This window comes from Paraburkholderia sp. J41, assembly GCF_905220235.1.
In the GTDB taxonomy this organism is placed as follows: Bacteria; Pseudomonadota; Gammaproteobacteria; order Burkholderiales; family Burkholderiaceae; genus Paraburkholderia.
Window position 1 is genome coordinate 1 of sequence record NZ_CAJMZE010000003.1, and the last position, 57,671, is coordinate 57,671.

Below are 57,671 nucleotides of genomic sequence, written 5' to 3' on the forward strand. Positions count from 1 at the left end.
CCGGCATCGCCGCGTGATGCCGCGAAACCGCGGAACCCGGATTCCTGAACCATTTATGGCCTGGTATAACTCCTTCGACCGGCGCTGCGGGCTTGCATCGACCTTCGGGGTCGAATCGACGTCCTTGCCCCGCAATCCCCGTTCGAATGCGCTGCGAAACAACCGGCCGCCCGAGGAAATCGTGTTCACCGCACCTTTTATTATTTGAGCCGAGGTTCCCCATGCATCCGCTAACCGCCCTCACGCCGGCCCACTTTTGTTATCTGGTCGGGGTAGTGGCTATCGTCGTCACGATGATCTGGCGCGCGAACGTCGTCGTGCCGGCCATCCTCGCGACCTTCGCCGTCGCGTTCGCCTTTTCGGGCAAAGTGCTCACCGGTCTGCAAGCCATCTTCATGGGCAGCCTGACCGCCGCGCACGAGCTGTTCAACATCTTTCTCGTCATCGCGCTGATGACGGCGCTCCTCAACGGGCTGCGCGAGATCGGCGCCGACGTGCGCATGGTGCGGCCGTTCAGGAAGATCATGATCAACGGTCACGTCGCCTTTCTGATCCTCGCGCTGATCACGTATCTGATCTCGCTGTTCTTCTGGCCGACGCCGGCCGTGCCGCTGGTGGGCGCGATCCTCATTCCGGCCGCCATCTACGCGGGGCTTTCGCCGCTGGGCGCGGCCGTGGCGATCGCCGTGGCCGGCCAGGGCATGGCGCTTTCGTCCGACTACGTGATCAAGGTCGCGCCCGGCATCAGCGCCAAGGCCGCCGGCACCGACATGCAATCCGTCGCCAATACCGCGCTGCTCCTGTCCGTGATCGCGGGCGTGGTCGCGCTCGGGCTCTGCTGGTACTTCACGGTGCGCAGGAACGTGAGAAAGCCCGGCGCGAGCAATCTGGTCGAATGGGAATCGTCGGGCGAGATCGATCCGGTCAACCAGCCGGGAGCGCATCAAGGCAGTTTCGCGAAGGCCGAACTCGCGCGCAGCACGAGCGGCATGCACGACGACGCCGAAGACGGCGTGCCCGCGCTGTCCGCCGGCGGCGCCGCGACGCTCACCTTGCCGATGGGCGGCGCGAACCCGATGCAGCGGCGCGAGATGTGGTCGCGCGTGTTCTCGGTCGTCACGCCGCTCACGTTCCTCGCGGTCGTGGTCATCATGACGCGGCCGGGGCTGGTCGGCGCCTCGGTCATTCGCGGCGGCGACGCGGCTTCGCTGATCGGCGGCATGGCGGCCGTGCTGATGATGCTCACGACGCTCTCGTACGGCCGCAAAGGCTTTCTCGACCGCACGGCCGGCCACATCATCGACGGCTTCGTGTTCGCGTTCAAGGCGATGGGCGCGGTGCTGCCGATCGCAGGCTTCTTCTTCGTCGGCGACAGCAGCACCGCGGGCCCGATTCTCGGCATCGAATCCGGCGCGCACGTTCCTTCGCTGTTGTTCGAACTCGTGCAGTCGTGCAGCCAGTTCATTCCGCACAGCCCGGTGCTCGTCTCGCTCGGCGTGCTGTTGACGGGCATGATCACCGGCATCGACGGCTCGGGTTTCGCCGGCCTGCCGCTGACGGGCTCGCTCTCCGGCGCGCTCGCCCCGATGGTTCACATGCCCGCTTCCACGCTCGCCGCAATCGGCCAGATGGGCGCGGTCTGGACGGGCGGCGGCACGCTGGTCGCGTGGTCGTCGCTGATCGCGGTCACGGGCTTCGCGCGCGTGCCGGTGCTGGACGCCGTTCGCGCGCTGTTCGTGCCCGTGGTCTGCGGGCTCGTGGCGGCCACGCTCGTCGCGGTCGCGATCAGCTAGACGGTCGATCGCTCATGACTTCTACGCTGATTCCTGCGGCACTTGCGCAGGAAGGCTGGGCCGCCTTGCAGATCGTGTTCGTCAACGTTCTGCTGGGCGGCGACAACGCCATCGCCATCGCGATGGCCTGCCGCTCGCTGCCGCCCCAACAACAACGCGCGGGCATCCTGCTCGGCACCGCGCTCGGCATCGTCTTGCGCATCGTGCTGATCGGCGTCATCGGCAAGCTGCTGGCGATTCCGTTCATGCACGTGGCCGCCGCGGCGCTGCTGATCTGGATCGGCACGCAACTCGTGCGCCCCGGCGGCGACGATCCCTCGGTGAGCCAGGCGTCGGCGTTGTGGCGCGCGGTGATGGCCATCGTCTGGGCCGACCTCGCGATGAGCCTCGACAACGCGCTGGCGACGGCGGCCGTGGCGCAGGCGCTGCCCGAAGCGTCGCGGCTCGCGGTGGTGTTCGTCGGTCTCGCGATGGGCGCGCCCGTGATCGCGTTCGGCAGCCGGTTGATCATCGCTTTGCTCGATCGTCTGCCCTCGCTTGTATACATTGGCGCGGCGCTGCTCGGCTGGATCGCCGGAGAATTGCTGCTCGCCGACCCCGCCGCGAACGCCGCCTTGCAAACGCTGCTGGCGCAGATTCCGGGCGTGAGCGCGGCGGCCGCGAGCACGCTGGTTTGCGTGGCCGCCGCCGCGCTCGTGCCGCTGCTCGGGCGCGTGGCGGCGCGCCGAACCCGCGCGGCCTGACGCTGCCGGCGGACCGTCGCCACCCGGCCGGCACGCGCCGGCCGGGCGTCTTTCGATGTCGTCCGCGCCTGGTTGTCCGCGCGCCGCACCGGCGCGAGATCAAGGGCGCAAGGTGTATCGTCTACAAAAAACCGCGAATGCGCTAAAATTCGACATCTAGCTTGCACGGCCGGCCGGCCTGCATGGACGCGCATGGAACCCCAATGAGCACACAGTCGGATCTCCCAGCAGCGGCGACGGATCGCGAGCCGTCCAACTCCAATCCCATTCTTCACCGCCAGCTTTCCGAACTGGTCACCGCGCGCATCCGGGAGTCGATCACCTCGGGCGTGTACGCGCCGGGCGCGCGTCTGATCGAAGGCCGCATCGCCGAGGAATTCAACGTCTCGCGCGTGCCGGTTCGCGAGGCGTTGCGCGCGCTCGCGGCCGAGGGCCTCGTGGAAGTGCGGCCGCGGCACGGCGCCGTGGTTGCCTCGCTCGACCCGGCTTCCGCGCGCGAAATGGTGCAGATTCGCGCCACGCTCGAAGGTCTCAATGCGCGCCTCGCCGCCGAACATTGCACGCCGGAACTCGCCGCCAAGGTGGCCGAAGTGCTTGCCGAAGGCAACGCCAAGCTCGCTTCCGGCGACACGGCAAAACTGCTCGACCTCAACGCGCGGTTCCACGATCTGCTCTACGCGGCGGGCGCGAACACCATGCTCGCCGACTTGATGCGCACGCTGCGCGACCGCTCGCGCCGGCTTTTCATGAACGCAACGGAAGAAGAAATCCGGCTCACCTGGGAAGAACACGCGGCCATCCTGCGCGCGGTTCAGTCGGGCGACGCGGCGCTCGCCGCGCTGCTTGCGGAGCGCCACGTCATGCGTGCGGCCCAGCATTATCTGGGCACGGTCGCGCAGTAGGCATGCTTCGCTAGCCCTTTTCCGGCGATCGTTTTTCGGAACGGCCTCGCGCCGCCGTTTGCCTTACGGTCCTGCGCGAACGGCCGTTGCGCTTTCGCCTTCCAGCCCGGCGGCCTTTCATCGCCTCGCAATCCACGCCCACAGCGCCCGCAACCGCCGCGCACGCGCTTCCAGCAGATACCACGCAATCCACGCCAGCACGCCCGACGTCACGCCCGTCGCCACGTGCTCCAGCACGGGATGCGCATACCCGCTGCGATGCGACACGACATCGCCGATACACGCCAGCAAGCCGACCATCAGCGCATTGCCCGTGCGCTCGCGAAACAAGCGCGCGGCGGGCGTGAACGTGAGGACCAGCGCCAGCGCGCTCGTGAGAAAGCCGGTACGAATGGCGATGATCCAGTGCGCCGCGCTCATCACGTTGGCCCAGCTTCCGAGCATGCAGGTCATGCACGCGCACGTGGGTTGCCAGAAGCGTTGCAAGACAATGCGCAAGCGAAGCGGCCAGTTCATGATGCGTGCGCCGCAGGTGACTTGAATCGATCCTCCACGCGTTTCGGCAATTCCTTCTCCTCGCTCTGCGGTCGAAGCCTCTCGCATCGTAAGCCCATTTGCGCGTTGGCAGGGTCGATTACGTTTGCGGCATCGCACGCTCGAAACCCGTCACGGAAAAATTTCCAAACCGCTGTAACCGGCGCGCGCAACCCGGCGAACTAGAGGGTGTACCTGCTGCGGGTACCCACTACTCAACCACCGGAGAATTGCCATGTCGTCGAAAACCACCGTCACGTCCGCCCTCCTCGCCGGCGCCGTTGCCAGCCTGCTCGCCTCGGTCGCGCATGCCGCGCCGCTCACGAAGGCCGAAGCCAGCGCCGCCATCGCCGCGCACAAGGAAAAGTGCTACGGCGTCGCGCTCAAAGGCCAGAACGATTGCGCCGCCGGCCCCGGCACCACCTGCCAGGGCACGTCGGCGATGGACTTCCAGGGCAACTCGTGGAAGTTCGTTCAAGGCGGCACCTGCACCAGCATCCAGGTGCCGGGCGGCGGCCACGGCTCGCTCATGCCGATCAAGTCCTGATCCGCAACGCTCTTTCGGAGGAACGGGACGGCGCCGCGCGCGTCGTCCCATCTCAGCGATGACGAATTCATCCCTCACCGTCGGCGCCAGTTTCAAGCACGATCATCTCGCCGCGATCCAGGCGCATCGGCCGCGCGAGATGTTCTTCGAAGTCCACGCCGAAAACTACATGGGCGCGGGCGGTCCCGCGCATCGCGCGCTTGCTGCGATCCGGCGCGACCATCCGCTGTCGGTACACGGCGTATGCATGTCGATCGGCGGCCGCGAGCCGCTCGATCCGCATCATCTCGCACGGTTGCGCGACGTGGTCTCGCGTTACGAGCCGGCGCTCGTTTCTGAACATCTCGCGTGGTCCTCGCATGCGGGCACGTTCTTCAACGACCTGCTGCCGCTGCCGTATACGCACGATACGCTCGCGACGGTTTGCGCGCACGTCGATCAGGTTCAGGACACGCTGCAACGACGCATCCTGCTCGAAAACCCCTCGACCTATGTCGCGTTTGCCGCGTCGACGCTGAGCGAAACGGCCTTCCTGCGCGCGGTCGCGCAACGCACGGGCTGCGGCCTGCTGCTCGATCTCAACAACGTGTTCGTCTCCGCAACGAATCGGGGCGAGTCGGCCGAGCGCTGGCTTGCCGACTTTCCCCTCGAATACGTGGGCGAAATTCATCTGGCGGGTCACAGCGAACAGCGCGACGACGACGACGCGCCGCTCCTGATCGACAGTCACGACCGCGCGGTCGCCGATCCTGTTTGGCGCCTGTATGCGGACACGATCGCGCGTCTCGGCCCCGTGCCCACGCTGATCGAATGGGACAGCCAGTTGCCCACGTGGCCCGTGCTGCACGCCGAAGCGCGGCGCGCGCAACGCGTCGTCGATACCTGCGGGAGCGCGCGCGATGCAGCCTGACCTCACCGCGTTCGCCCGCGGCCTGCTCGACCCCGCGATGCCCGCGCCCCGCGACGTGACCGCGCCAGGCGGCAACGGCGTCGTCAAGCGCTACAACGTGTATCGCAACAACGTGACGGTCAGTTTGATCGACGCGCTCGCCGCCGTGTATCCGGCCGTGCAGCGCATCACCGGCGTCGAATTCTTCCGCGCGATGGCGCGCTTTCATGTGCGTGCGACGCCGCCGGTTTCGCCGCTGCTGTTCGAATACGGCCGCGATTTCCCCGCGTTCATCGAAGCATACGAATACGCGCGCGAGTTGCCGTGGCTCGCCGATGTCGCGCGCATCGAGCGCGCGTGGCTCGACGCCTATCACGCCGGCGACCAGGCGCCGCTAGCCGCCGCAGCGCTCGCGTCCATCGAGCCCGCGGCGCTGCCGACCTTGCGCTTCGCCGTGCATCCGTCGGCGCGCATCGTGCGCTCGCGCTTTGCCGCCGTGTCGATCTTCGCGACGCATCGCCGCGACGACAGCACGCCCGCGCCGCTCGCCTCGAACGAAGCCGAGGACGCGCTCGTCACGCGCATCGGCGACGACGTGACGGTCTCGCGCCTGCCGGCGGGCGGCGCGGCCTTGCTGGGCGCGCTATTCGACGGCGAACCGTTCGGCGCGGCCGTGGCCGCCGCCATCGGCGCCGAGCCTTCGTTCGACCTTTCCGCCAACCTCGCCGGCATGATCGCCGCCGGCGCGTTCACCGCAATCCGCACCGGAGCCTGACGATGACGACCGACCAACCCGCCCGGCCCGCGGCCGCCGCCAACCCGCTCGCCAGCGCCATCGGCAAGGCGCGCCGCGCGGTCGAATGGATCGCGCAACCTTGGCTCGTGCAACTCGTCGTGCGCGTGGCGCTGGCCGTGCCGTTCTGGCGTTCGGGCATCCTCAAGTGGCACGGCTTTTTGCAATTGAGCGATACGGCAATCACGCTGTTCACCGACGAATTCATGCTGCACTTGCCGGGCGGCCCGTATCCGTTTCCGGCGCCCGCCGTGTTCGCATTTCTCTCCGCCTGCGGCGAAGTGGGCTTTCCCGTGCTGCTCGTGCTCGGCCTCGGCACGCGCTTCGCGGCGCTCGGCTTGCTGCTGATGACCGGCATCATCGAACTCACGGTGCCCGAGGGCTGGCCCGTTCACATCACGTGGGCCGCGATGGCGCTCGCGATTGCCGCGTGGGGACCGGGGCGCATCTCGATCGACTATCTGCTCGGCGACCGCCGCGCGCGATCGTAGAAGCTTCGCTGCGCCTCTCGACCCGGCGACGCCCGCCATGGACACCGACGATCTCGTCGCCCGGCTCGCCGGCGCGCCGCTGCGTGCCGAACGCAACGCCGTCACGCGCCACTTGAGCCGCGCGCTGACGCTGGGCCTCGTGGGCAGCTCGATCCTGCTGGTATTGCTTTATGGCGTGCGCAGCGACATGCCCTGGCTGATCCTCACGACGATGTTCTGGATTCGCCTCGCGTTTCCGCTCGCGATCGTCGTTGCGGCGATGAGTCTGGCCGCGCGGCTCGGCCGCCCCGGCGCGCGCGTGGGCCATGCGTGGCTCGCGGTAGCGCTGCCGGCGGCGGCGATGCTGTGCGCGGCGGCGGGCGTGCTGCTCGCGGCGCCGCCCGGCTACCGCCTGCAATTGATGCTCGGCACGACGTGGCACGTGACCACGAGCAATATCGTCGTGCTTTCGCTGCCGCCGCTCGTCGCGATCATGCATGCGATGCGCCGCCTCGCGCCCACGCGCCTGCGTTTGACCGGCGCGGGCGTGGGCTTGCTGGCAGGCGCGCAGGGCACACTGGTCTACTCGCTCTATACGCCCGAAATGTCGATTCCGTTCTGGGCAGTCTGGCACATGCTCGCGATGGCGATTACGGCTGCGCTGGGCGCTGCGCTCGCGCCGAAACTGCTGCGCTGGTAGATCGCGCCCTAAAGCATCGGATACCTAACGATTTATTCATCGGCATCCGTCTGCGGAATCCGATCTTCGAGCCGGGTGCGAAAGCGCGCGGCTGCGCTCGGCACATCGTGCGTGATGTGGGTCGCTGTGTCAGTGCGAAAATATTCGTCGACGGTTTGCGCCAGTTTGCGCCGATCGTGCCGATTTGCGCCGATTAGTGCCGATTCGTGCCGATTCGTGCCGCTCTAGAAACGCCGCCGCGACGAACGCCCGCTACCAGCGCAGCAGCCGCGGCCCGATCACCGCGCCGAACGCGCTCGCGAGCAGCATACCGAGCACATACCAGATGCCCCAGAACGCGGGGCTCATCTCCGGGCAATGAAAGCTGTATGCGAAGGTCGCAATCGCGCCCGCGAGCAGCCCCGAAGCCGCGCCCGCCGCACGCAGACGCGTAGGCGCCAGCCCGCGCACCGCGCGAAATACCGCGACGAAACCCGGCACCGACAACAGCAGGATATTGAACGGACAGGTGCGCCAGGTATGGCCCAGCAGCAGCGTAACGCGATCCTCGGGCGCGGCCAGCGCGACGAGCGCCGCGCCGCCAATCCACACGAACGCCACCGGCAACGCGAGCAACCAGCCGCCCGCCGCCCCGACGCGCGCGCCCGGACGCGCGAGCCGGCTCACGGCAACCAGCGCGCCCAGCATGACGACCGAGGCGAACGCGAGCTTTTCCCAGAACGGCGCCGTGTGCGCGACGCTCGCCAGATCGGGGCGCACGCCGAACACCACGGCCATCAGCAACAACGAGCCGAGCGCGGCAAGCGGCAGCGCGACGCCGAACCGGCGCGCACCGGCATGCCGGCCGACGGGCGCGGCGCCGGTCGCGAGCATGTCGATGAGATCGTCGGTATTCATGCCAGTCCCTTGATTCTGAGCGCGAGCGCCTTGAGCCCGCGATGCACGCCAACCTTGACCGCCGACTCGGAAAGCCCGGTCAACTGCGCCGTTTCCGCCACCGACAATCCTTCGAGCTTGACATGCTGAATCGGCAAACGCTGCTTGTCGGGCAGATGTTCGAGCAGCTTGCCGATGTCGCGGCGCGCCGCGGCCGGTTCGTCGTCGGACGCAGCGAAGAGGTCGTCGTGATCGTCGAGCGGATCGTGCAGCGCCTCGCGGCGCGCGCGCCCGCGAAAGAAGTCGGTGAGCTTGTAGCGGGCGATCGCGTGAACCCAGGCAGTCAGCGGCTCGCCTTCGCGATACGTATGGCGTGCATTATGCACCGCGAGAAGGATCTCCTGGACGAGGTCCTCGACGTCGTCGCGCAAGGTGGGAATCCGCCGGCGCAAATAGCCGCGCAAATGGCGCGTGAGTTGTTCGAGAAAGGCGCGGTACGCGGGCGCGTCGCCCGCGAGCCCTTTCACGAACAGCGCCTTGAGGCGGTCTTCCGCTGTCTGCACGATATGTCTTGAGTGGTGTCACGTCGCGGCGGCGGCGCTCAATTCGCGCGGCGGCCAGTTTTAGAACAACTGCTTTAGAATATCGGAACGGACCGGGGCGCGCAATGGCGCCGCCGGCACTCATGCGGACGGAGACCCCAGCGCCATGGCGCGACCGAGAGAATTCGACGAAGCCGCCGCACTGGACGCGGCGGTGCATTGCTTCTGGCTGCGCGGCTACGAAGCGACCTCGGTGCGCGATCTGGCCGAAAGCATGGGCATCACGGGCGCGAGCCTCTACAACGCGTTCGGCGACAAGCGCTCGCTGTTTGGCCGCGCGCTCGCGCATTATGTCGAGCACAGTTTTGGCGCGCGCGAGGCGCGCTTCGAAACCGCGCTGTCGCCGCGCGAAGCGATACGCGCGTTCTTTCGCGAGATCATCGAGCGCTCGGTCCACGACGACGAACGCAAAGGCTGCCTGCTCGTGAATTCCGCGCTCGAAGTCGCGCCGCACGATCCCGAATTTCAGCAAGCGATCGCCGCCGTGCTGGTGCGCGTGGAGGCCTTCTTCCGGCGTTGTGTTGCGGCAGGCCAGCAAAGCGGCGAGATACCGCGCGCGCAATCCGCCGACGATCTCGCGCGCACGCTGCTCGGTACGCTGCTCGGGCTACGCGTGCTCGCACGCTCGCGCCCTGAACGCGAATTGCTCGAAGGACTTGTGAGACCGGTTCTGGGATTGGTTGGAGTTGGGGTTGGGGTTGGGCGTTGAGTCGGTTCTTGGGTGCGTTGGCGCGCCGCCAACTCGCCAACTCGCGAATTCGATATCCGCGAGCGCGCCGTTCGTGGTTTGCGCGACCAGTGCGGAATACGAACTCGCCGTGGGAAGCCGCTCCCAAGTGGCGGCGTCAGCCAAGCGCGAGCAAGGTGCCTGGCATCGAATCAGCCTATCCTTAAGGACTTCAAAGAAGGCGGCCGCTACGACTTCATCCGGTCACGCGGATTGTGCGGCGAGCGCGATCGGCATCTTCATTGACGCGAAAAATAGATCGCAACGTAGCCGGGGTTCCCGTTCGTCGCGCCGCTCGCCGGAATGGCCTGCTCGACCAGTAACGTCTGCGATGCGGCATTTGCGTAGATCGTGAGTCGTATGACCTGCGGATTTTGCGCGTTGCTCGTGTCGGTCAAGCCCGCGCCGGAAAGCATCTGCATGGCCTGCGTCGCGCTGAAGCTCTGATCGACGATGCGTACCGTCGTGGAGGGATTGCCGTCGAACACGTTGTCCGTGAAGCTGTCGTCCGCGTTCACCGTCAGCGTGGACGCCGGCGACGGGCCGCCTTCCGCTTTCGCGCCGCAGTTTTCCCATCCGTCGAAAACAGCGGCGCTCGCAGCGAGCTTGGCCCAGGCGCCCATGGGCTCCGTCACGGGCGTCCAGGTGTTGTTCAGCAACGCCGCCACGCTTTTCACGTTCACCCCGGCGTTGACGCCTGTCACGGTGCCGATACTGCCAGCCGCCGCCGAGACACACGCGATGCCCGCGCCCGCGAAGGCCGCCGGCTGATAGAGCGAGACGAGCGCATTGTTGCCCGCCATGACGAGCGGCGCCGCGACGGGGCTGACAAGCACCGGCGAGGTCGTCGTGGTGGCGGGGACTACGGAGAGCGCCACGGCCGGCGTGCTGCCGAGCAAGACGCTGTTCGCATACGCGACCGCCGGCGATACGGGAGGAGGCGAAGGCGGCGGCCCGGCGGTGTTGCCGCCATCGCCGCCGCCTCCGCAGCCGGCGAGCGCCGCCGCGATGCACACCGTCACGATCTGTCGCGGCGCGATGGTGCGCATCGTGTGACATTCACTCCAGAATCGAACCATGGCCTCGATCCGAAACGTCAGGGCTGCGGCAGCAGGGTCGACGAAACCTGTGCTGCGTTGGAGATGAACAGGTTGTTGGCATCGTCCTGGAGCAGGTAGCCCTGCTTGACGAGCGCGTTCGCGGCTGTCGCCACGGCCGTCTGGTATTTCGATCTGCTGCCGCCATAAAGCGCGTTCAGGGTTGTCCGCGTGTCGACTCCGCCCGCCTGCGCCGCCGTGCTGACGGCAAAAGGAATGGCCGCGCCGTTCGAGATGCATCCGTCGCCGATTGCGTGACCGGCACCCCGGTAATTCCACCCCGTGTAAGTCGCAAGAGGCACGCTCACGTCGGGCACCAGCACACCCGTTGTCTCGTTGCCGTTGGCATCGACCTTCGGCACGAGGATCGTGTACTGCTGCGCCGTGTTGACGACCGGCACCGCACTGCTGTAATCCGTCACGAACAGTTGGTTGTACTCACCATTGAACGTCAGTCTCAGCGACGTGGGCGTTGCGGCGGGTCCGCTCGGAATCATGACGTTGCTCAGATCGGGGAACCCGGTTGCCGTTTGCGTCGGCTGCACGAGCGTGCCCGAGGCAACAGTCGGATATTGGGAAGGCGGCGGGGCGGTGCCTTGCCCCACCCACGCGACCAGTGCCGGAATCAACGCACGTTCGACAGGCGTTTCCTCGACCGGCGATCCGGGCAACTGGCATTGGCTGCCCGTGACCGGGAGCGTGAGGTTGCCCGTGGTGACGCCATTGCCGCCGCCGTGCTGCGTGCCGGGCACGAGGTAGTAGCGCACGTTGGACGGCAACGGAATATCGTTGCCGCGGCCGTCCGTGACGACCAGCGACGCGGCGCCGCCCCACCATTCGAATGCGCCGTCGAGCTGCATGATCTTCGGGCACGTGCCGGTGGCCGAGCACCGCTTCAACAAGCCGTCGGACGCGCCGGTCACGGGATCGGTCGTCACCGCATACGTGAACGGAAACTGGAAACCCGGCATGAAGTGGTCTTCATGCTGCTTCGACCAGCGGCCGGGCTGTGCAAACGCCGCGTTGGTCCACGTGCGCCGTGCCGCCGAAATGATCGGGAACATGCCGTCGAATACGATCTTGCCGTTCTTGTCGACGTTGAATCCCTGGTACAGGAAATCCTTCATGAAACGGCCGGACTGCGAGATGCCCTCGCCCACGGCAATGTCGAAGTTGGTGCTGGTCGAGCAACTGGACGATACACAGCCCGCGCCTTTCAGGTCGTTGAGCGGATTGGGAACGCCTTGCGCGTCGGTGTTCTCGTAGCGCAGGAACGAAACGAGATCGCGCAGCGCCGCGAAGCCGATGCCGTCGACGGTCGGCGCGGCTGCCTTGTAGACGAAACTGTAAATCGTGCCGGCATCCGGCGGCACGCTCTGGCCGTTCGGTCCCGGCACGCTGGCGGGCGGCGTGAAGGTCACGGAATAGTTGCCTTCGTACACGTTGTTCGGCGTACTCGTGTAGCTCCACGACGTGACGGGTACCGACGGGGCATCGTAGGTCTCGACGCCGCCGGGAATGCTGCCGTACGCGTTCAGCCACGATTGACGGGCGGTGAAGGTGACGGACGTCTTGTCGTTGAGATCGGCGGGCGCGTAGGTGAGGGGAATCGTCGTGGGGTTGCCGCCCGCATAGTCGGGAATGAATTCCTCGCGGGAGAGCGCTGTGATGGGTGAACCGTCCTTGTTGACGGCCACGGGAAACGCCGTTCCGAGCAACCCGGCACCGGCGAGCGCGCTCGTGCCGTTCAGCGGCACATCGCCTTGCCAGCCGCTCCATAGAATCGTGTAGCCGTCGCGCAGGAGCGACGGAAAGCTCGAAGGCGGCGGCGCCCCGGTATCGAGCGCGCCTCCGCCGATAAACGATGCATCGCCGATCTTGCTGCCGCGATTGACCACGTCGTAGAACAGCACGCGTTTGGCCGCCGATGCATTTTGCGGACGCAGGATCACGACGTCCGTCGAATAGGCAACGTATCCGTCCGACCCGACGGGCGCATTCTTGATGTTGACGATGTTCGCGTTGAGCGGATCGTTCGGATCGAGTTCGCCATGCACGACCGCCGTAATCACCTGATACGGGCCAGCCGCGCCGGCGGGTGTCGCACCGCCAAATGCCGGGGCGCTCGAAATGACCTGGAAGCTTTTGATGAAGCCCGCGCCCTTCGCGCTGGCTGGCGGATTGTTGTTGTCGCTGTGACCGCAACTGGACAGGAAAGCTGTGCTCGCGCCCGACAACAACAGGATTCCTAAATAACGTGATTTCATCGGTGTGTCTCCCAACATTGCAGGGTGCGACGTCAAGAATTATTCTCGCGGGCAGTGTGCGAGCTTCGCCGCTCGCTCGCGACCCGCGATCGATATGGCGTGCAGAACGGGCAATGCTTTAAGTCGGCTGGAATGCCGACGATTGCGTGATGGAAATGAAAATCCGCTGTAAGCAGTTAGAATGCTTAAATATACGTAGAATGCCTTTACGTATTTATAATTTGCAGTAACGCATTTCCAACTATCGTTTACGCGTACGGTAAGCCATGCTTCACTTGACGAAACGAGAGACCATCTATGCCGAATAAGCTCACACGCGCGGATCAGCTAAGGGAGGCAATCGAAGAAGACATCGCAACGGGCGCTCTCCTGCCCGGCGCGCCGCTGGACGAGGCGGAACTGATTGCGCGTTTCCAGGTTTCACGAACGCCCGTGCGCGAAGCCCTCCTGCAACTCGCTTCCGCGGGGATGGTGGAAATGCGGCCCCGGCACGGCGCCGTAGTCGCGCGGATCAGCCTCGACAGGCTGGTGGAAATGTTCGAAGTGATGGCCGAACTCGAAGCGATGTGCGGCCGGCTAGCCGCCAGACGTATGACGGCCGGGCAGATAGAGGCGTTGCGTCGCGCGCATCTCGCCTGCCAGGAGGCGCACGATACCGGCGACACCGACGGCTACTATCACCTGAACGAGTGTTTTCATTGCCTTATCTACGCCGGCAGTCACAACAGCTTCCTGCACGATCAGGCAAAGGCATTGCATAAACTCCTGAGACCTTATCGCCGCTTGCAGTTGCGCGTGAAAGGGCGAATGAACGAATCGTTTGAAGAACACCAGGCTGTCGTGGAAGCACTGGCTCGCGGCGATGGCGAAGCCGCCGCCGCCTCGTTGCGCGGCCATATCGTCGTGCAGGGAGAACGATTCGGCGATCTTATTGCGGCACTCGCGCAAGCAAGTGGCGTCTGAGCGCCGGTTACCGATGACATCCGGCAGGTCGTGCAATCATTGGCACGGATCGACCTACCGTTGCCGGCGAGAGATATGACACTCATCGCGATCGTATTGCACGGACCGACCAGTGCGGGAAAGAGCAGCTTGGCGAAAGCTCTGCAAGATAGCTCCAGCGTGCCGGCGTTTCACATATCGCTCGATGCATTCGTGGGTTCAAAGGAACGATTAGGTCTGCTGCCTCTCGCACGTGCCGGACACCTTCGATTCACCGCGGCTTCGTGCCATGCGCGATCCCGCTGATCGTCCGAAGCCCTGTTTAAGGGAATCCAGCCAGGATTAGTCGGATTGCGAAGGCCACGTGCTCAGAGCGTGGCTTGCCAGCGCCTCCAGCGCTCGTCTGGATGCTCCTGCTTTCGCCTGTACCGCCATTCCTTGTGAAACGGCCATCACGAAAGCGGCAAGCACCGCACACTTCGCCGATTGCGGCAAATCGCCCTCGCGTTGGGCAAGTTCCAGCCGGCGACGCAGTGCAAGTTGCGATGCCGCGCGGCGTCGGACAAGTTCCACGCGGATAGACTCCGCATCTTCCGAACACGCAAGCGCACCGTTAAGGCCAAGGCAGCCAGGATGCCTTGAATCTCGCGTATGCAATGCGGCGGAGCCTTGCAGGATGCGTTCCACCACCTTGCGCGACGTGGGCTCGGCAAGCGCATCCGACATGAACCCAAGATAGCGGCTTTCGTACAGGTCGACAGCCTTGAGGAACAGCGCTTCCTTGTTGCCAAATGCCGCGTAGAGCCCAGGGCGCGCAACACCGGTGGCCTTGCTTAAATCGTCAAACGAAGCCCCCTCATAGCCCTTCTCCCAAAACACCGACAGTGCCGCTTCGAGTGCCTTGTTCTCATCGAATTCCCTGTGTCGTCCCATACGCCGCCTGTCACGTCCAGCCGATATTCAAGAACGATCATTATAGAACGCTTGACGCTGCCCGGCAAATAACGTACCGTTCGTTACTATAACGATTGGTAATATATTTTCCCTTCAATTTCTGAGTTCGCAATTAACCTGACGCGAGGAACGACATGCCTGGTGCCGAGCTTCTTCAAATGGCGGACTTCTACGCCGACCTTGCCGATCGGTGGCCTGCCGGCGACATAAGAATGCAGCGGGATGTGGCCGAACGGCTGCACATGCTTGCCACCGAGCCCGAAGGCGTGACCTACGCCGAAGTAGATGCCGGTGGTGTTCCGGCGATATGGGCCATTCCGGTCGACAGTTCGCCCGATCATGTGCTGCTGCACAGTCATTCGGGCGGCTCGGTCGTCAGTTCGATGTACATGGACCGCAAGGCAGTCGCCCACCTGGCCAAGGCGGCCGGCATGCGCGCGCTGATCATCAATTTTCGCCTTGCGCCCGAGAACAAGTTCCCCGCGCAGCTCGACGACGTGGAGGCAGCGTTCAACTGGCTGCTGTCACAAGGCTTCGACGCGTCGCGGATCGTCAGCATCGGCCATTCGATCGGCGGGAATTATGCGGTCAACCTCGCGCTCACCCTCGCCCGCAAAGGGATGGCCACGCCCGGCGCCGTGCTGTCGATGTCGCCTTGGTTCGACATGGAAGTGAAGCACAAAACGGTGCAGACGCACGCGCATCTCGACAAGCAGCTCACCCGCGAGATGCTTCTCGGCTTTAGCGATCTGATGCTTGATGGCACCGGCGTTTCCCGATCCGATCCGCGGATCAATCTGGCACATGCCGATCCCGCCGGGTTGCCGCCGACGATGATCTATTACGGCGATCAGGAAATACTCGCGGGCGATGCGATCGATTTTGCCGAACGCGCGCAGAAGGCAGGCGTCGACGTGACGCTACGCGCTCTCGCCGGCGGTCAACACAATTTCATTCTGGGCGCCGGCCGGGTACCGGAGATCGACGCCAGCATCGTCGAGATGGCCGGCTGGATGCGCGCGCGACTGGGCCTGCCGGCGGTCGCTTGAACGTCCGGTTCCCTCTCGCTTCCCACCTCACTGAAAAGGACAATCCGATGAGCCAATCACTCGCGGGCAAGGTTGCTCTCGTCACGGGCGGATCGCGCGGCCTCGGTGCCGCGACGGCGCTTGCCCTCGCGGATCAGGGTGCCGATGTCGCGATCAGCTATGTTGCTTCGGCAGAAAAGGCGGCCGCCGTCGTCGAAAGCCTGAAGGCGAAAGGCGTTCGCGCCGTCGCAATTCAGGCCGATCAGGGCAACCGTGCCTGCGCCGAGCCGCTAATTGCCAATGTGGTCGGGCAGCTCGGCAAGCTCGACATTCTCGTCAATAATGCCGCCATTGCGTTGCAGGGCAAGACCATCGACGATCCGCAGATCGACAACGATGCGATGGACCGGCAATGGGCGATCAACACCATGGGCGTGATCGCCACGATCCGAGCGGCGGTGAAGGTCCTGCCCGAGGGCGGCCGGATCATCTCGGTGGGCTCGGGCGTCGGAACGCGCATCGCCTTTCCGGGCCTCACCGATTACGCCGCGAGCAAGGCCGCGATCGTCGGCTATACGCGTGGCGCGGCCCGCGATCTCGGCCGGCGCAACATCACGGTCAACGTCGTTCAGGCCGGCGTCATGGACACCGATATGGCGGCGGGCGTGCTCGGTTCGGTCGAGCAGTTGCCGCCGGCATTCGAGCAGGCGCACGCAATCCCACGAGTAGCCGCGCTCAGCGAGGTGGCAGCCGCGATCGTCTTTCTTGCCGGACCCGATGCCGCATTCATCACCGGGTCCGTCATCGACGTGAACGGCGGCTTCACGGCCTGATTGCGCGGTGGCGAAGCGGCACGCCGGCATCGTACCCGTCAATCCGACTGCCCCGACTGCCCCGCCTGGCACTCCGTATTAAACCAATAATCGACCACACGCTGCGCCGCCTGCAAATCGTCGGGATAGTAGGGATCGTCGTACCACGGCGACGGGTTGTAGCCCGCTTTCCGCAGCGCCGCAAGCTCGCTTTGATGTTCCGCCATCGTTGGCGGTGCGTTGCTTTTGAGCGCTGCAAGATCGCGACATTCCGTCGGGCTCAAGTGCGGCCCGCTCTGTTGCTGCACGCCGCCGACCACGCATCCCGTCGACAGCAGCGCCAGCGCGACAAGCGCTGAGCAACTTCTCAAGGGCTTTTCCATCATGCGTCTCCCCATGTTCGATTGATGCAATCGCCGCGCGATGCCATGCCGCCGGTCACGCATGACGTCCGCGCCCGGCTCGCCTCATAGCAAAGCGCGGCAATGCATCGCTATCTGCGCTTCTTCTTCAGCGTGGAGCGTAATCACATTCGCCCGCGACCCATTCGCTTCGCTCGCACGCAGCCCGAGAAATTCGAGCCCATCGCACACGGCGTCGCGCACTTGCGCACTGTGCTCGCCAATGCCGCCGGTAAATACCAGCAGATCCACGCCGCCCATCAACGCGGCGTATGCGCCCACGGTCTTGCGCACGGCGCTCGTGAACGCCTCCACGGCAAGCGCCGCGTCCGCGTCGCCACGTTGCGCGCGGGCGGCGAGATTCTGCATCTGACTCTCGCCGCCGGACAGTCCCGCAAGCCCGCTCTCGTGATTGACGAGCGTTTCGAGCGCGTCCGCATCCAGCCGCTCGGTGCGCATCAAATGCAGCAGCACGCCCGGATCGAGGTCCCCCGTGCGCGTGCCCATCGGCACGCCGCCGGTGGGTGTCATGCCCATGGTCGTGTCGATGGAGATGCCGTCGCGAACGGCGCACAGGCTTGAGCCGTTGCCCAGATGCGCGAACACGGCGCGCGCCGGCAACGACGCGCCCAGCCGCCGCACCAGCGACTCATACGACAGCCCGTGAAAGCCGTAGCGAATCACGCCCTGCTGCGCGTAGCGGCGCGGCAGCGCGAAATGCGAGGCGCGATCGGGCAAGGTGCGATGAAACGCCGTATCGAAACAAACGATCTGCCGCGCGTCGCCAAAAATCTTCGTGGCTTCGTCGATCAATTCCAGCGCGGGCGGAATATGCAGCGGCGCGAAATGGACGGAGGCTTCCAGCGTTTCCCGCACGCGCGCCGTCAGCACGCAATGCTCGCGCAGATGCGGGCCGCCATGCACCACGCGATGCCCGACTGCCAACGGCTGCGCAAGCGTGTGCTCGTCGAACGCCGCGGCAATCTGCGCAAGCACGTCGGTTTGCGTCTTGAAGCCGCGCGCCGTATCCACGTGGATCGAGCCGTCCGCCGCACGCATGACGAAGCGGCCGTCGTCGTGACCGATGCTGCTCGCGCTGCCTTCCACGATCGGTTTCGATGCGTCCTCGCCGTCGCTCGCATCGCGCGCAAACAGCGCAAATTTCAGCGACGACGACCCGCTGTTGAGCGCCAACACCGTATCGCGCGCGCTCATGCCGACCACGTCCAGTTACGGATCGCCTCCGAGTCGATGCCCTCGCGATACGCATGGTCCTGATGCGCGATGATCTCGCCGCGCAGCCATTCCTTCGCGTGATCGCCCACGCCGCGCAGCTTGGGCACGCGGTCGATCGCGTCGATCGCCAGCGTGAAGCGGTCCACGCCGTTGATGATCGCGAGTTCGAGCGGCGTGTTGATGTTGCCGCGCTCGCGATAACCGTGGACGTGAAAATTCGCGTGATTCCTGCGGCGATACGTGAGCTTGTGGACGAGCGTCGCGTACGAGTGGAAATTGAAAATCACCGGCTTGTCGGTCGTGAACAGCGAATCGAAGTCACGATCGGAGAGGCCATGCGGGTGATCGTCGTTCGGCATCAACCGGTACAGATCGACCACGTTGACGAAGCGCACCTTCAGCTCGGGAAAATGCTGCCGCAAAAGCTGCGTCGCGGCGAGCGCTTCCATCGTCGCGATGTCGCCGGCGCAGGCGATCACCACGTCGGGCTCGCAGCCCTGGTCGGTGGAAGCCCAATCCCAGATGCCGATGCCCTTCGTGCAATGCACGATTGCCTGGTCCATGTCGAGGTATTGCAGATGCGGCTGCTTGTCCGCGACGATCACGTTCACGTAGTCGCGCGAACGCAGGCAATGATCGGCCACCGAGAGCAGACAGTTGGCGTCGGGCGGCATGTAGATGCGCACCACGTCCGGGCTCTTGTTGGTCACGACGTCGAGAAAACCGGGGTCCTGGTGCGTGAAGCCGTTGTGATCCTGGCGCCAGACGAGCGACGTAATGAGCAGGTTCAGCGAAGGCACCGGCAAGCGCCAGCCCAGTTCTTTTTTCGACTTCTCGAGCCACTTCGCGTGCTGGTTGAACATCGAGTCGATCACGTGAACGAACGCTTCGTAGCTCGCGAAAAAGCCGTGCCGCCCGGTCAGCAAATAGCCTTCGAGCCAGCCTTCGAGCGTGTGCTCGCTGAGCATCTCCATCACGCGGCCGTCGGGTGCGAGTTCGCCGCCGTCGGCGTCGTCCGGCTCCGATTCGGCGAGCCACGTTTTAGCCGAAGCTTCGTAGATCGCGGTGAGTTTGTTGCTCGCGGTTTCGTCGGGACCGAACACGCGGAAGTTGGTCATGTTCCGGCGCATGACATCGCACAGGTGGCGGCCGAGCACTTCGGTCGGCGACGTATAGCTCGCGGCCGGCGCCTTCACTTCCACGGCGAATTGGCGGAAGTCGGGCATGTCGAGCGCTTTGCACAGCGTGCCGCCGTTCGCATGCGGATTCGCGCTGATGCGGCGCGCACCTTCCGGCGCGAGCGCGCGCAGCGACTCCACCAGCTTGCCCGTTTCGTCGAACAGCGTGTGCGGCGCGTAGCTGCGCATCCATTCTTCGACGATATGCAGGCTCTTGCGATCGGTCGCGGCATCAGGCACCGGCACCTGATGCGCGCGCCACGTGCCTTCGACCTTGTGGCCATGCACTTCCTTGGGGCCGGTCCAGCCTTTGGGCGAGCGCAGCACGATCATCGGCCAGCGCGGGCGCGTCGGGTCATCGTTGTCGCGCGCATGTTTCTGGATCGCGGCGATTTCGTCGAGACACTGGTCGAGCGCGAGGGCCATCTTCTGATGCATCGGCTCCGGCTCGTGTCCCGAAACGAAATAAGGCTTCCAGCCATAGCCCTTCAGCAGCATCTCCAGTTCTTCTTCGGGAATGCGCGCGAGCACGGTCGGATTCGCGATCTTGTAGCCGTTGAGATGCAGCACCGGCAGCACGGCGCCGTCGCGAATCGGATTAAGAAACTTGTTCGAATGCCACGACGTGGCGAGCGGGCCGGTTTCCGCTTCGCCATCGCCGATCGTGAGCGCAACCACCAGATCGGGATTGTCGAACGCCGCGCCGAACGCGTGCGACAAGCTGTAGCCGAGTTCGCCGCCTTCATGAATCGAGCCCGGTGTTTCCGGCGTGCAATGCGAACCCACGCCGCCCGGAAACGAGAAGCGCCCGAAGAAGCGGCGCATGCCGGCTTCGTTTTCCGCGCAGTCGGGATAGATCTCGCTGTAATGGCCGTCGAGATATGCATGCGCGAGCGACGCGGGCGCACCATGACCCGGACCGGAGATGTAGATCATGTTCAGGTCGCGTGCCTTGATTACGCGGTTCAAATGCGTGAGCACGAAGCTCTGCCCCGCCGACGAACCCCAGTGGCCGAGCAGACGGTTCTTGATGTGCTCGGGCTTGAGCGGTTCGCGCAACAGTGGGTTGTCGCGCAGGTAAATCATGCCGGCCGCCAGGTAATTCGCGGCGTACCAGTAGCGGTTCATGTCGCGCAGCATGTCGTCGGACAGCGGCGTCTGATTCGGGACCTCAGCCATGCGGGGCTCCTCGTGGGCGGTGCGTGAGCAATGCGGGTGCTGGGCGCGCGTCGGGTGCATCACGCGTGGATGGACGCGACTGCGGGGTCGATGCGCCGCACGCGTGACAGCGGCGGATCGGCGATCGACAGGAAAACGATAGAGCAAAACGCGCGCCTTTGCCTCGAAGCATGCCGCGCCGCAATATTCGCTCCGTAAAACCAAGTCAAATAGCCGCACCCTTACAAAACGGTTGGCTATGGCGGTGGTAAAGCGAGCGGCCCGTGCCGCACCGCGCTCGACGATTCGTGCGGACATTGTCACTGCGCTTTGAATGCGCCGCCGATGTGGAGATGACCATTTGGGTCGGTGCGGCTTGCGTTAGCCGGTCAAAACCAGTGGCTCGCGCGTATCGTCGCGAATGAACGCCGTGCGATTTGAGGATTCTTTGTGGCTGCATTCCCCGGTGCCGCTATCGACGGAAGTGCGCGCGGAACCCGAAGCGCTCGGTCAGTTTTTTTTCGAAGGTATTGTCTTTGGCATTGAGAGCCTCCATTTTCATAAGGAATCCCAAATGCTCATCGCGACCGGTCTGTGTCGATGGCGGCAAGGCGATTTACCGCTTGCCGCGCGGATATACGCATCGTTTCCCGATGTCGGTTCGCAACGGGCTGTACTGCGAACGATTCGATGACTGGACGAGGATCGCAACGCCACGCGCTCGACGTCCGCTTCGCAACGCCCCGGCTTCTCTTGTCGTGCTCTGCCTGGATGGGAGCGCACGCCAAAATCGCGCTCCAAATCGGGTGATGCAAAAAGCGACTTACGCGCCGGAATGATTCAAACACCGGCCACACGAACGCGCTTGCCCCAAGCGCAGACGTCCGGCGCTCACCGTGACTTCGGTGCCGCATTCGCAGCGGCAAACCCACATGCCGTCGCCCGCGTAACGGTCGGTCGTCAGTTGACCAAACACTTCGCCGCCGCGCAACGCCGGCGAACCGGGGCGCGAACGCCATACGCGGCGCTGCTCGCGGCAGCCGCAATCGCGCTTGCGGCCCTCTTCCACCTCGTGCAGCGCGGCGGTCACGTAAGCACCGCATCGGCACCGCCAAAGCCATACGCCCGCACCGCGATACTGAAGCGCGACGAGATCGCCGAAAGCGCGACCGGTAATATCGCGACTCGGCGGAAAAGGCCACTCAGGCGGTAAAGGGGGACGAATACGCTGATTCACAATAGCTTATATGGGATGCCGCGTCCTGTTCTCAAGCGTCGCCGCGCGCAACCCGCCGGCTGGAACTTCACCGGCGAGTCGATTCGCGCATTGTTCGAATTTAGCGCGATCCATCCACGGGCGGCACCGCGCCTTCCGACAGCGTTTGAATGAGCCGCAAGCGTCGCCGTTCGAGATCCGCGATCTGCCGGTCAATGGCGTCGAGCCGCCGCCGTTGCACGTCGTTGATCTGGTCGCAGGAACGAGCGCCTTCGATCAACAACATGCAGTCGGGAAAGCCGCGAATGTCGTCGATGGTAAAACCGGTCGCGATCATACGCTGGATCTGCCGGACCTGCGTAATCGCCTTCTCGGGGAACATGCGATAGCCGTTGCTCGCACGCACCGAAGCGAGCAAACCGTGTTCGTCGTAATGACGGATCGAGCGCACGCTGGCGCCTGTGCGTTGCGACACTTCGCCGATCGTCAGGGCTTGGGGAGCGGGCATCTTGTTCATGAATGCACGTTAGCATAAAACGCTTGACTCTAACATTAATGTGAGGGTTGACGCTCGACGCATTGTTCACTCGTTAAGGACTCCGTCATGATCGCCCGAATGTTCGCTTACGTACTGAGTGCCGCGATCGCGTTGAGCGCGCTGCCCGCGGTTTCGCCCGACGCCCTCGCCGCCCCCGCAAGCTACGTGGTCACCTCGAAGGACGGCGTGAAGCTTGCGGTGCAGGAAAGCGGCAACCGCAACGGTCAGCCGATCATCTTTATCCACGGTTTGCTGGGTAGCCATCTGAACTGGGAAGCCCAGGTGCAAAGCGCGGAATTGCGCCAATACCGGCTGATTACCTACGATCTGCGCGGTCACGGACTTTCGGACAAACCCGCCGGCGCGGCGCCGTATCACGATGGACGCCGCTGGGCGGACGATCTCGATGCGGTCATCAAAGGCTCGCACGCGAGAAAGCCCGTGGTGGTCGGCTGGTCGCTTGGCGGGGTGGTGATCTCCAACTATCTCGCGGCCTACGGCGATCAGGAGATTGCGGGCGGCGTCTATGTCGATGGCGTGGTCGAACTCGCGCCGGGCCAGATCGTCGATCATCCGGACGTTTATCGCAACATGAATTCGTCCGATCTGAAAACGCATCTCGACGGCGAGCGCACTTTCGTCGGGCTGTGTTTCAACCATCGCCCGGATACCGATACGTTCAGCCGGTTGCTTGCCAACGCCGCGATGGCGTCGTGGGACATGCAGAAAGCCATTCCGACGATGACGGTATTCGCCGCAGAGGGAGTCGGCAAGGCGCGCGTGCCGCTGCTTTTTATCTACGGCGACCATGACGCGCTGGTCGACACGGCCAGGACGCTGGCCCGCGCCGCCGAGTTGAATGCGCACATCGAGCGCAAGGTGTACGCTGGCGCCGGTCACGCCGCGTTTATCGAGCAACCCGGTCGTTTCAATCGCGACCTAGCGGAATTCGTTAAATCGACATCGACGAAATAAAGTGCCGCATTCGAAGCGTTGACGGCTCTCACGACAAAGCGAAATCCATTTGTATTCCCTGCAAGCCAATTCGAATCTTTGACGAAAACCGTGCCTGTGCAAAGCGTCAGTTGAAGAGGTATATTGCTCGTCTTTTGCCGCTCGTTCGATCGCACGCCGATCAGAACCGGCTAACGCGCCGTTACGAATCTCGCACACCCGTTGCACCTCGACGCCAACGCGCAATCTACACTTCGACGCGTGCTGAATTAGCACGAACGCTCATGGCATCGCCATGAATACTCGCTATCGGACTCATTGATTTTCCATAAGACACCTCATGAAATTGAATAACCGAATTATTTTGATCGCTTTGGCTTCCGCGCTCGGACTGACAACCATGAGCAGCGCCAATGCCGCCGGCTGCCTGAAAGGCGCCGTGGTCGGCGGAGTCGCCGGACACTATGCGGGACATCACGCCGTGATTGGAGCCGTGGGCGGTTGCGTGGTCGGGCATCATCTCGCGAAGAAACAGGCGGAGCAACAAGCCGAGCAGCGGCGCGCGGCGCTCGAACACCCGCCGACAACTTGATCGCCGGGTCGAGGAACTTGCGGCCGACGTGTGCTATCGTGGCGGCATATCACTTGCACCAGCCTACTCCGTAACTGAGTGCCAAGCGGAGAGAAAAACAGGATGGATGAAAGAAAGCGGGACAGTATCGTGGCCTGGTTGCAACGCAGAATGGCCGAATTCGGCATTACGGTCGAGGCCATTGCCGCCTCGATCGCCGAAGACGAGCGGCGGCTTCGCTCAGTGAAATACCGGGATGCGAGCGGTAACAGTTGGGACGGTCATGGTCCCGCGCCGCAATGGGTCGTTCAGGCGACCAGCGCCGGACAATCCCTCGAGCACTTCGCGGTCAAGGCGGCAAAAGAATCCAGAGAGCCCGAGTCGACCAGTCACAATACGGTCGACTGGCGCAACGATCCGTTTGCCGGGTCACGGCTCGCCACCCTCAAACCTGAGCAGATCGAAGCGCGATAAGCTTTCGGTCGGCTGTCATGCCGAGCGCGCTTTAAACGGGCGAGTTTTTGGCGATTCCGCTCGCGCGGATATAAACCGTTCCCTCCGCGTATTCGGTAGCGATAAAACGCCTTCTGGGGCGCATCCGTTTATCCGCGCGGCCGGTATTTTCTGCATCGGCGGAATGCGAGATCGCGGTTCGTCGGCGGATCGGGCATCGTTGTACATGACGATGCTCGACCTCTATGCGGGCGTGCGCAAAATCGGCGAAACAACGTAGTTTATCGACACTATCGGCGGGCGCACGGTTAATACGGAGTGCGTATTAACCGTATTAATTGCCGATTTACTGTTGCGCAGGTTCATCACGCGTCGCATGTCCGAGCGGCCGCAGCGTTGCCAACGCAACGCCCGCACCGGCAAATGCACACGCGGCGCATACGAGCGCAACCGCACGCAGCGCGGCGACAATGGCGTCGGTTTGCGTGCGCGCTACCGCGGGCGAGCGCGGCGCGCGGCGGTCCCCCGGCGCATCCACCTCCAACGGCGGTTCCGCCTGACGCGCGTCACGAGACACATGCAGCGCGTCGAGCCGCGCCGATAACGCCGCGTCGTGCGACCACACGAATACGATGCCGAGCACCGCGATCGCGAGCAGGCTCGCCACGCGCGCAATCGCGTTGTTGATGCCGGACGCCACGCCGGTACGCTCGCTCGTCACCGCGTTCATCACCGTTGTGGTGAGCGGCGCGACCGTGATCGTCATGCCGAGGCCGAGCACGACGAGCGCCGGAAAAAAGCCCGTCCAGTAGCTGCCGCGTGCCCCGAGCGCCATCAACGCGAAACCGATTCCCGCGCCCGCCGGCCCGACGGTCAGCAGCGCCCGCGGGCCGAAGCGACTCGTCGGGCCGCCGGTAAAACGCGAGAGCACGCCGATAATGACCGGAACCGGCAGCAACGCCGCGCCCGCTGCGGTCGCGCTGTAGCCGTAAGCGCGAATCAGCGTGAACGGCAAAAAGAAAAATATGCCGCCGAGCCCGAAATAAAGCAGCAGCGTGACAAGATTGGCGCCCGTGAAATCGCGCGAACGGAACACGTCGAGCGGCATCATCGGAGAGGCGCTGCGCGCTTCGATCGCCACGAAGGCGGCAAGCACGAGCACGCCGCCGCCGATCGCCGACTGCACGACCGGATGCGCGAAGCCGTGTGCTGAAGCCTCGGTCAGACCGAACGTGAGCGCCGCGAGCCCCGCCGCCGCGCTCAGCGCGCCGGGCCAGTCGAGCGGTTGCGCCGCATCGACTCTATGGCTGTCGGGCACGGACGGCATCGCGAGCGCGATCGTGAGCACCGCAATCGGCACGTTCAGAAAGAAGATCGCGCGCCAGGAGAACGCGTCGACGAGCCAGCCGCCCGCGACCGGCCCCACCGCCGACGTGATCGCGCCGACGCCGGCCCATGTGCCGATCGCGCGTCCGCGCGCGGCGTCGTCGAACACCGCGCCGATGATCGCGAGACTGCTGGGCACGAGCAACGCCGCACCCACGCCTTGCACCGCGCGCGCGCCGATCAGCGCCGCTGCGTTCGGCGCGAGCCCGCAGGCGGCGGACGCCAGCGTGAAAAGTGCGATGCCCGCGACGAATACGGTGCGGCGGCCGAGCTTGTCGCCCATCGACCCGCCGACCAGCACCAGCGAGCCGAGGAACAGCAGATACGCGTTGACAACCCACTGCATGGCCGCGACGCTGGCGCCGAGTTCGCTCTGAATGGACGGCAGCGCGACGTTGACGACGGAGCCGTCGATGAATGCCATGCTTGAACCGAGGATCGTGGCGGCAAGCGCGAGGCGCTTGCGCCGGCATGGGCGATCGACGGCATTCGGCTGCGCACGGATCACGAGTTCGTCGCAGGGGGCCGCCTGCGCGGCAATCGCGTGCGTTTTCGCGGGCTTGCGATCGGAAAGGTCCGGTTTGGCCACGCTGGCTCCCACGCTGATCGAGGTTGCTAGAGTCTGTTCGCGCGGACGTAGTCAGTCAACTCGCGGGACGGCGAATTCGCTGTTGCGGCGCCGATCGAATCGTTGCCTTGCATCGTTTGCCGGAAGTTGCCGGCTGCGGCGGACCGACTTGGCAGTTAGTTGCATAGAGGGGCGGCACGCGATCGCGAAGTTCGTCGCGCCGAAGCTCTCGCGTGCCGGCCGAAAGACGCGTCAAAACCTCCGCGCGCCAAGGTTACGGGCGATAATCGGCCTGAAGCAATCGACCTGAATTGGAGATGGGATGGGCAAGCAAGGATTCACCACTGGCATCGTTCACGGCGACAGGATTTCGGGCAGCGAGCACGGCGGCGTGCGCCAGCCGATCCACACGTCCGTGCAATACGGATTCGAGCGCGTCGAGGATCTGATCGGCGTATTTCAGGGCACGAAAAAAGGCGGCTTCAATTACGCGCGCCAGGGCACGCCCACCACCGCCGCGCTCGAGCGCAAGATCACCAGCCTCGAGGAAGGCGCGGGCACGATCTGCTTCGGCACCGGCATGGCCGCGATCACCGCGACGTTTCTCACGTTGCTGCGCGCGGGCGATCACCTCGTGTCGAGCCGCTATGTGTTCGGCAACACCAACAGCCTGTTCGGCACGTTACGCTCGCTGGGCGTTGAGGTCACGACGGTCGATGCCTGCGACGCGGCGAATGTCAGAAACGCGATCCGCCCGAACACGCGCATGGTGTTCGTCGAAACCATCGCGAATCCGGGCACGCAGATTCCCGACCTGCAAGGCATCGGCGAAATTTGCCGCGAGCGCGGCATCGTCTACGTGGTCGACAACACCATCACCTCGCCCGCGTTGTTCAAGCCGAAAGCGGTGGGCGCGAGCCTCGTCATCAATTCGCTGACGAAGACGATCGCGGGCCACGGCGCGGCGTTGGGCGGCGCGGTGACCGACACGGGTTTGTTCGACTGGAGCGCGTATCCGAACATTGCCGACGACTACCGACGTTCGGCGGCGAAGGATCAAGGGCTGTTGCAGATTCGCAAGAAGGGGCTGCGCGACATGGGCGCGGCGCTTTCTTCCGAGCAGGCGCACAGCATTGCGATGGGCGCGGAAACGCTCGCCTTGCGCGTGAAGCAAAGCAGCGACAACGCGCTCGCGCTCGCGCAATTTCTCGAAGCGCACGAAGCGATCGGCAAGGTGTTTTATCCGGGCTTGGAGAGCCACCCGCAATACGAGATCGCGCAGACGCTGTTCAAGGGCGCGTCGTGGCTGCTGTCGTTCGAACTGCTCAATGCCGACCGCATGATCGACGTCGTGAACGCGCTTCAGTTGCCGATCAAGGCGACCGGTCTTGGCGACACGCGCACGCTCATCATTCCCGTTGCGCCGACGATCTTCTTCGAGGCCGGCGCGCAAACGCGCAAGGAAATGGGCATTTCCGACGGCATGCTGCGTCTGTCCGCCGGGATCGAAGATACCGACGATCTGATCGCGGACTTCGCGCAGGCGCTCAAATTGGCGGCGTAACCGCTCGCGGCGCGCGGCGTCATCGCCTGGTGGGCCGCTATGGCGCGCGGACTTTCGATGAGGCACCGCAGCCGCGCCATCGACCGTCGATTTATCGGATGGCGTTCGCAACCGATGCGGCTCCATCCTCTCTTGCGATCCTCGGCGAGCCACCGAACCTCTAGCGCGACGACACAGACGATTTCGTTTCGGGCGCCAACGGACGGGGATTGCAGCCAACCCTTCGTATCGCAAATGCAGTTCGGCCCGAGATACCTTGGCAACCGAAGCGCTCCTCGTTGCGACCATAAATACGCCCGACTTGCGACCGCGACATTGCCGGCATGCGTCGCGGTGCTCGCACCGCTTACGTCGTGGTTGTGCGTCAGGTCGTGAATCTTTTCGCGTATCCGTGCTGATTTCGCGGCCTGGGTTTGCGTTGCTTCAAGCGTCGCGACGAATCAAGATCGCGCACGAATGCACACGGTGGCGCGCACGCTGCGAGTCATAATAGGCACTCGAATTGCGGTACGAGCCGCACGCTTGCGTGTCCACCGAGACCATTTTTATGGAACGAGAGTCATATAAAGGTTATGTGCTGTGGGGCCACGCCATCGCACAACAAGCCGAACTGCTCGAACCGGAGCGCTACGCGGCAAGCGGCACGATCACCCTTGGCCACAAACTGGTTGAAGCCTCCGGCATTCTGGACCTGTTCAATTCCGAAGAGGAAGCGCAGGACGTTGGGTTGGCCTGGGCACGCGCATGGGTTGACACGCATGGCTAATGCCAAGCGAGCGACGTCGTTCGGCTCAGGCTTTATCTGTGGAGATTCGATGGCACTGGTTATGTGAGCGATGAACGAAAGCAGGGATACCGGGTGGTGGCGTCGGTCGCTTAATGATTTGGTTTCGTTTTGCGTTGGTGGTTCGCGTGCGGCGATTGAGACACTGCCGCGTAAGCGGCTCGACTAGCGTGGTGCTTACCGCGCAACTTCATATTCATGTGTATGGTGACGTCGCAGCTTCGCGGACGTCGGTGAAAATTCGAGTTCATGACTGATCGGCGGCGAATTTTGCGCGCGGTGTCGTAAGCGACGCTCGCGGCGGGGCGAGTCTGTTTTTCTATTGCCAAATCTGGTCACGTTGAATGTGCGGCACGTGGGAACCTTGATTTGCGCAAGCGCCACGACACCCAGCGCAAATTCCCTCCAACGGTCGGTCCTTGCTGGGGGATATTTTGACTTTGCGCCTCAGGTCTCCGCTACAAATTACGTATTTTTTGATACATGACGGCGTATCGGGACTAAACTTCGCTGCCACTTAATGGCTAAATGAGATTTCCGACTTCTATCGTCCCTTTTTTCGTGAAACATGGGACGCTAATTTCGCTTAAATCCTTGTTCTGTCTGCCTTTATTGTGGCTCATGGTTTTCTTTACATTGTTCCACGGATTTTCGGTGTGAAAAGTCAGTACGAAAAGCTTGCTGGCGACAGCGGGAGCCATCGTCAGTTGCGTGCTTCCTGACCAAGCGAAGATGGAACGTGACAAAAATGAGCTCACCCAACAAAATTGATCCGTTAGTTGCAACAAATTGTATTGTAGAGGCGGGCTTTTTCGCTTGGCGGGCCGTTTCCGCACGAGACAATTGTGTCTATACAGATAGCGAACTGCTCCCTGGTGCGAGATAAAGGTGGCCTGTCTTTGTACCCGTCGAGCATCCAAGCAAGGAGGCGGGGTGCTGAGTTGAATCGTGGTTGGATCCTTCATCGACCACTTGGCTCCCTGCTCGATCGCTATATATTTGGGAGACGTATTGGCCGTCATGGTAGGAAGCGCTCCTTGGCGGCCCGAGCGCCAGTGGCGCGGCGAACGAGTGCCTCGGCGTGGTTCTTTCAAGGATGACTGGCTAATACCTATAAAGAACCTTTAACTCCGCGCCGCGCGTGTTCTTCAGATGTACCCGGAGTTCCCATTGCATCTCACTTAAGGTCGATTGGTATCAAAAAGCGAAGGCCACGACCAAGTTTAAAAGGGCGGCTGTTTGAATTCCCCGCCCTGTCCTCAATGCCGTCGACAACTTTAGCCAGTAGCTTTTGATGAAGCCGGCCTTCATGGAAAGCATCCAGTGGCTACCGTCGCAACATGAATTGTGGCAGCCTATTCATGCGTCAACGTCTCACGCCATGGATGTGCTGCCCCGCCGTTGCAGCGTGCATCCGCACACCTGCTGAGTAGGCGCACTGGCAATCCGAGCACTGAATCGGACGGATATATAAGCAGTTAGCACGACGCTATAACCGCAACCAATCAATTTGGGTGCAGTTTTATCCGGCTTCGACGGGGTCTTCCGCCAAATTTCCCCCAAAGCATCCAAACGAAACGCACACGAAACACCGACGTTCCCGAGTACGCGCCGCATTCGCATCAGGCCCGCGCCGATAGCGCTACCTACCTCTCGATGCGTGTCCCTGACGAGCGACGCATCGACATTCCACGAACGGAAATTTGATGTGCAACACTGAAGGCGACATCGTATGGCACCTGCGCCTACAGCCGAACAAAATTATCCTTGTGGCATACCGGACGGGATTGGCCAATGACGTGTGCGGTTCAAGGCGGGCGGCAAGTGTAAGTTCAACGACCGCATTTGGCTCCCTGTGTGGATAAGTATCGCGCGATTGCAATGCGGCACGCGCTAGTTCAGCGCCTCCGTTTATGCTCGCGCAGTGGCCATCTCTCCGCTATGGGTTTATTTTTCTCGCAATTAGCTAAGGGGGGCAGCCACAAAGATTGGCCCTGACGAAGCTATGCCGGACCAGCACTGCTCAGTCCATAGTATGGACTCTCGACGACTCCGGGCACTTACAGTCCGAGCAACTCGGTGCATTCGCTTCGGCCGCCCGAACAAAATTGGCTAGCGATGCGCGAGGCCCGGTCAGAACCCAGTGATATTGCGGTCGCCTCGCTGCGGTGCTGCCTGATGTGAAGTGTGTCCAAAGCAAATGCCCGCACCCTTCGCGCGCAATGGACGTTACACTTCGAGAGCTCGCTTAACGCATATCCGGACCAATCGAACGAGTCCATACTATGGACTCGAAAACCGCGACGTGAACCGAGAAAGGCAAACCTCCCGCGACGGCCACCACCCACTTAGGTCGCGGTCAACCCGGAACACATCTCACGGCCAACCATCGAGTCCATACTATGGACTCAATCCAACCCCGTCCAAAACGACCACCCCAACAAAAAGCCCGCACAAGGGCGGGCGATCTTTGATCCAACAGCTACGCCCGCTTACTTCGGCCGATGCTGAAACGTCTGGCTGATAAGACTCCTAATCTGCGCTTCAAGTTCTTCCGTCATCACTCCGGGCTTAAACTTGACCGCAAAACCATTGGCGTCCTTCGTTATGGACCCGGCGTGTTCTTTCCCCGCAAAGAACTTGTCAATGCTCCGCTCGTGAGATCCGGCCGGCGCTACACCGCGCGTAGCCAGTGTCTTGATTGCCGCCGCCGCTTTCCCTTGTGGCAAATCGCCGGAAACCACTTCAGGCCAAACCTCCTTCGCGGCGGCCAGCCCTGCATCGCCGAATTTTCGGATTGTCGACGCGATGGCATCCGCCGCATTGGCGCCAAGCAAACGCGGTTGGATATCGAGATCGTGAAGAATGAATGGCGGCAATTTTGCGAAACTCAAAAATTGGAACAGTCCCGAGCGCGACAGCCCTAACGCCTCGGCCAACCGCTTACGGTCGGGAAACTCCTTTTCGGTGCGCTTGATCGAAACGCTAATCTCGTAATCGCTCAGATCGTCGCGGCTTACGTTCTCGACCAGCGCCAGCACCGCCATGTCCGAGTCCGAGCATTCCACAACGACGCCCTTGATCATTTCCAGATCCAGCATCTTGTGGACACGCCACCGCCGCTCGCCTGCAACAATCTGATATCCGGACTCCACGCGTCGCACGACAATCGGCTGAACCAGGCCCACTTCGCGCACCGACTCGGCAAGCTCGCTGAGTCGCGCGTCATTAAACACGCGTCGCGGTTGCCACGGGTTCGGCACGATGTCAGCGACCGGCAGTTGAGACGCGACGCCGGCGGCCTCCAGTTCCTGAATGCGCAGTTGCGCAACGGCAAGCGCACCGGCCATCCCAGGTGCTGTCTGCGTCCGCTCGGTGCGCCGGACTTCGCCTTCCGCAATTGCCGAAGTTTTCCGGATACCAGCGGTCTTCGCCAAAAGCTGTTCACGCATATTGCTCATTGCGCGGTCCTCCATTTTTCTTCGTAAATTTCATCTAGCCAACGGCAGTAGTCGATCAGCGGCTGACGCACGCGCTGCAATGCCTTTGCCGCGCTATGGCTGCTGCTGATATCGAATACTGTGGAAAAAGCCAGCGCCCCCGTGCTCATTACCGAGCTCGCGGGCACCTCAATGGCATGCAGCCAGTTTTCGTACGCGCTTTCGGCCCAGGCTCGCACGATGGGCGCCGACGACGTTCGTCCGTAGTCGACCCGCGACAACAGCAGGGAGATAAAATCGTACTTCTTGCCTTGCTCGTACTTGATAAAGCTTTTCGATACATCCGAGAACAACCGCCAGAACGACAGCGAACTGATGAAGTCCAGGTTTTCGGGAACCATCGGCATCACAAGCGCATCGGCGGCCAGCAGCGCATTCAGGTTCATATACGAAAGCGATGGCGACGTATCCATCAGAATGTAGTCGTACTTCTTGCGCAACGGCTCCAGTCCCTCACGCAACACCGTCCAAAACTTGAACCCCGGCTTGATTTTCTGCATGGCCGGCAAATGGAACTCCGCCCCGATCAATTCGGTATGCGCGGGGATGACGTCCAGGCCATCCCAATACGTCGACTGTATGCGGGCGCCAAGACCGCCTTCGATTTCCTGATCGTAGATGTAGGGCAGTACGGTGTCTTCCGGTGTCACGTCCTTCTCGGCGTAGAGTCCGCACAATTCCGAAAGCGAAGCCTGCGGGTCCAGGTCCACGACCAACACCTTGCGGCCGCGAAGCGTCAGGCCTTGAGCGAGGCACATTGTTGTCGTAGTCTTGGCGGAGCCGCCCTTGAGCTGGGCGGTAATAATGATTTTGCCGTCCGGCTCCCTGGTGCCGGTTACCAGCGGAGTCTGGTAGATGTCGGAGACTTTTTGCACCCAGATTCGCGCTTCTTCCAGGGTGAAAGTGCGCGTGCGGCCGGTGCCCGCAGCCGTGCCAGGCGGAAGCTCGCCATCACCCTTGGTTGCGAGATACTGAACTTGCGAGTGCGTGATATTGCACATCGCCGCGATCTCGCCGGTCTTGAAAACCGGAGCAGCCTTTCGCGGGCGCGGCGCGAGGATCGTTTCCCGCAGCTCATCCGTAAAAATGGATACTTTTTCGGCGAACTCGCTGATTTGTTCTAACAGCACAGTTCGGTCAACAGCAGGAAGTTGGCTTGTTTTTACCATTCTGAGGTTTTCGAAGAAATTTCGATAAAGCTCAGAATACAGGAAACGCTTGCAATTTGCGATCTAATTTCATGTAAACATGTGATTTTTCTGGATATTTTCGCAAATTTGCCAGATCGGAACCAAACGTAACGAACCTGCCGAGCACAAACGGACTCACCTTCGGTCCGTTTTCATCGCACCGATGACTGCTCACAGCGTTCAAGTGGAACCATGCACCATTCGAACGCACAATTGACCTCACCTTGGGCGTTACCGAATCGCCCAATCACACCACTTCATGAGCGAGATTTCCGCGAGATATCACAAGCACAATGAACCTCACCCTGTTTGAGGCCTCGTTTTCGAGTCAACTCAGCCCCGGGGGCGTGCCCGATGCCGGACACGATTTTCGTTGCTCCGCGTTTGTTGGTTGTTTTTGTAAACCTAAAATACCGAACGAACAAACAAACAGCGGAACGGATTTCCTTTTAAATCAGATGCTTGACACTGCAAAGGTGAGATTCGCTGTGCTGATGGTGAGGTTAGTTGTGCCTCTTAGGTGAGATTCTTTCCACGTCAAGGTGTGCTTTTGCTGGACGGCAAGGTGAAGCGCGTTGTGCAGCTCGCCGCTTATCCACAGAGGTGAGGTTCCGTGTGCGCACCGGGCGACTTCGGTGATTTCCCATTGCAATCAGTTCGTTACGAAGCCGAAGTCGCCTGCCGGTGAGGTTTTGTGTGCGCACGGTGAGGTCCGTTGTGCATGTCTCGCGCGATTGCGCCACGCGTCGCGGCGCCGGTGCGCATGGTGAGGTTCCTTGTGTTGACAGCTCACCCACGAGTGTTAAAGTCGCAAAACTCGTAGACGGGCACATCGGCAATGGCATCGGACAATCCAGATCAGGGCAGAGCGAACACCACGCCTCGGCAGATGGCCCTGGCGTTGTTCGAAGACATGTTCGACCTCGGATTGCCGGTCAACGAAGCCAGTCGCGAGATCGGCTACCAGCGCAACAACTTCTTCACCGAAATCGTGAACATGGGCCTGCCCGCCCGCCGATTTCTCGACGCCGCCTACTTTCTCGTGGCCCAGGAGCCGCAGCCGCTCAACCAGTTCGACGTCGAGCTGAACTACTTCAAGTGGCTGATGCGCTATGACAGCCGCAATCTGAAGCATCTGCGCACGATCGCCGACGAGGCGCAGAACGCGAAGATCCGCGTCACCAACACGCCAGGCGATCGCGATCCGCGCGAGGACGATCTCTGGGTGCAGGTTCAGCTGATCGGGCTGGTCGCGTTTCATCGCGGGCGCATTCGCTTCGACGTGCATCCGACGCTGGTGCCGCATATCCGCGATCCGCGCACCTCGCACTGGCTAAGCCTGCGCATTTCCACCGCGTTCACCCGCAGCCTCGCGCGCGCGATCTACGACAAGGTGCTGCCGAGCGTGCCTTCCGGGCGTACCGATTGGATTCCGCTCGACGTCATGCGGACCTGGCCTGGCAAGATCGGCGCGAACGCGGCCATCTTCAAATATTTCAAGCGCGACTGGCTCGAGCCCGCCGTCAAGGAAATCAACGAGATATCGGATATCGAGCTTTCCTACGAGACCCGGACCGAGTCCACTTCGTCGAAGAAAATCGACCGTATCCGCTTCGTCTTGAGGCGCAAGGAGACGGCCGACGCCGTCATGGCGAGTCTCGCGGATGCGAGTCATGTCTACAAGGTGCTCAAGGACGAGTTCAATCTCTCGCCGCGCCAGTTCACGGAAATCTCTGAAAACCGCGACGCCTGGACGGACGAGCGCATTCAGCAGGCGATCGAGTACACCCGTTTCAGGCTGCATCGCGGGCAGGTGAAGAAAAGCCCGTCCGGCTATCTGATGAGGGCCTTGCGCGACAACTGGAAGATGTCCGACGCCGAACGCACGATGGTCGAGGTCCAGGCAAAGCTGCTGACCACCGAGGTTCAGGGAGGCGCCGAAAAGGACGAGTCTCGCGCGGCGGTCGTCCAGAGCATTGCCTCGCGCGACGAGGAATCGCGCGCGCGGCTGAACGAGGAGGCGCAGCGCGGCCGGGAATACTACGTTGCCTCCGACACGAAAACGAGGCGCGATTTCGTCCGCGCGTGGGTTGCGTCGCGCGAAGGCAAGCTGATGTTGCGCCGGATGAAACTCGAGCCCGCCGAGGTGACGGAAGACGACATCCTCACCCGTGCCGAGCTGGGCTGGTATCTCGGGCAGTTCGTGTACGGCCGCCTGAACGCATCCCGCTCCGCGCGCGGGTAGGGCCGGCCGGGACCGCCAGGTCCACGCGGCGGCCCGCGTCGTGCATCGGGCGTGTCAACGTCACGGCGCGGCGTTTCAGCCTCCTCGGGTCGGCGAGCGCCTGTCGGGCAGGCGTCGGTATGCGGGCAGAAAAAATGCCGCCTTCTGATGGCTTTGCGCCGGCAGACTGTTTTCCACGTCGTTTCCCGGTTGGGGCGCGTTGGCGTGCGGGCGTGTTGGCCGACGGGAACCTGCACGGCCGCGCAGGTTCCGCACCTTATTGCGTGCTCTCCGCGCGCGCCGCGAGAGGCACGGCGGGCGCTGCCTTCGTCGCCGCGCGCTTCGCGCGCCAGCGTGCGTAAGCGGCCGTCATCAGCGGCGCGAGCAGGGACGTGACGATGGTCGAGGCGGCGATTTGCGGCGTCGCGACCGAAACGAGCGCGCCCAGGCGCGGATCGACGGCGGCGATCGCCGTGGGCGTGGCAACGGCGTTGCCGGCCGTCGTGGCGGCCGCCATGCCGCCCACGCCCGAGCCGCCCACGAGGCGCGACGCCAGCACGTTGAACACCGCGCCCGCGGCCAGCGTGATCAGGCCGAGCACGATGCCCGACAAGCCCGCGCCCAGAATCGCATGCAGATTGATTTGCGCGCCCAGACCGAACGCGAAGAACGGAATCAGCAGATCGCCGCCCGACTTGAGGAACTTGCGCATGTCGGGGTCGAGGTTGCCAAGCACCATGCCGATGACGATGGGCAGCACCGTCGCCACGAGGTCGATGACGGGAATCTTCGCGAGACCCGAAAGGCCGAGCGCGACCATGGTGACGAACGGGCCTTCCAGGATCGAGAGCACGGCAAGCGCGCCGCGATCCATCTCGTCGCCGAATTGCCGCGTGAGCGCCGCGTAAAGCCCCATGTTCGCGTTGGTGACGGCGGCGATGATCGCCATGCCGGAGAGGCCGAGAAAGCCCTGCGCGCCGAAGCATTTGCTGACCACGAGACCGATCAGCACGCCGCTCACGAGTTTCGCGAGCGTGATGGCCGCGCCGTTGCGCAGTGCGCGCGGCGCGGTGCGAAACTGGATCTCGGCGCCCATGCAGACGAAGAACACGGCGAGAATCGGCAATGCGCCGTGCGCGAGCTGGGTGGAAAAGCTGCCGATGCCGAGCACGCGCGGCGCGAACGTATTGAGCACGCTGCCCCAGAGCAGCGGAATGACCATCATTCCTCCGGGAAAGCGCTCGATGGCCTGCTTGATTTTCATGTTGAGTCTCCTTCTTTTTCAGGCGCGGACGCGCGTTGGCGTCCGGCCGGCTTTCGTATTTCAGGTCGATGCTTCACGTCATCGCGTCACGTCATCGCATCGTGCCCTTGCATCAGGTCGCCGCACCGTGTCCTTGCATCCGGTCGACACGGCACGACATGCGCATCGGTCTCACGCGGGCAGCGCTCACATCTGCGCGCCGATCATCCACGGCACGAACTCCTCGTTGCCCACGCCGAGCGCTTCGCTCTTGCTTTTCGCGCCCGAGGCGACTTCGACGATCATGCGAAAAATCTCTTCGCCCTTTTGCTCGACGCTCGCGGTGCCGTCCATGATGTCGCCGCAATTGATGTCCATGTCGTCGGCCATGCGGCGATACATCGGCGAATTGGTCGCGAGCTTGATGGACGGCGCCGGTTTCGCGCCGAAGCACGAGCCCCGGCCCGTCGTGAACACCACGAGATTCGCGCCGCTGGCGATCTGCCCGGTCGCGCCCATCGGGTCGTAGCCCGGCGCGTCCATGAACACGAGCCCGTTCGTATCGACCGGCTCCGCATAGCGGTACACGCCCATCAACGGCGAGGAGCCGCTTTTCGCGACCGCGCCGAGCGATTTTTCGAGAATGGTCGTGAGGCCGCCGGCCTTGTTGCCGGGCGTCGGATTGTTGTCGATGCTGCCTTTTTCGCGCTCCGCGTAGGCTTCCCACCAGTGAATGCGCTCGACGATCTTTTCGCCGACGTCGCGGCTCACCGCGCGGCGCGTGAGCAGATGTTCGGCGCCGTAAATCTCGGGCGTTTCCGAGAGGATCGCGGTGCCGCCGTGGCGCACGAGCAGGTCGACGGCCGCGCCCAGCGCGGGGTTCGCCGTGATGCCCGAATAGCCGTCGGAGCCGCCGCACTGAAGCGCGATGTTGATGTGCGAAACCGGCAGCGGTTCGCGCACCGCCTGATTCGCGACGGGCAGCATGGCTTGCACGGCGGCGATGGCGGCGTCCACGGTTTTTTGCGTGCCGCCTTCTTCCTGCATCACGAGCGGGACGAGCAGCGGGCCTGGCTCCACGCCCTCGGCAATGAACATCGCGCCCATCTGGTTCGCCTCGCAGCCGAGCCCGACGATCACCACGCCCGCGAAATTCGGATGCTTCACATAGCCGCCGATCGTGCGGCGCAGTTGTGCGATGCCTTCGCCGTGATGGTCGATGCAGCAGCCGAAGCTGTGCGTGATCGGCACGATGCCGTCGACGTTCGGATAGGCGTCGAGCGCGCCCGGCGCGCTGAAATGCTGCGAGACGAGCTTCGTGACCGTTGCCGAGCAGTTGACCGTGCTGATCACGCCGATGTAGTTGCGCGTCGCGACGCGGCCGTCGGCGCGGCGAAAGCCGTTGAAGGTGAGCGGCGCGGCCGCGGGTTCGACGGCCTTGAGGTCTTCGCCGAACGCATAGTCGCGGCTGAACTCGCCGATCGACAGATTGTGGACGTGGACGTGATCGCCCGCGCGAATGGGCTGCGTGGCGAAGCCGATGATCTGGCCGTAGCGGCGCACGGGCGCGCCCTCGGCGACATCGCGGCACGCGACCTTGTGGGCGGCGGGAATGTCGGCGGCGCAAACGAGATTGTCGAAATCGGCGAGAATCGTTCCGGCGGCGAGTGCGCCGCGCGCGATGAGCACGTCGTCGAGATCGTGCAGTTTGATGGCGAGCGTAGCCTGGCTCATGGTGCCTCCTGATTGTGGGGGGAGGCCGGGCGCGGCTCGTCGTAGCGGCTTGCGAGCGTTGCGGGTCCGGCGCGAGCACATGATCCGGCGGCCAGGAGACGGGCGCAAATTGGTCAGGCCACTTTTTCCGCGCCTTCATCGCGCAACGAAGCGCACAACGAAGCGCGCAGCGTAGCGAGCGCAAAAGCGAACAGAGAATCGAAAGTGGAAAGTCGTTCGAAGCAGACGGGCGCGCTGGCCCAGACGGTCCGGCGCATCGAGACAGACATTCGGGAAGGGCGCTGGCGGGCGGAGGAGCGTTTGCCTTCGGAGCGCGCGCTCGCCGAATCGTTCGGCGTGTCGCGCGCGACGGTGCGCGAGGCGATCGGGCGGCTCGCGAGCAAGGGCGTGCTGGAGACGCGGCGCGGCAGCGGCGTTTATCTGCTGCGCGCGAAGCCGGCCGGACTGGCCGCGCCGTGGCTGCAACTGATTGCCGATACGCCGCCGCTGCGCTCCGAGACGCTCGAATTTCGCCTCGTGTTCGAATGCGCGGCGGCGCGTTTTGCGGCGCTGCGTTCGTCGGCGCATGAATTGGAGCGCTTCGAGACCATTCTCGAACGCATGCGCGATGCCGTCACGCAGGCCGACGTGGACGCCGAAGCCGCCACGGACGGCGAATTCCACACCGCGCTGACCGCCGCTTCGCACAACCGCCTGCTCGACCAGTTCTACGCCAGCGTGATCGCCATGCTGCGCGACCATATCGCGAGCAACACCTACGACGCCACCGTCAACAACGCCAACGCGGCAAGCCAGGCGCGCCGCCGTCTCGATCAGCACGAGTCGATCTACTACGCGATTCGCGACCGCAACCCCGACGCCGCGCAGCGCGCCATGTACGTACACATCGACTACGTGGGCAAGCAGTTCAACGTGTGAGCGAAGGCGCGGCGCGGGCGCGCGGCGAGTCCGGCAGGGCGGAAGTGGTTGGCGCTACGAGAGAGAGGAAGCCCGTCGCCAGCCGTTCAAGCGCGCGGTTGCGCGGCATCGAATCCAGGCACGGAGAGGTTGATACGGCGCTGATACGGCGCCGATACCGAATCGGCGGGCGGACGCCGTGCCTGGCGTGGTCCGGCGATCGGAACGCGCGGCCACGGCGCGCAGTCGGCTGTCGAAAGGCTGTCGAGGCTGTCGAGGCTGTCGAGAGACACGAGACAGGCCGCGCCGTGGGCGGCAAAGCGGCTTTAGCGGCGACGCGCGGCGGGGCGCGGTTGGCCCGCGGAAGCCCGGTCGTCCTTGTGCCGGAAATTGATTCGACCTTTCGACAGGTCGTAGACCGACAACTCGAGCGTGACCCGGTCGCCGGCGATGATGCGAATGTGATTCTTGCGCATGCGGCCCGAAGCATAGGCGTTCACGACGACGCCGTTTTCGAGCGTCACGCGGTACTTGCTGTCCGGCAGCACTTCGTCGACGACACCGTCGAGTTCAAGCAATTCTTCCTTCGCCAAATTCATTTCTCCTGAAATATGCAACGCTGCGTGCGTCGCCCCATGCGCCAACGGCACAGTGCCGGTACGCCCGCATTCCGTGCATCGCCGGCACCCGCGGCAATGCGCGAACGCGGCGGGGGCGGGCCATGAGCGGCGAGACCGTCGGCAAGCCGGGGCAGTCGAACCGGCCATTGCCAGCAATCCGCCAAGGCGCGGGGTAACGCGTGCTCGTAAAGAGCCAACCGGAAGCAGGGATCGCCGGCGCTTGACCTTGGCCAACCGCAAAGACGAAATCGGGTACGCAGGCACGCAGCATGTTCGGTCTGCAAGCGCAGGGAACACGCGCGAGGCAACCCGCACGAGATACGCGTGGCGCTCAACTGCCACGGTCTGAGACAGGACAATCGCGCTCTCCACAGGGAGAGCGCGATGCAAACCACTTACAGCGGCGTGATGTTCGAAGCCTGGAGGCCCTTCGGACCACGCTTGGTTTCGTAGCTGACCTTCTGGCCTTCGGCGAGGGTCTTGAAGCCCGTGCCGCGCACTTCCGAGAAGTGTGCGAACAGGTCGTCGCCGCCCTTGTCCGGGGTGATGAAGCCAAAGCCCTTGCTATCGTTAAACCATTTGACGGTACCGGTTTCCACTAAGAAATCCTTAAAAAGACGAATAAAAAATAACCGCACCCAGAAGGGTTGCGAATAAAAATCAAGCGGGGAGGGTCAACGAGAACCGCGATTCGCGGCGACTGGTGAGCAGACACAGCTAGAAGATTAACCCCTTGAAGGTACGCCGTATCCGGAGTCGCGTCAAGTCCTTTCTATCGGCGCGGCGGAAATGGCGGGGCGGGGTGCGGCGCGACGCGGCGGACCGGGCGCGCCGGAGCCGCAGGCGAACACGCAAAACCTTCCCGTTCGTCCGGGAAGCCTTCATCGGCATTGATTTTTCGTTACGCGGATGCGGTGTCTCGCTGCCTTGTCGCGGGGCGCGCGGCGGCCAGGCGCGCCGCCGTAGCCTAGAATGACGCGCATGCATGCTCCCACGCCCCGCCCGCGACGACTCGGCCTCACCGGCAAGCTGTTCGTCGCCATGCTGATCGTCAACCTTTTGCTGATCGGCGCGATGGCGCTCGGCGCGCATCTGAGCTTCCAGTACGGTTTTCTCGGCTACCTCAAGCAGCAGGAAACCCAGCGGCTCGAGGCCAGCGTCGTGCCGCTCGCCAACGCGTACCGCGAGCACGGCAGTTGGGAATTCGTGCAGCAGAATCGCCTTTTGTGGCACGAGATCATGCGGCCCTACGATCTCGACGCGCGCGCCGCCGCGGGCAGCGCGCCGTTGCCGAGCGAACCGGTTTCGGTGTTGATCGGCACCAACACGCGGCTTACGCTGCTCGACGCCAACCGCAAATACGTGTTCGGCAATCCGTCTTACACGGCGCGCTCCCCGAGCCGGCGCATCGTGGTGGACGGCAAGACGGTCGGCTGGGTGCTGATGGTGCCGTTCGAGCGTGCGACCGAGGCGGGCGACCTGCGGTTCCAGGAGTCGCAAAAGGGCGCGAGCTGGGCCATCGCGCTCGCCGCGGGCGTGCTGGCGATCCTGGTCACGCTGTGGCTCGCGCGCGCGCTCGCTTCGCCGCTGCGGCGCATTGCCCGCGCGACGCACGCGCTGGCGGGCGGTCATCTGGCCGTGCGCGTGCCGACCGAATCCGGCGGTGATATCGGCCAGCTCGAAACCGACTTCAACCATCTCGCGCAAACGCTCGAAAGCAACGAGCGCATGCGCTCGGCGCTGGTGGCGGATATTTCGCACGAACTGCGCACGCCGCTTGCCGTCATGAGCGGCGAGATCGAGGCGATCGAAGTGGGCGTGCGCCCGGTCAGCCTCGAAGCCGTGCAGTCGCTCGGCGCGGAAGTCAAACGGCTGAGCCGTCTTGTCGACGATCTCTACGACCTCTCGCTCGCCGACGTGGGCGCATTGCGCTATCACCACGAGGAAATCGACCTCGCGGAAACGCTGCGCGACACGCTGCGCAAGAGCGCGCGGCGGCTCGCGGGCGCGGGCATCGGCCAGCATGTCGCGCTGCCCGAGCGCGCGCTCTGGGTGCGCGGCGACGAGCGGCGCTTGCAGCAGGTTTTCGCCAACATTCTGGAGAACGCCATGCGCTACGCCGTGCATTGCGCCGACGCGCACGCCGACGTGTTCGTGTCCGCCCGGCAGGACGCCACGCATGTGCAGATCGATTTCGCCGACAGCGGGCCGGGCGTGCCCGAGCCGTTGCTGGCCGCGCTGTTCGAGCGCTTCTATCGCGTGGAGGCGTCGCGCAGCCGTTCGACGGGCGGCGCGGGCCTGGGTCTGCCGATCTGCCGCGGCATCGTCGAAGCGCACGACGGCACGATCGTCGCGGCCCGCGCGCCGCAAGGCGGCCTGCTGATCTCCATTCGCCTGCCGCGCATTGCCGAGCCGGGTTGACCACGAGCGGCGTTGCCGTCGACATTCCTGTCGACATGTTGATTGTCGAGGATCGCCGCGTGACTTGAGCGCGATGCCGATCCTCGGCCGATGGCGCGTTTTGCGCGCGGGCGGCGGTTGCGGAAAGCTTGTATCGTATGGCAACTCAAAAACCCGCCAGAACGACCGACATGACCGCTACCCGCTTCGCCAACCACTCGCGCCGCGCGCCGCGCAAGCCCGCGCTCTCGCTCGTTCTTGCCGTCGCGGCGGCATGCACCGCGTTCATGAGCGCCGGATGCTCGTCGCCGCCGCAAGCGGTGTCGCGCGATTCGTCGGTTTCGGCCGTGGATGCGGCGTCGCTGGACGCGGCCATTCAGGGTACGCAGCGCGGCGAGAAAGCGAAGGCGCGCGACCGCTATCGGCATCCGCTGGAAACGCTGCGATTCTTCGAGGTCGGCCCGGCGCAAACGGTGTTGGAAATCGCGCCGGGCGGCGGCTGGTACACGGACATTCTCGCGCCGTATCTGCACGATCGCGGGCAGCTTTACGAAGCGCAATACGTGAGCACTTCGGCGCAACTGGCGAACGAGGATCGCGCGACGGACGCGGCCTACGCGCGCAAGCTGGCGGCCGCGCCCGCGATCTACGGCAACGTGACGGTGGGCACGCTGCACGCCGGCGAATTCGCGGGTTTCGACGCCAACGGCCGCTTCGATCGCGTGCTCACGTTCCGCAATATCCACAACTGGATGAAGGACGGCCAGTTCGACGCGAACCTGCGGGCGTTCTATCGCGCGCTCAAACCGGGCGGCATGCTGGGCGTGGAGGAACATCGCGCGCGGCCGGGCGCGAGCGTGCAGCAGATGATCGACACCGGCTACGTGAGCGAAGACTATGTGATCGAGCACGCAAAAGCAGCGGGCTTCGTGCTGGACGCGCGCAGCGAAATCAACGCGAATGCGCAGGACACCAAGGATTACCCGCACGGCGTCTGGTCGCTTCCGCCCACCTACGCGGGCGGTGATGCCGATAAGGCACGTTATGCCGCAATCGGCGAATCGGATCGCATGACGCTCAGGTTCGTGAAGCCCTGATAACCACGCGCACCACGCGCAGCACGCGCAAGGCGGCAAGGACAAAACAAAAAAGGCAGATGCGCGCCGAAGCGCTGCATCTGCCTTTCGCCAGCTTCAATCCGCCTTGGCGGCGGTGTTATGCGATGGGGCTCAAGCGGCCGCCTGGCGCGCCGCGTTCTGGCGAGCCGGCGTCACGAACGAGACCGCCACCGTCACGACGATATTCGCCACCAGCGCGATCAGGCCGATATAGAGCGGATACACGTCCGAGCCGAGGTGCAGCGCATACACGGGCTTCAGACCTTGCAGCGCCGCGAGCGTCGTGCCGAGCACGATGCCCACCAGCCAGCCGATGAACAGGCCCGTCGAATTCAGCCTGCGCGTGAACAGCGTGAACACGATGGCCGGGAAGATTTGCAGAATCCACACGCCGCCCAGCAATTGCAGGTCGATCGCGAACTGCGTCGGCAGCGCCACGATAAAGAGCAGCGCGCCGAACTTCACGACGAGCGAGACGATCTTGGCCGTCGAGGCTTCGCCGGCGGGCGACATCGAAGGCGAAACCAGCGGACGCCACAAGTTGCGCGTGAAGAGGTTCGCCGCGCCAATCGACATGATCGCGGCCGGCACCAGGGCGCTGATCGCAATCGCGGCGGCGGCGAAGCCCACGAACCACGAAGGGAACAGCGTGCCGAACAGCGCGGGCACGACGTCGGTGGCCGACTTCACGTGAATGCCGGCGGCGATCGCCATGTAGCCGAGCAGCGCGATCAGGCCGAGCAGCAGCGTGTAGGCGGGCAGGAAGATCGCGTTCTTCTTGACCGTGGCCGCCGACGCCGACGAGAGCACGCCCGTCATCGTGTGCGGATACATGAACGCGGCCAGCGCGGAACCGAGCGCGAGCGACGCGTACGCCGTGAATTGCGAGGGCTTGAGCAGAATGCCGGTCGCGCCGCCCTTGGCCTTGAAGTACGTATCGGCCGCGTCGAACACATGGCCGTAGCCGCCCAGCTTCACCGGAATCAGGCACACCGCCGCGATCACCACGATATAGATCATGATGTCCTTGACGAAGGCGATCATCGCCGGCGCGCGCAGGCCGCTCGTGTACGTGTAGAGCGCGAGAATCAGGAACGCGACGATCAACGGCAATTCGCCGCTTACGCCCAGACCCTTGATCACCACCTGCATGCCCACGAGTTGCAGCGCGATATACGGCATGGTCGCGACGATGCCGGTCAGGGCGATGGCGGCCGGCAGCCACTTGCCGCCGTATTCGCCGTGTACGAAGTCGGCGGCGGTGATATGGCCCTTCGCGTGCGCGATTTTCCAGAGCTTCGGCATCACGGCATACACGAACGGATACACGATGATCGTGTACGGCAGCGCGAAGAAGCCGTAAGCGCCCACCGCGTAGACGAGCGCGGGAACGGCGATCACGGTGTACGCCGTGTAGAAGTCGCCGCCCACGAGGAACCACGAAATCACGGTGCCGAACTGGCGGCCGCCCAGACCCCACTCATGCAGTTGCGTGAGGTCGCCGCGCTTCCAGCGCGCGGCGAAGAAACCCACCACGGTGACGAGCGCGAAGAACGCGATGAAAACGGTCATCGCGACCGGATTGACGGGATTGAGGTCGTTCATTTGGCGCTCCGGTAGACGATGTACAGCAGCAGCGAGGTCAACGGAACCCACAGGAACTGATACCAGTAGAAGAACGGAAAGCCGGCGAACGAAGGACGGGTGTCGTTGTAGAACGGCAGCCACAGCAGCGCGGCGTAGGGAATCAGCAGGATGATCCAGAGCCAGCTACGGCCGGCTCCGGTATCGTTCGAATCAGGTTGGTCGGTCACGGGTCTCTCCTCCGGGGCTATTTTGAAAAATGCGGTCGAGCGCGGCGCTCAAATGCACGCAGTGTGCAAGGCGCGGTACGCAAGGCGGCTCGGTCAGGAAGGAGGCGTGGCAAGCGTGACATGGCGCGGCTCGCGTAACGTCGCGTAATGAAAACGCAATCGGGGCGCAAGAAGCGCGCAAGCGGCTGAACCATGATTGACCAGGTCTCCGACCTTTATTCTTGTTGTTTGTGCAACGCGGCTCGCGGCGCGCGCCGTAAAAATCCGCACGCCCGCGACTCCCGGCCGCGTCGACAATCGCCTTAAAATCAGGCTCTTTCGAGTCGGACGAGTATCCCCGAACGCCCGGTTCGTCACAACCGCACAATTACGTAGATTGGCTACGTAGTATTACGTAGACCCGCTTACAGTCGTTCAGGATCAATGAAGCTCAAGGCCAAGATATTTCTGCTGGCGCTGGTGCCGTTCGTGATCGCAATGCTCGGCATCGCGGTTGGCGTGCGGCATCAAGCTACCACGCTCGCCAAGGCGCAGGACGCGACCATGCGCGCGGCCTACCTGTCGAGCAAGGAACTCGAGCTGCGTCATTACGTGGAACTGGCGCTGGGCGCGGTCGAGCCGCTTTACGAGGCCAGCGCGAACAACGCGCGCGACGACGCGCTGTTGCGCCAGCGCGCGCTCGCCGTGCTCGAAAAAATGGATTTCGGGCCGGACGGCTATTTCTTCGTGTACGACCTGCACGGCCGCTCGCTGATGCACCCGCGCGAGCCGGAACTCGTCGGCCAGGACCTGTGGATGCTGCGCGATCCGCAAGGCTCGCTCACCATTCAACGCCTGATCACCGCCGCGCGGCACGGCGGCGGCTACGTGCAATATCTGTGGCAGCGGCCCTCCACGGGCAAGCTCGCGCCCAAGCTCGGCTATGTCGTGCCGTTGCAGCGCTGGGGCTGGATGGTCGGCACCGGCATTTATCTCGACGACGTGAGCACGGCGCTCGATCATATCGATCGCGACGCGGCCGCCAATATCCAGCACACCATGCTGTGGATCGGCGCGATCGCGCTCGCGGCGCTGGCGGTGATTGCCGTGTGCGCGCTGGTGCTCAACGTGAGCGAATACCGCAGCACCGACGTCAAGCTCAAGCGTCTCGCGCAGCAAGTCGTGCAGTCGCAGGAAGCGGAACGCGCGCGGCTCTCGCGCGAACTGCACGACGGCATCGGCCAGATGCTGGTTTCGGTGAAGCTGCTGCTCGAATCGGCAAGCACGCGTTTCGAGCGCAGCGAAAGCCGCGAGCCCAAGGCCGAAGCCGCGTTGACCACGAGCCTCGGCCGCCTGAGCGACACGCTGCGCGAAGTGCGCCGCATCTCGCACGCGCTGCGTCCGGCGCTGCTCGACGACCTGGGCTTGCCTTCCGCGCTCGAACAACTCACGCGCGAATTCAACGAGGAAACCAGCGAGAACCTGCATTTCACGCTGGACGCCGACCGCGCCGCCGCCGACTTGCCCGACGACGTGGTGACGGCGCTCTACCGCATCGCGCAGGAAGGGCTGACCAACGTCGTGCGCCACGCGCAGGCCACGCAGTGCGCGCTGACGCTGCGCATTTCGCCGGCGGCGGTCGCGTTCACGATCGCCGACAACGGGCGCGGTTTCGCCGTCGACAGAATGCTCGCCGACCCGCGCGCCGGGCTCGGCTTGCGCAACATGCGCGAACGGCTCGAACCGCTGGGCGGCACGCTCTCCATCGCGTCGCAACCGGGTTCGACGGTCGTGAGCGCGCAAGTGCCGCTGGCGGCGGCGGGCGTCGTGCGTTCGTAACGCGCCTGAAGCGGGTTTTCCCTCGACGTGGTGCAGCACACCGGCGACCGCGTGCTCGTGCTGAAGGACGGGCGCGCGGCGGAAAGCGGCGAGACCACGGATGGGTTCGCCGCGCCGCAAGCGGGCTACATGAAGCCGCTGCTGCGCCCGGCGCCGGGTTCGCAGCGTGAGGGCGCGGCGGCGGTATAGCGGCGCGCGGCGGCGGCGCAACGAAACCGGCCGCCTCGATGGGCGGCCGGCGAGTCGAAAAAACGCGAATGCGCGCAGGCGCTACGGCCGCTTCCAGTGCGCGGCGGCTTGCTTGTCCGTTATGCGCACGTCCGCGAGCAGCGGCTTGTAGCCGCGCAGGAGGATCTCGCTGATCGCGAGCCTTTCGGAGCGAAAGATGTCGTTGGTGAATTTGCTGCCGTCGGCGAATTCCAGTGCGTATCCGTCGATGGGTCCCCACTGGCCTCTCGGCAACGGCTCGATATACACGTCCATTTTTTATCTCCAGCGATTAGAAAACTCGATTGGTTTCAGTCTAACGCGGACCCGGCGCGCGCCCGAGCGTCGTGTCGATTCCAAAATCTCCCGTTATTTCAATGGCTTGCACGGCATCTTTCACGATGAAAAAGCCGCTTCTCCCATGTGCAATTGCACGCGCGCGCGAAAAGCGCGGCGTTTCCATGCGCTGAAGGCGCGTTGCACGATATGAAAGCTGCGCGTGGGCACTACGAGCCGTGTCGTGCGGCGCGAGGCCGTTTCTGAACTACACTGCGCGACGGGACGGCGCGCCATACGCGTGCGCCGACAGCGGATTCGGCAAGGGAATTTCGGCGTGAGCGATGCAAAACGGATCGAGCCTGCGGGGCGTTGGCCCGACGACGTCACGGTGTGGCGCATCGACTGCGCGCCCGCGCTGGCTCATGGGCTCGACCGCGAGGCGCTGCGTCATCTCGACGAAGCCGAACGCGAGCATGCGCAGCGCTTCCGGCGCCTCGAAGATCGCGTGCGCTTCGTGCTCGCGCGCGCCGCGTTGCGCGAATTGCTGGCCGAGCGCCTCGGTGCGCCGCCGCGCGCGTTGCGCTTCGGCGCCTCCGCGCACGGCCGCCCCGTGCTGGCCGCGCCGGCCGGTGCGCCCGCATTCGCGTTCAACGTCTCGCACAGCGGCGCGCACGCGCTGCTCGCGCTCTCGTCCGCGCGCGAGGTCGGCATCGACGTCGAACTGCTGACGCAAGGCGCCGATTGGTGCGCGCTCAGCGCCGTCGCCTGCACGCAAGCCGAGCGCGCGACGCTGGCATGCTTGCCGGACGCGTCGCGTGCTCGCGCGTTCGTGCGCATCTGGACCGCGAAGGAAGCGGTGCTCAAGGCCGTGGGTGTCGGCATTGCCGAAGATTTGCAGTCCTTCTCGATCGACCCGCGCGAGGACGGCGGCGCCGCGACGGTGCCCGGCGCGCACGCCGACGCGCTGCGGTTTCACTGGCTCGACGAATTGCCGGGCGCGATGGCGTGCGTCGCGTGGTCGTCGGCATGGCGATAAACGGTTAGCGACGCCGCAGCCGATTAACGGGAAATTCGGCAATTAATTCGGATGCCGAATGATCGCCGACGGTCAATCTTGCCGAATGATGCATTTTGCAATTCCGCGGTGAATGCAAAACGCGTCGTGCGCGCGAGGGTAGCGGGTGATCGTGACACGCGCCATAAAGCCCCTTTCCCCAACAGTTTTTTATCCGCTTTCAGCCGCACGCGAGCCTTGGCGCGCAGGCGAGGGCAAGTCGTTGACTGCGCACGGGAATTCATCGCCGCATTCCTGACGAAGCACACCCTCTTCATCGAGTCAGGTTGACACGGCAAAAGGCAGCTACTAACGTTAAAAAAGAAATGCGAATGATTAGCGTTTACGTTTGCATTGGTTGATAAGGATTCATCTATTCGAGCTAAGGAGAGCGGCAATGAGCTGGGGCGACGAGAACACCGTGTTCGACGTGGTGGTGAACCACGAGGAGCAGTATTCGATCTGGCCGGAGTACAAGGCGCTGCCCGAAGGCTGGCGCACGGCGGGCAAGCGCGGCACGAAGGAAGAATGCCTCGCGCATATCGAATCCGTGTGGACCGACATGCGCCCGCGAAGCCTGCGCGAGGCGATGGCGGCGCAAGGCGCGCAAGCCTGACATGTCGGCGAGGCACGACGGAGCGGCGCTCACGCTGTACTGCCTGCCCTATGCGGGCGGCAATGCGGCAACTTATCGCGGCTGGGGCGAGACGCTGGGGCCGTGGATCGACTGCGTGCCGCTCGACTTGCCGGGCCATGGCCGCTTGCGGGCCTTGCCCGCGTGCCGCGACTGGCCTGGCTTGATCGAGGCGCTGCTTGACGCCGTCGAGGCCAACGGGCCGCCGCGCACGCGGCCTTGCGCGTTGTTCGGTCACAGCATGGGTGCGCTGGTCGCGCTGGAGCTGGCGCATGCGCTGCGCGAGCGGCACGGCTGCGAGCCGCTTTGGCTCGGCGTTGCCGCGTGTGTCGCGCCGCGCGAGCGCGAACTCGACGAGGCGCGCCCGACACATTGGCTCGATTGCAGCACGGCGGAAATGGTGGCCGAGTTGCGGCGCCTTGGCGGCACAGCCGAAGAACTGCTCGCCGACGCCGAATTTCTCGACCTCGCATTGCCCGCGCTGCGCGCCGACTTTCATCTCTGCGCGACTCAGGCGCGCCGCGCGCGCTCGCGCGAAACCCGTCGTGAACCGCCGCTGAGCTGCCCGGTCTGGGCCTTCGGCGGCACGAATGATTCGGTATCCGAACGAAATGAAAACTTGTCGGCGTGGTGTCACGAAACGGCGGGAGTATTTCGCCAACGCACGCTCGAAGGCGGCCACTTCTTCGTGGAAACCGCGCGAGCGCGATTGATTCGCGAGATCGCCGCCGCGCTGGAGCCGCTGGTGTTCGCCGCGCCGCCGCGCGCCGCGCTTGCCGCGAGTCGAGCGCGCGGCCCGCTTTATTCCGATTGATTCGATTTCGCCGGCACCTCGGCACAAGGAGCTTTGTTCATGACGCAGCGTTATCCCGCTCTCTTCGACTTCGGCGCGTTCGCCGGGCAAAGCGAAGCCTATGTCGCGCTCATCAAGCAATTCGCCGCGGCGCAGGCGTTTCGCAGCGCGAGCGTCGGCGAACTCGTGCTCGACGACGACTTCCATCGCCGCCCGCTGCGCCCCGAAGATTTCGAGTTCCTCAAGTTCATGAAGCCCGTGCGCAGCGACAACGTGAGCCGCCTGCCTTCGCTGGCCTCGAACCGCACGCTGCTCTCCATCTACGAACTCGACGTCATGCGGCCGCCGCGCGGCGCGAGCGCGGCCGACTGGGCGCGCTTCAGCGACTTCTATCGCGACGACGTGCGCACGCTCGGCGCGCAACTCGCGCCGTTTCTCGAAGCCTATGCGTTTTCGTATCTCGGCGGCGAGGCGAGCGGCGAGGAAAGCGACGACGCCCTGGCGCAGCGTCTTGCGCGCATCGCCGACGACGAAAGCGTGTTCTGGAGCGAAACGTTTGCGCGCCTCGTGCGCAACGATTACCTCGAAGAAGGGCTGCGTTTCATCGCGATCCAGCGCTGGGCGCTCGCGCCTTCCCGCCGTCATGCGCTCGGGCGCGCGGCGGCGGGCGGCCGCTTCGACGCATTGCCCGCCAACGCAATGCCTTTCGCCGATGGAAACGATCAGGATCACGAATTAATCGGGCGCGTGGCGCAGCATGTGGGCGTGACGCGTCAGCAGCACGCGTACTGGCAGTTTTATCTGCCCACGAGCATGGCGAAAACCAACCTGCTGCTGGCGCTCGCGCGCCGCCCGGATCGCGCGTTCGCGCTGGCGGGCGCGGCATTCGCGGCAGAGGCCGAGTGGCTCGCGTTCGTCGGAGCGCTGGAGCGCGCGTGCGCGCATTTGCGTTCGCCGCAACGCGCGGGCGGCGATCTCCAGGCCCGCCGCGCCGATCTCGACGCGCGTATGCGGCGCGCCTTGCAGTCCGTCGGCGAACGGTATGGCGCGAACGCGCGCGCGCAATTCGTGCAGGGACTCGTGGCAGGCGATCATCTCGCGGAACGCGCGCGTTGGGACCTCGGCGAGCAGCTCAAGTGGCTTTCGGCGATCCCGCGCTTCTGCGACTTCGCGCGCCGCATCAGCGCGCGCATCGACGCCGAATGCCCCGGCATCGACCGCGAGACCTTCGTCGAGCCGCATGAAATGTGTTCGACCACGCACGTCCACAACGATCATCGGCTCGTGACGATCCAGGAAGGCGAGATGCTGTTCTGGGGCAATCTCGGCATGCAGTTGCAGATGTTCGAAGGCGACATGGTGCTGATTCCCGATGGCCGCCTGCACGGGTCGACGGTGACGTCGGGCGAATGCACCTATCACCAGCCGATCATTCCCGACGATTGGGTGCAGGCGTTCATGCTCGAACTCGACACGCCCGAGGCCGCGCGCGCCGCCGCCTGAACGGCCGGCGCGCGCGTTCGATTCGAAGCGCGACGACGCGGCGCGGTTTGCACGCAAGCGCGCCGCGCTCGCATCTCCCGACATCTCGCCAGAAGGTGCGGATTCTCCCCACACAACCCCTATGACCGGCCTCGCGCGCGTCGTATGCGCGCTCGCCGTGCGCAGCCGCGCCGGCGGCGCCGCGCTGCAACGCGCACCGGGCCGGGTGCGGAACGAGAGGAAAGAGACGATGCAACCGAACGACGAACAGATCCAGCAGGAAGCGCTGAAAGACGCGCCCGTATTCACGGCGGACGACTGGAAAAGCCGCATCATCAAGGGCCGCGCATGCGGCGCCGACGTGCGGCCGCCCGCGTGGCTCGACGCCTCGTACGCGACGCTGCGCGAGCAGGTGATGCACCCGGCGTACCCATGCTTTTTCGGCACGATGGCGGAGCGGCGCGGCGAGATGTTCTATTCGTTCGTGAACGGCAAGGACATCGGCGATTTGCCCGCCACCATGCAGACCTTCGCGGAACTGGCTTTGCTGCCGCAGTATCGCAAGAACAACATTGCCGTGTTCTTCGAGCCGGACGCCGTGCCGCTCTCGCACGAGGCGTATCACGATCTCTTCTGGCATGCGTTGCAGCAGTTGCACAACGTCGACCCCGACCCCGCCGCCGACCAGCAGCCCGAGCCTTCGGACGAGTCGTGGGAGTTTTCGTTCGCGGGCGTGCAGATGTTCGTGGTGTGCGCGTGCCCGTCGTTCGCGCTGCGCCACAGCCGCAACCTCGGGCCCGGCATGGTGCTGCTGTTCCAGCCGCGCAGCGTGTTCGTCGACACCATCACCAACAAGGTGATCGGCCGCGAGGCGCGCAACCAGGTGCGCAAGCGGCTCGAAACGTGGGACGAAACGCCCGCGCACCCGGACCTCGGCTTTTACGGCGATCCGGGCAACCTCGAATGGAAGCAATATTTTCTCGACGATCACAACGTGCGCGCCGCCGACGTTTGCCCGTTCCTCAAGCGCAAGGCGCGCGAGGCGGCGGTGCGTCCGTTGGCTTCGCGGCACGCCGGCCACGCCGCCGAAGCGCCGCCCGCCGCCGTGGCGCCTGTCCCGCCTTCGTCCGCGCCGGCCGATCTCGCGGCCATCGCACGCAACTACGCGAGCCTGCCCGCCGAAAAGCGCGCGACGTTTCGCGCGCGTTTGCGCGAGCGCGGCCTGAACGGCAAGGCGCTGCCCATCGTGCCGCTCGCGAACCGCACGCAGCGCTTCGCGCTTGCGCCGGCACAGGAGCGCCTGTGGTTCCTCTGGCAACTGAATCCCGCCGATGCCGGCTACAACATCGCGGGCGCGCTGCGTCTTGAAGGCACGCTGGACGTCGACCGCCTGCGCGCGGCGCTCGATCACGTGGTCGCGCGTCATGAAGCGTTGCGCACGCGCTTCGAGGAAAGCGACGGCCAGGTTGCGCAGGTCGTCGGCGGCGTGAACTATGCGTGGACGGAAATCGACCTCGAAGCGGACCGCGACGACGGCGGCCAGCCCACGCTCGACGCGCGCCTGCAAGCGCTGGCGCTCGCGCCGTTCGACCTCGCGCGCGGCCCGCTGCTGCGTATTGCGCTGTTGTGCGAGAGCGCGCGGCGCGATGCGCATGTGCTGCACGTCGCGCTTCATCACATCGTCGCGGATCATGCTTCGGTGAAACTGCTGCTCGACGAATTCGTGTCGGCGTACCGGGAACTGAGTGGCGGCTCGAGCGCGAACCGCGCGCTTTCCGCCGCGCCGCTGGCGGTGCAGTACGGCGACTTCGCCGCATGGCAGCAGGAGTGGGCCGACGACGGCGAGCGCGAAGCCGACTTGCGCTACTGGACCGCGCAACTCGGCGACGCGCCCGCCGCGCTCGATCTTCCCGTCACCGTGGCGCGCGGCGGCATTCGCAACGTGCCGGGCGCGCGCGCGAGCCTCGATCTGGGCGGCGGCGCCACGCGCGCGCTCAAGTCGCTCGCCGCCGCGCATCGCACCACGCTGCCGACGCTGCTACTTGCCGCCTACGCCGTGCTGCTCGCGCGCTATACGGGCCAAAAGGACTTGCGTATCGGCATGCCGGTTTCGGGCCGCGATCGGCTGGAAACGGAGCCGCTCATCGGCTTCTTCGTCAACACGCTCGTGATTCGTGCGGATCTCGCGGGCATGCCGAGCTTTGCGGCGCTGTTGGCGCGGCTGCACGAAACCGTGCTCGACGCGCATCGGCACGACAGCCTGCCGTTCGCGCAACTCGTCGAGGCATTGCAGCCCGAACGCAACGCGGGCCAGACGCCGCTCTTTCAGGTGATGTTCAACCACACGCGCGCGCAGCGCGTGGCGTTCGAGGTTGCGGGCCTGCGCATCAGCGAGGTGAGCCGCGAGCTGCCCACCGCGCGCTTCGATCTCGTGCTCAACACCGTCGAGCGCGACGAAGGCTTGCGCCTCGCGTTCAACTACGCCGCCGACCGGTTCGAACCCGCCATCGTCGAGCAGATGCTCGGGCACCTCGCGCAGATTCTCGCGCAAGTGAGCGGCAACGCGGAGCAGCCGCTCGCGCACCTCGTGCTGACGGATGCAGCGCCGGACGCAGCGCTGAACACGCCGATGCAAGCCGCGCCCGAGGCCGCGAAGTTCGTGCCGGTCGGCGCGCGCTTCGACCGCCGCGCCGCCGCGCAGCCGCGGGCGAACGCGGTGCATTGCGAAGGCGAGCGCTTGAATTACGGCGAACTCGCGCGCTGGAGCACGCGCATCGCCGCGCGTTTGCGCGCACACGGCGTGACCGCCGATCAACGCGTCGGTTTGTGCGTGGAGCGTTCGGCGGCGCTGGTGGCGGGCGTGCTCGGCACGCTCAAGTCGGGCGCGGCGTTCGTGCCGCTCGATCCCGCGTACCCGCTCGAACGCCTCGCCGCCATGCTCGACGACGCCGGGATCGGCTGCGTGCTTGCCGATTCCACCGGCGCGGCGCGTCTTGGCGCGCTGCTGCGAGGACGCGCGACGCTCGACATCGCCTCGCTCGCGCACGGCGAAGGCGGCGCAAACGATCAGGATGCCGAAGCAAACATTCATCCCGAACAACTCGCGTACGTGATTTACACCTCGGGGTCGACGGGCCGTCCGAAAGGCGTGGCGATCACGCACGGCACGCTCGCGCGCCATCTCGACGATTTCATCGGCACCTATTCGATCGGCGCGCACGACAAGCAACTGCAATCGTCGACGATCAATTTCGACGTCGCGCTGCACGAAATGCTGCCGGCGCTCCTGATGGGCGGCCAGATCGAAATGCGCGGCGCGCAGCTTTGGGACCCCGAAACCACGAGCCGCCATTTGATCGAACAGCAGGTGACGTTCGCGCGCATTCCCACGGCGTACTGGCAGCAGTGGCTGCGCGAGCCGCCGCCCGCGGCCGCGCTGGCGGCGCTGCGCCAGATCACCGTGGGCGGCGAGGGCTTGCCCGGCGACGCGCTGCGGCAGTGGCGCAACGGTCCGCTCGGCCATATTCGCCTCGACAATCTCTACGGCCCGACCGAAACCACCATCGCGTGCATGTACCGCGAAACGCGTGCGCAGGACGAGGCGCAAGCCGTCGTCTCGATCGGCGCGACCTATCCGTCGCGCAGCGCGCGCGTGTGCGACGCCGATGGCAACGACGCGCCCGTGGGCGCGCTCGGCGAACTGTGCATCGGCGGCTTCACGCTCGCGCGCGGTTATCTGGGCCGCGCGGCGCTCACGGCCGAGCGCTTTGTGCCCGACCCGCACGGCGCGCCCGGCAGCCGCCTCTATCGCACCGGCGATTTGTGCCGCAAGCGGCTCGACGGCAGCATCGACTTTCTCGGCCGTCTCGATCAGCAAGTGAAGCTGCGCGGCCATCGCATCGAACTCGGCGAAATCGAGGCGGTGCTGCGCGAAGCGCCGGGCGTGGAAGCGGCGGCGGCCGCCTTGCGCGGCGAGGGCGACGCGAAGCGGCTCGTGGGCTACGTGGTCGGCGAGGCCGACGACACGGCCGTGCGCCGCCTGCTGCAAAGCCGCCTGCCGGGCTACATGGTGCCTTCGGCGCTGGTGTGGCTCGACCGTTTGCCGACGATGCACAACGGCAAGCTCGACCGCGCGGCGCTGCCCGAGCCGGGCCAGGACGCCGCGCGCCGCCGCGCCGCGCCGCGCAACGCGACCGAAACCGCGCTGCTGGCCATCTGGCAAACCGTGCTGGGCCGCGACGACCTGGGCGTGACCGATAACTTCTTCGACGTCGGCGGCCATTCGCTGCTGCTGATGCGCGTGGCGTCGCGTCTGCGCGAGGCGCTCGGCCGCGCGGTGTCGCTGCGCACGCTCTTTCTCAACCCCGTGCTGGCCGATCTGGCGGCCGAACTCGACGCCGACGCAGCCGCTTCGCGCGACCCCGACGCCATCGTGCCGCGCGCGCCCGACGCGCCGGTTCCGCTCACCGAAGGTCAGGAGCGTCTCTGGTTCCTCTGGAAGCTCGATCCCGCGAGCGCGGCCTACACGATCTCCGGCGCGGTGGCGCTGACGGGCGGGCTCGACCGCGACGCGGTGCGGCGCGCGCTCGACGCGCTGGTGGCGCGCCACGAAACGCTGCGCACGCGCTTCGAGGAACGCGAAGGGCGGCCGTGGCAACGTGTCGATGCGGCGGGCAGCTACGATTGGCGCGAAGAACGGCTCGCGCATGCCGACGATCTCGAAGCGCGCCTGAAAGCGCTCACGCGCCTGCCGTTCGATCTCGAACGCGGCCCGTTGCTGCGCGTGACGCTGCTCGCGCCTTCGCCGCGCGCCGACGAAACCGTGCTGCACTTCGCGATGCCGCACATCGTCTCCGACGCGTGGTCGCAGGCCACGCTGCTGCGCGAATTCGCGCAAGGCTATGCGGCGGCGCTGCGCGGGCTCGCGCCGCGCTTCGAGCCGCTGCCGGTGCAATACGGCGATTACGCGATCTGGCAGCGCGCGCGCGGCGCGGCCCGCATCGACGAACAGCTTGCTTACTGGACGCGCGAACTCGCCGGCGGCGCCGACGGCGCGCAACCGGTGCTCGCGCTGCCCGCCGACCGCACGCGCCAGGGCGCGCGCCGCAACGAAGGCGCCACGCTGCGCCGCACGTTGGACCCCGCGCTCGCGCAAGCACTCGACGCGCGTGCGCGCGAGCAGGGCGCGACGCGCTTCATGACGCTGCTGGCGGCGTTCGGCTCGCTGCTGCAAGGCTATGGCGGCCAGCAGGACGTGCGCGTCGGCGTGCCTGTCGCGGGGCGCGAGCGGCTCGAAACCGAGGCGCTGATCGGCTTCTTCGTGAACACGCTCGTGATCCGCATGAACACGCCGCGCCATGCGCCGTTCAGCGCGCTGCTCGACGAGGTGCGCGAGCGCATGATGGGCGCGCATGCGCACGCCGACGTGCCGTTCGCGACGCTCGTGGAGCGTTTGCAACCGCAGCGCAGCGTGGCGCACACGCCGCTGTTCCAGGCGATGTTCAATTACGTCGACGAGAAAGAAAGCGGCGAAGGCGGCGCCGCGCCCGGCGCGCCGTTCGCGCTGCCGGGCCTGGACGTGCGCACGCTGGCGGGCAACGCGGCGGCGGCGCAGGTCGATCTCGCGCTCGACGTTGCGGCGCGGCCGCAAGGCATCAAGCTCGCGCTCACGTACGCGACCGATATCTTCGATCGCGCGACCGCCGAACGCATTTTCGACAGCTATATCGGCGCGCTGCAACAGGTCGCGCGCGACGGCGCGGCGCGTCATCCCGCGTTGCTCGGCACGGCCGAACGCGCGCGCCTGCTCGCGCTCGGCCGCAACGCGCGGCGCTTCGCGCAGCCCGCGCCCGCGCATCGCCTGATCGAGCGCCAGGCGGCGGCCACGCCGCACGCCGTGGCGCTTCAATGCGGCGCGGCCACGCTCACCTATGCCGAACTCGACGCGCGCGCAAACCGGCTCGCACACCGGCTCGTCAAGC

General features: G+C 64.6%; 51 protein-coding genes (1 of these 51 running past the window's edge). 30 read left to right on the forward strand and 21 right to left on the reverse strand.

All coding sequences use genetic code 11. From position 1 onward, the window contains the following. The 4 genes from U5805_RS03750 to U5805_RS03765 all read left to right on the forward strand — a co-directional run. Nucleotides 1-208 (forward strand): hypothetical protein (locus tag U5805_RS03750; protein ID WP_322102097.1); only part of this gene is annotated, 208 nt, incomplete at its 5' end. Between the two features lie 13 nt (nt 209-221). Further along, nucleotides 222-1,793, forward strand: a complete 1,572-nt coding sequence (locus tag U5805_RS03755) for a hypothetical protein (RefSeq protein ID WP_322102098.1) — start codon at nt 222-224, stop codon at nt 1,791-1,793. 14 nt (nt 1,794-1,807) lie between these two features. After that, complete coding sequence (locus U5805_RS03760; RefSeq protein WP_322102099.1) at nt 1,808-2,536, forward strand: YjbE family putative metal transport protein; 729 nt, start codon at nt 1,808-1,810, stop codon at nt 2,534-2,536. 203 nt (nt 2,537-2,739) lie between these two features. Continuing rightward, complete coding sequence (locus U5805_RS03765; RefSeq protein ID WP_322102100.1) at nt 2,740-3,438, forward strand: GntR family transcriptional regulator; 699 nt, start codon at nt 2,740-2,742, stop codon at nt 3,436-3,438. A gap of 117 nt (nt 3,439-3,555) precedes the next feature. Here U5805_RS03765 and U5805_RS03770 read toward each other — a convergent pair whose 3' ends face one another. Then, nucleotides 3,556-3,954, reverse strand: a complete 399-nt coding sequence (locus U5805_RS03770) for a hypothetical protein (protein ID WP_322102101.1) — start codon at nt 3,952-3,954, stop codon at nt 3,556-3,558. Between the two features lie 253 nt (nt 3,955-4,207). Here U5805_RS03770 and U5805_RS03775 point away from each other — a divergent pair, with 253 nt between their 5' ends. From U5805_RS03775 to U5805_RS03795, 5 genes are read left to right on the forward strand one after another with little or no spacing between them, the layout of a single operon-like run. After that, nucleotides 4,208-4,519, forward strand: coding sequence for a DUF2282 domain-containing protein (locus U5805_RS03775; protein ID WP_322102102.1), 312 nt, complete (start codon nt 4,208-4,210; stop codon nt 4,517-4,519). 58 nt (nt 4,520-4,577) lie between these two features. Then, nucleotides 4,578-5,429 (forward strand): DUF692 domain-containing protein, encoded by an 852-nt coding sequence (locus U5805_RS03780; protein ID WP_322102103.1) that lies wholly within the window; start codon nt 4,578-4,580, stop codon nt 5,427-5,429. Further along, nucleotides 5,419-6,183: a DNA-binding domain-containing protein gene (locus U5805_RS03785; protein ID WP_322102104.1), complete on the forward strand. Its 765-nt coding sequence runs from the start codon at nt 5,419-5,421 to the stop codon at nt 6,181-6,183. Before U5805_RS03780 ends, U5805_RS03785 begins: the two co-directional genes overlap by 11 nt. A 2-nt stretch (nt 6,184-6,185) precedes the next feature. Beyond that, nucleotides 6,186-6,692, forward strand: coding sequence for a DoxX family protein (locus tag U5805_RS03790; protein ID WP_322102105.1), 507 nt, complete (start codon nt 6,186-6,188; stop codon nt 6,690-6,692). 37 nt (nt 6,693-6,729) lie between these two features. Beyond that, nucleotides 6,730-7,371 (forward strand): DUF1109 domain-containing protein, encoded by a 642-nt coding sequence (locus tag U5805_RS03795; protein WP_322102106.1) that lies wholly within the window; start codon nt 6,730-6,732, stop codon nt 7,369-7,371. A gap of 252 nt (nt 7,372-7,623) precedes the next feature. Here the strand turns inward: U5805_RS03795 and U5805_RS03800 are convergent, their stop codons facing one another. Both U5805_RS03800 and U5805_RS03805 read right to left on the reverse strand, forming a co-directional pair. Next, a complete protein-coding gene (locus tag U5805_RS03800) occupies nt 7,624-8,268 on the reverse strand; it encodes a DUF1109 domain-containing protein (protein WP_322102107.1) in 645 nt (214 codons plus the stop codon). Continuing rightward, nucleotides 8,265-8,810, reverse strand: coding sequence for a sigma-70 family RNA polymerase sigma factor (locus U5805_RS03805; RefSeq protein WP_322102108.1), 546 nt, complete (start codon nt 8,808-8,810; stop codon nt 8,265-8,267). The genes U5805_RS03800 and U5805_RS03805 overlap by 4 nt, the downstream gene beginning before the upstream one ends. A gap of 145 nt (nt 8,811-8,955) precedes the next feature. On the opposite strand from U5805_RS03805, the gene U5805_RS03810 reads away from it, so the two are divergent. Next, nucleotides 8,956-9,558 (forward strand): TetR/AcrR family transcriptional regulator, encoded by a 603-nt coding sequence (locus tag U5805_RS03810; protein WP_322102109.1) that lies wholly within the window; start codon nt 8,956-8,958, stop codon nt 9,556-9,558. Nucleotides 9,559-9,815: 257 nt separating this feature from the next. On the opposite strand, the gene U5805_RS03815 is transcribed toward U5805_RS03810, so the two are convergent. Together U5805_RS03815 and U5805_RS03820 are read right to left on the reverse strand one after the other, a co-directional pair. Beyond that, entirely contained in the window at nt 9,816-10,625 is an 810-nt protein-coding gene (locus tag U5805_RS03815) for a hypothetical protein (protein WP_322102110.1), read from the reverse strand. 47 nt (nt 10,626-10,672) lie between these two features. Then, complete coding sequence (locus U5805_RS03820) at nt 10,673-12,940, reverse strand: alpha/beta hydrolase domain-containing protein (RefSeq protein ID WP_322102111.1); 2,268 nt, start codon at nt 12,938-12,940, stop codon at nt 10,673-10,675. A gap of 297 nt (nt 12,941-13,237) precedes the next feature. Here U5805_RS03820 and U5805_RS03825 point away from each other — a divergent pair, with 297 nt between their 5' ends. Both U5805_RS03825 and U5805_RS31750 read left to right on the forward strand, forming a co-directional pair. After that, entirely contained in the window at nt 13,238-13,903 is a 666-nt protein-coding gene (locus U5805_RS03825) for a GntR family transcriptional regulator (protein ID WP_322102112.1), read from the forward strand. Nucleotides 13,904-13,978: 75 nt separating this feature from the next. After that, nucleotides 13,979-14,188, forward strand: a complete 210-nt coding sequence (locus U5805_RS31750; protein WP_415914531.1) for a phosphotransferase-like protein — start codon at nt 13,979-13,981, stop codon at nt 14,186-14,188. A gap of 36 nt (nt 14,189-14,224) precedes the next feature. Here U5805_RS31750 and U5805_RS03830 read toward each other — a convergent pair whose 3' ends face one another. Next, nucleotides 14,225-14,815, reverse strand: coding sequence for a TetR/AcrR family transcriptional regulator (locus tag U5805_RS03830; protein WP_322102113.1), 591 nt, complete (start codon nt 14,813-14,815; stop codon nt 14,225-14,227). 155 nt (nt 14,816-14,970) lie between these two features. Here U5805_RS03830 and U5805_RS03835 point away from each other — a divergent pair, with 155 nt between their 5' ends. Continuing rightward, nucleotides 14,971-15,885, forward strand: a complete 915-nt coding sequence (locus U5805_RS03835) for an alpha/beta hydrolase fold domain-containing protein (protein WP_322102114.1) — start codon at nt 14,971-14,973, stop codon at nt 15,883-15,885. Then, nucleotides 15,882-16,697, forward strand: a complete 816-nt coding sequence (locus tag U5805_RS03840) for an SDR family NAD(P)-dependent oxidoreductase (protein ID WP_322102115.1) — start codon at nt 15,882-15,884, stop codon at nt 16,695-16,697. Before U5805_RS03835 ends, U5805_RS03840 begins: the two co-directional genes overlap by 4 nt. Nucleotides 16,698-16,735: 38 nt before the next feature. Here U5805_RS03840 and U5805_RS03845 read toward each other — a convergent pair whose 3' ends face one another. From U5805_RS03845 to U5805_RS03865, 5 genes are all read right to left on the reverse strand, one after another. Further along, a complete protein-coding gene (locus tag U5805_RS03845; protein WP_322102349.1) occupies nt 16,736-17,059 on the reverse strand; it encodes a DUF4148 domain-containing protein in 324 nt (107 codons plus the stop codon). Nucleotides 17,060-17,143: 84 nt separating this feature from the next. Next, a complete protein-coding gene (locus U5805_RS03850; RefSeq protein ID WP_322102116.1) occupies nt 17,144-18,292 on the reverse strand; it encodes an acetate/propionate family kinase in 1,149 nt (382 codons plus the stop codon). Further along, nucleotides 18,289-20,670, reverse strand: coding sequence for a phosphoketolase family protein (locus tag U5805_RS03855; RefSeq protein WP_322102117.1), 2,382 nt, complete (start codon nt 20,668-20,670; stop codon nt 18,289-18,291). Before U5805_RS03855 ends, U5805_RS03850 begins: the two co-directional genes overlap by 4 nt. Before the next feature lie 802 nt (nt 20,671-21,472). Then, on the reverse strand, nt 21,473-21,739 hold the full coding sequence (locus U5805_RS03860) for a hypothetical protein (RefSeq protein WP_322102118.1): 267 nt from the start codon (nt 21,737-21,739) through the stop codon (nt 21,473-21,475). Nucleotides 21,740-21,986: 247 nt separating this feature from the next. After that, nucleotides 21,987-22,382 carry a MerR family transcriptional regulator gene (locus tag U5805_RS03865; RefSeq protein WP_322102119.1) on the reverse strand — a complete coding sequence of 132 codons (396 nt, stop codon included), beginning with the start codon at nt 22,380-22,382 and terminating at the stop codon, nt 21,987-21,989. A gap of 87 nt (nt 22,383-22,469) precedes the next feature. Here U5805_RS03865 and U5805_RS03870 point away from each other — a divergent pair, with 87 nt between their 5' ends. The 3 genes from U5805_RS03870 to U5805_RS03880 all read left to right on the forward strand — a co-directional run bounded on the left by U5805_RS03870 (nt 22,470) and on the right by U5805_RS03880 (nt 24,402). Continuing rightward, nucleotides 22,470-23,378, forward strand: a complete 909-nt coding sequence (locus U5805_RS03870) for an alpha/beta hydrolase (RefSeq protein WP_322102120.1) — start codon at nt 22,470-22,472, stop codon at nt 23,376-23,378. Nucleotides 23,379-23,697: 319 nt separating this feature from the next. Next, complete coding sequence (locus tag U5805_RS03875) at nt 23,698-23,949, forward strand: hypothetical protein (protein WP_322102121.1); 252 nt, start codon at nt 23,698-23,700, stop codon at nt 23,947-23,949. A 102-nt stretch (nt 23,950-24,051) separates the two neighbouring features. Continuing rightward, nucleotides 24,052-24,402, forward strand: coding sequence for an H-NS family nucleoid-associated regulatory protein (locus tag U5805_RS03880; RefSeq protein ID WP_322102122.1), 351 nt, complete (start codon nt 24,052-24,054; stop codon nt 24,400-24,402). 325 nt (nt 24,403-24,727) lie between these two features. On the opposite strand, the gene U5805_RS03885 is transcribed toward U5805_RS03880, so the two are convergent. Continuing rightward, complete coding sequence (locus U5805_RS03885; RefSeq protein WP_322102123.1) at nt 24,728-26,356, reverse strand: MFS transporter; 1,629 nt, start codon at nt 26,354-26,356, stop codon at nt 24,728-24,730. Between the two features lie 301 nt (nt 26,357-26,657). Here U5805_RS03885 and U5805_RS03890 point away from each other — a divergent pair, with 301 nt between their 5' ends. Both U5805_RS03890 and U5805_RS03895 read left to right on the forward strand, forming a co-directional pair. Next, entirely contained in the window at nt 26,658-27,899 is a 1,242-nt protein-coding gene (locus tag U5805_RS03890) for a cystathionine gamma-synthase family protein (RefSeq protein WP_322102124.1), read from the forward strand. Nucleotides 27,900-28,446: 547 nt separating this feature from the next. Continuing rightward, a complete protein-coding gene (locus U5805_RS03895) occupies nt 28,447-28,665 on the forward strand; it encodes a hypothetical protein (protein ID WP_322102350.1) in 219 nt (72 codons plus the stop codon). Between the two features lie 2,510 nt (nt 28,666-31,175). Here U5805_RS03895 and U5805_RS03900 read toward each other — a convergent pair. Together U5805_RS03900 and U5805_RS03905 are read right to left on the reverse strand one after the other, a co-directional pair. Then, complete coding sequence (locus tag U5805_RS03900; protein WP_322102125.1) at nt 31,176-32,144, reverse strand: ParB/RepB/Spo0J family partition protein; 969 nt, start codon at nt 32,142-32,144, stop codon at nt 31,176-31,178. Then, entirely contained in the window at nt 32,141-33,352 is a 1,212-nt protein-coding gene (locus U5805_RS03905) for a ParA family protein (protein WP_322102126.1), read from the reverse strand. Before U5805_RS03905 ends, U5805_RS03900 begins: the two co-directional genes overlap by 4 nt. Nucleotides 33,353-34,211: 859 nt before the next feature. Between U5805_RS03905 and U5805_RS03910 the strand changes: the two genes are divergently transcribed. Further along, entirely contained in the window at nt 34,212-35,618 is a 1,407-nt protein-coding gene (locus U5805_RS03910; RefSeq protein WP_322102127.1) for a replication initiation protein, read from the forward strand. A 256-nt stretch (nt 35,619-35,874) separates the two neighbouring features. Here U5805_RS03910 and U5805_RS03915 read toward each other — a convergent pair whose 3' ends face one another. Together U5805_RS03915 and U5805_RS03920 are read right to left on the reverse strand one after the other, a co-directional pair. Next, the gene (locus U5805_RS03915) at nt 35,875-36,861 is read right to left on the reverse strand and encodes a 2-keto-3-deoxygluconate permease (RefSeq protein WP_322102128.1); all 987 of its coding nucleotides are present in this window, start codon (nt 36,859-36,861) and stop codon (nt 35,875-35,877) included. Nucleotides 36,862-37,047: 186 nt separating this feature from the next. Continuing rightward, nucleotides 37,048-38,574 carry an altronate dehydratase family protein gene (locus tag U5805_RS03920; RefSeq protein WP_322102129.1) on the reverse strand — a complete coding sequence of 509 codons (1,527 nt, stop codon included), beginning with the start codon at nt 38,572-38,574 and terminating at the stop codon, nt 37,048-37,050. A gap of 204 nt (nt 38,575-38,778) precedes the next feature. On the opposite strand from U5805_RS03920, the gene U5805_RS03925 reads away from it, so the two are divergent. After that, the gene (locus U5805_RS03925) at nt 38,779-39,492 is read left to right on the forward strand and encodes a FadR/GntR family transcriptional regulator (protein WP_322102130.1); all 714 of its coding nucleotides are present in this window, start codon (nt 38,779-38,781) and stop codon (nt 39,490-39,492) included. Between the two features lie 305 nt (nt 39,493-39,797). Here U5805_RS03925 and infA read toward each other — a convergent pair whose 3' ends face one another. Beyond that, a complete protein-coding gene (gene infA, locus U5805_RS03930; protein ID WP_322102351.1) occupies nt 39,798-40,064 on the reverse strand; it encodes a translation initiation factor IF-1 in 267 nt (88 codons plus the stop codon). Nucleotides 40,065-40,486: 422 nt separating this feature from the next. Next, nucleotides 40,487-40,690: a cold-shock protein gene (locus U5805_RS03935; RefSeq protein WP_065064791.1), complete on the reverse strand. Its 204-nt coding sequence runs from the start codon at nt 40,688-40,690 to the stop codon at nt 40,487-40,489. A gap of 382 nt (nt 40,691-41,072) precedes the next feature. On the opposite strand from U5805_RS03935, the gene U5805_RS03940 reads away from it, so the two are divergent. Then, nucleotides 41,073-42,512: an ATP-binding protein gene (locus tag U5805_RS03940; protein ID WP_322102131.1), complete on the forward strand. Its 1,440-nt coding sequence runs from the start codon at nt 41,073-41,075 to the stop codon at nt 42,510-42,512. Between the two features lie 266 nt (nt 42,513-42,778). After that, on the forward strand, nt 42,779-43,588 hold the full coding sequence (locus U5805_RS03945) for a methyltransferase (RefSeq protein WP_322102352.1): 810 nt from the start codon (nt 42,779-42,781) through the stop codon (nt 43,586-43,588). Nucleotides 43,589-43,720: 132 nt separating this feature from the next. Here U5805_RS03945 and mctP read toward each other — a convergent pair whose 3' ends face one another. After that, complete coding sequence (mctP, locus tag U5805_RS03950) at nt 43,721-45,214, reverse strand: monocarboxylate uptake permease MctP (RefSeq protein ID WP_322102132.1); 1,494 nt, start codon at nt 45,212-45,214, stop codon at nt 43,721-43,723. Next, entirely contained in the window at nt 45,211-45,423 is a 213-nt protein-coding gene (locus tag U5805_RS03955) for a DUF3311 domain-containing protein (RefSeq protein WP_322102133.1), read from the reverse strand. Before U5805_RS03955 ends, mctP begins: the two co-directional genes overlap by 4 nt. 423 nt (nt 45,424-45,846) lie before the next feature. Here U5805_RS03955 and U5805_RS03960 point away from each other — a divergent pair, with 423 nt between their 5' ends. After that, nucleotides 45,847-47,241, forward strand: a complete 1,395-nt coding sequence (locus U5805_RS03960) for a cache domain-containing protein (protein ID WP_322102134.1) — start codon at nt 45,847-45,849, stop codon at nt 47,239-47,241. A gap of 27 nt (nt 47,242-47,268) precedes the next feature. Then, entirely contained in the window at nt 47,269-47,430 is a 162-nt protein-coding gene (locus U5805_RS03965; RefSeq protein WP_322102135.1) for a hypothetical protein, read from the forward strand. A gap of 81 nt (nt 47,431-47,511) precedes the next feature. On the opposite strand, the gene U5805_RS03970 is transcribed toward U5805_RS03965, so the two are convergent. After that, nucleotides 47,512-47,724 (reverse strand): hypothetical protein, encoded by a 213-nt coding sequence (locus tag U5805_RS03970; RefSeq protein ID WP_322102136.1) that lies wholly within the window; start codon nt 47,722-47,724, stop codon nt 47,512-47,514. Nucleotides 47,725-48,061: 337 nt separating this feature from the next. Between U5805_RS03970 and U5805_RS03975 the strand changes: the two genes are divergently transcribed. From U5805_RS03975 to U5805_RS03995, 5 genes are all read left to right on the forward strand, one after another. Beyond that, nucleotides 48,062-48,763 carry a 4'-phosphopantetheinyl transferase family protein gene (locus tag U5805_RS03975; protein ID WP_322102137.1) on the forward strand — a complete coding sequence of 234 codons (702 nt, stop codon included), beginning with the start codon at nt 48,062-48,064 and terminating at the stop codon, nt 48,761-48,763. Nucleotides 48,764-49,178: 415 nt separating this feature from the next. Next, entirely contained in the window at nt 49,179-49,397 is a 219-nt protein-coding gene (locus U5805_RS03980; protein WP_322102138.1) for an MbtH family protein, read from the forward strand. A gap of 1 nt (nt 49,398) precedes the next feature. Next, nucleotides 49,399-50,229 carry a thioesterase II family protein gene (locus tag U5805_RS03985; protein WP_322102139.1) on the forward strand — a complete coding sequence of 277 codons (831 nt, stop codon included), beginning with the start codon at nt 49,399-49,401 and terminating at the stop codon, nt 50,227-50,229. Between the two features lie 39 nt (nt 50,230-50,268). Beyond that, nucleotides 50,269-51,711: a peptide synthetase gene (locus U5805_RS03990; protein ID WP_322102140.1), complete on the forward strand. Its 1,443-nt coding sequence runs from the start codon at nt 50,269-50,271 to the stop codon at nt 51,709-51,711. A gap of 229 nt (nt 51,712-51,940) precedes the next feature. Further along, nucleotides 51,941-57,671: the 5' end (the start) of a non-ribosomal peptide synthetase gene (locus tag U5805_RS03995; RefSeq protein WP_322102141.1), read on the forward strand. It continues 6,209 nt past the right edge of the window; 5,731 of the gene's 11,940 nt are visible here — the first part of the coding sequence; its start codon is at nt 51,941-51,943; its stop codon lies off the right edge, out of view.

Excerpts from the sequence above, each read along its gene's own strand:
- U5805_RS03980 (WP_322102138.1), top strand. The coding sequence starts at position 49,179 with ATGAGCTGGGGCGACGAGAACACCGTGTTCGACGTGGTGGTGAACCAC.
- U5805_RS03820 (WP_322102111.1), bottom strand. The coding sequence starts at position 12,940 with ATGAAATCACGTTATTTAGGAATCCTGTTGTTGTCGGGCGCGAGCACA.
- U5805_RS03835 (WP_322102114.1), top strand. The coding sequence starts at position 14,971 with ATGCCTGGTGCCGAGCTTCTTCAAATGGCGGACTTCTACGCCGACCTT.
- U5805_RS03920 (WP_322102129.1), bottom strand. The coding sequence starts at position 38,574 with ATGAGCCAGGCTACGCTCGCCATCAAACTGCACGATCTCGACGACGTG.
- U5805_RS03755 (WP_322102098.1), top strand. The coding sequence starts at position 222 with ATGCATCCGCTAACCGCCCTCACGCCGGCCCACTTTTGTTATCTGGTC.
- U5805_RS03830 (WP_322102113.1), bottom strand. The coding sequence starts at position 14,815 with ATGGGACGACACAGGGAATTCGATGAGAACAAGGCACTCGAAGCGGCA.
- U5805_RS03795 (WP_322102106.1), top strand. The coding sequence starts at position 6,730 with ATGGACACCGACGATCTCGTCGCCCGGCTCGCCGGCGCGCCGCTGCGT.
- U5805_RS03880 (WP_322102122.1), top strand. The coding sequence starts at position 24,052 with ATGGATGAAAGAAAGCGGGACAGTATCGTGGCCTGGTTGCAACGCAGA.
- U5805_RS03960 (WP_322102134.1), top strand. The coding sequence starts at position 45,847 with ATGAAGCTCAAGGCCAAGATATTTCTGCTGGCGCTGGTGCCGTTCGTG.
- U5805_RS03990 (WP_322102140.1), top strand. The coding sequence starts at position 50,269 with ATGACGCAGCGTTATCCCGCTCTCTTCGACTTCGGCGCGTTCGCCGGG.
- U5805_RS03970 (WP_322102136.1), bottom strand. The coding sequence starts at position 47,724 with ATGGACGTGTATATCGAGCCGTTGCCGAGAGGCCAGTGGGGACCCATC.
- U5805_RS03890 (WP_322102124.1), top strand. The coding sequence starts at position 26,658 with ATGGGCAAGCAAGGATTCACCACTGGCATCGTTCACGGCGACAGGATT.
- U5805_RS03895 (WP_322102350.1), top strand. The coding sequence starts at position 28,447 with ATGGAACGAGAGTCATATAAAGGTTATGTGCTGTGGGGCCACGCCATC.
- U5805_RS31750 (WP_415914531.1), top strand. The coding sequence starts at position 13,979 with ATGACACTCATCGCGATCGTATTGCACGGACCGACCAGTGCGGGAAAG.
- U5805_RS03765 (WP_322102100.1), top strand. The coding sequence starts at position 2,740 with ATGAGCACACAGTCGGATCTCCCAGCAGCGGCGACGGATCGCGAGCCG.
- U5805_RS03910 (WP_322102127.1), top strand. The coding sequence starts at position 34,212 with ATGGCATCGGACAATCCAGATCAGGGCAGAGCGAACACCACGCCTCGG.
- U5805_RS03985 (WP_322102139.1), top strand. The coding sequence starts at position 49,399 with ATGTCGGCGAGGCACGACGGAGCGGCGCTCACGCTGTACTGCCTGCCC.
- U5805_RS03940 (WP_322102131.1), top strand. The coding sequence starts at position 41,073 with ATGCATGCTCCCACGCCCCGCCCGCGACGACTCGGCCTCACCGGCAAG.
- U5805_RS03780 (WP_322102103.1), top strand. The coding sequence starts at position 4,578 with ATGACGAATTCATCCCTCACCGTCGGCGCCAGTTTCAAGCACGATCAT.
- U5805_RS03875 (WP_322102121.1), top strand. The coding sequence starts at position 23,698 with ATGAAATTGAATAACCGAATTATTTTGATCGCTTTGGCTTCCGCGCTC.
- U5805_RS03870 (WP_322102120.1), top strand. The coding sequence starts at position 22,470 with ATGATCGCCCGAATGTTCGCTTACGTACTGAGTGCCGCGATCGCGTTG.
- U5805_RS03855 (WP_322102117.1), bottom strand. The coding sequence starts at position 20,670 with ATGGCTGAGGTCCCGAATCAGACGCCGCTGTCCGACGACATGCTGCGC.
- U5805_RS03770 (WP_322102101.1), bottom strand. The coding sequence starts at position 3,954 with ATGAACTGGCCGCTTCGCTTGCGCATTGTCTTGCAACGCTTCTGGCAA.
- U5805_RS03815 (WP_322102110.1), bottom strand. The coding sequence starts at position 10,625 with ATGCGCACCATCGCGCCGCGACAGATCGTGACGGTGTGCATCGCGGCG.
- mctP (WP_322102132.1), bottom strand. The coding sequence starts at position 45,214 with ATGAACGACCTCAATCCCGTCAATCCGGTCGCGATGACCGTTTTCATC.
- U5805_RS03850 (WP_322102116.1), bottom strand. The coding sequence starts at position 18,292 with ATGAGCGCGCGCGATACGGTGTTGGCGCTCAACAGCGGGTCGTCGTCG.
- U5805_RS03905 (WP_322102126.1), bottom strand. The coding sequence starts at position 33,352 with ATGGTAAAAACAAGCCAACTTCCTGCTGTTGACCGAACTGTGCTGTTA.
- U5805_RS03945 (WP_322102352.1), top strand. The coding sequence starts at position 42,779 with ATGAGCGCCGGATGCTCGTCGCCGCCGCAAGCGGTGTCGCGCGATTCG.
- U5805_RS03900 (WP_322102125.1), bottom strand. The coding sequence starts at position 32,144 with ATGAGCAATATGCGTGAACAGCTTTTGGCGAAGACCGCTGGTATCCGG.
- U5805_RS03785 (WP_322102104.1), top strand. The coding sequence starts at position 5,419 with ATGCAGCCTGACCTCACCGCGTTCGCCCGCGGCCTGCTCGACCCCGCG.
- U5805_RS03790 (WP_322102105.1), top strand. The coding sequence starts at position 6,186 with ATGACGACCGACCAACCCGCCCGGCCCGCGGCCGCCGCCAACCCGCTC.
- U5805_RS03800 (WP_322102107.1), bottom strand. The coding sequence starts at position 8,268 with ATGAATACCGACGATCTCATCGACATGCTCGCGACCGGCGCCGCGCCC.
- U5805_RS03760 (WP_322102099.1), top strand. The coding sequence starts at position 1,808 with ATGACTTCTACGCTGATTCCTGCGGCACTTGCGCAGGAAGGCTGGGCC.
- U5805_RS03775 (WP_322102102.1), top strand. The coding sequence starts at position 4,208 with ATGTCGTCGAAAACCACCGTCACGTCCGCCCTCCTCGCCGGCGCCGTT.
- U5805_RS03810 (WP_322102109.1), top strand. The coding sequence starts at position 8,956 with ATGGCGCGACCGAGAGAATTCGACGAAGCCGCCGCACTGGACGCGGCG.
- U5805_RS03825 (WP_322102112.1), top strand. The coding sequence starts at position 13,238 with ATGCCGAATAAGCTCACACGCGCGGATCAGCTAAGGGAGGCAATCGAA.
- U5805_RS03915 (WP_322102128.1), bottom strand. The coding sequence starts at position 36,861 with ATGAAAATCAAGCAGGCCATCGAGCGCTTTCCCGGAGGAATGATGGTC.
- U5805_RS03865 (WP_322102119.1), bottom strand. The coding sequence starts at position 22,382 with ATGAACAAGATGCCCGCTCCCCAAGCCCTGACGATCGGCGAAGTGTCG.
- U5805_RS03845 (WP_322102349.1), bottom strand. The coding sequence starts at position 17,059 with ATGGAAAAGCCCTTGAGAAGTTGCTCAGCGCTTGTCGCGCTGGCGCTG.